The organism is Bacillus sp. ISL-41 (genome assembly GCF_018613235.1).
Classification (GTDB): domain Bacteria; phylum Bacillota; class Bacilli; order Bacillales; family Cytobacillaceae; genus Mesobacillus.
Genome location: NZ_JAGGQP010000016.1, coordinates 57,672 through 115,342, shown reverse-complemented (window position 1 = coordinate 115,342; position 57,671 = coordinate 57,672). Strand labels below are relative to the sequence as shown.

General features: G+C 42.8%; 63 protein-coding genes (2 of these 63 cut by a window edge). 59 read left to right on the top strand and 4 right to left on the bottom strand.

The features are described from left to right. The 9 genes from sleB to fni all read left to right on the top strand — a co-directional run. Positions 1–649 carry the 3' portion of a spore cortex-lytic enzyme gene (gene sleB / locus J7I80_RS07560; protein WP_251027655.1) on the top strand. The gene continues 101 nt to the left of window position 1, outside the view, so only the last 649 of its 750 coding nucleotides appear in the window; its start codon lies beyond the left edge, outside the window; the stop codon is at positions 647–649. 12 nt (positions 650–661) lie between these two features. Then, positions 662–2,011, top strand: a complete 1,350-nt coding sequence (ypeB, locus tag J7I80_RS07555; RefSeq protein ID WP_214737150.1) for a germination protein YpeB — start codon at positions 662–664, stop codon at positions 2,009–2,011. A 156-nt stretch (positions 2,012–2,167) separates the two neighbouring features. Beyond that, positions 2,168–2,419, top strand: a complete 252-nt coding sequence (locus J7I80_RS07550; protein ID WP_214737148.1) for a hypothetical protein — start codon at positions 2,168–2,170, stop codon at positions 2,417–2,419. Positions 2,420–2,539: 120 nt separating this feature from the next. Further along, entirely contained in the window at positions 2,540–3,199 is a 660-nt protein-coding gene (locus tag J7I80_RS07545) for a flagellar brake protein (RefSeq protein ID WP_214737146.1), read from the top strand. Positions 3,200–3,262: 63 nt separating this feature from the next. Next, the gene (locus J7I80_RS07540) at positions 3,263–3,445 is read left to right on the top strand and encodes a YpfB family protein (RefSeq protein WP_214737144.1); all 183 of its coding nucleotides are present in this window, start codon (positions 3,263–3,265) and stop codon (positions 3,443–3,445) included. A gap of 225 nt (positions 3,446–3,670) precedes the next feature. After that, positions 3,671–4,342: a (d)CMP kinase gene (gene cmk / locus J7I80_RS07535; protein ID WP_214737142.1), complete on the top strand. Its 672-nt coding sequence runs from the start codon at positions 3,671–3,673 to the stop codon at positions 4,340–4,342. Between the two features lie 2 nt (positions 4,343–4,344). After that, positions 4,345–4,926, top strand: coding sequence for a lysophospholipid acyltransferase family protein (locus J7I80_RS07530; protein WP_214737141.1), 582 nt, complete (start codon positions 4,345–4,347; stop codon positions 4,924–4,926). 153 nt (positions 4,927–5,079) lie between these two features. Then, entirely contained in the window at positions 5,080–6,219 is a 1,140-nt protein-coding gene (rpsA, locus tag J7I80_RS07525) for a 30S ribosomal protein S1 (protein ID WP_214737139.1), read from the top strand. A gap of 12 nt (positions 6,220–6,231) precedes the next feature. Next, positions 6,232–7,284 carry a type 2 isopentenyl-diphosphate Delta-isomerase gene (gene fni / locus J7I80_RS07520; protein WP_214737137.1) on the top strand — a complete coding sequence of 351 codons (1,053 nt, stop codon included), beginning with the start codon at positions 6,232–6,234 and terminating at the stop codon, positions 7,282–7,284. On the opposite strand, the gene J7I80_RS07515 is transcribed toward fni, so the two are convergent. Next, positions 7,271–7,453, bottom strand: coding sequence for a hypothetical protein (locus tag J7I80_RS07515; RefSeq protein WP_214737135.1), 183 nt, complete (start codon positions 7,451–7,453; stop codon positions 7,271–7,273). The genes fni and J7I80_RS07515 overlap by 14 nt on opposite strands. A 248-nt stretch (positions 7,454–7,701) precedes the next feature. Next, the gene (locus J7I80_RS07510) at positions 7,702–7,845 is read right to left on the bottom strand and encodes a YpzI family protein (protein ID WP_125480618.1); all 144 of its coding nucleotides are present in this window, start codon (positions 7,843–7,845) and stop codon (positions 7,702–7,704) included. A 208-nt stretch (positions 7,846–8,053) separates the two neighbouring features. On the opposite strand from J7I80_RS07510, the gene J7I80_RS07505 reads away from it, so the two are divergent. The 32 genes from J7I80_RS07505 (at position 8,054) to J7I80_RS07350 (ending at position 38,007) form a co-directional block, all read left to right on the top strand. Further along, positions 8,054–8,665 (top strand): YphA family membrane protein, encoded by a 612-nt coding sequence (locus J7I80_RS07505; RefSeq protein ID WP_214737133.1) that lies wholly within the window; start codon positions 8,054–8,056, stop codon positions 8,663–8,665. Continuing rightward, entirely contained in the window at positions 8,662–9,555 is an 894-nt protein-coding gene (locus tag J7I80_RS07500; RefSeq protein ID WP_214737131.1) for a YIEGIA family protein, read from the top strand. Before J7I80_RS07505 ends, J7I80_RS07500 begins: the two co-directional genes overlap by 4 nt. Then, on the top strand, positions 9,552–9,737 hold the full coding sequence (locus tag J7I80_RS07495; protein ID WP_214737128.1) for a capping complex subunit for YIEGIA: 186 nt from the start codon (positions 9,552–9,554) through the stop codon (positions 9,735–9,737). Before J7I80_RS07500 ends, J7I80_RS07495 begins: the two co-directional genes overlap by 4 nt. 202 nt (positions 9,738–9,939) lie before the next feature. Next, a complete protein-coding gene (gene der / locus J7I80_RS07490) occupies positions 9,940–11,250 on the top strand; it encodes a ribosome biogenesis GTPase Der (protein ID WP_214737126.1) in 1,311 nt (436 codons plus the stop codon). A gap of 19 nt (positions 11,251–11,269) precedes the next feature. Beyond that, positions 11,270–12,316 carry an NAD(P)H-dependent glycerol-3-phosphate dehydrogenase gene (locus J7I80_RS07485; RefSeq protein WP_214737124.1) on the top strand — a complete coding sequence of 349 codons (1,047 nt, stop codon included), beginning with the start codon at positions 11,270–11,272 and terminating at the stop codon, positions 12,314–12,316. Between the two features lie 549 nt (positions 12,317–12,865). After that, positions 12,866–13,066: a DUF2768 domain-containing protein gene (locus J7I80_RS07480; protein ID WP_167831376.1), complete on the top strand. Its 201-nt coding sequence runs from the start codon at positions 12,866–12,868 to the stop codon at positions 13,064–13,066. 28 nt (positions 13,067–13,094) lie between these two features. Further along, positions 13,095–13,808, top strand: a complete 714-nt coding sequence (locus J7I80_RS07475) for a hypothetical protein (protein WP_214737122.1) — start codon at positions 13,095–13,097, stop codon at positions 13,806–13,808. A gap of 546 nt (positions 13,809–14,354) precedes the next feature. After that, positions 14,355–15,833, top strand: coding sequence for a stage IV sporulation protein A (spoIVA, locus tag J7I80_RS07470; protein WP_192470604.1), 1,479 nt, complete (start codon positions 14,355–14,357; stop codon positions 15,831–15,833). Positions 15,834–16,336: 503 nt separating this feature from the next. Beyond that, positions 16,337–16,609, top strand: a complete 273-nt coding sequence (locus J7I80_RS07465; protein WP_023627533.1) for an HU family DNA-binding protein — start codon at positions 16,337–16,339, stop codon at positions 16,607–16,609. Positions 16,610–16,908: 299 nt separating this feature from the next. Next, on the top strand, positions 16,909–17,475 hold the full coding sequence (gene folE, locus J7I80_RS07460; RefSeq protein WP_214737120.1) for a GTP cyclohydrolase I FolE: 567 nt from the start codon (positions 16,909–16,911) through the stop codon (positions 17,473–17,475). 300 nt (positions 17,476–17,775) lie between these two features. After that, positions 17,776–18,009, top strand: coding sequence for a trp RNA-binding attenuation protein MtrB (mtrB, locus tag J7I80_RS07455; protein WP_192470602.1), 234 nt, complete (start codon positions 17,776–17,778; stop codon positions 18,007–18,009). A 265-nt stretch (positions 18,010–18,274) separates the two neighbouring features. Further along, a complete protein-coding gene (locus J7I80_RS07450) occupies positions 18,275–19,111 on the top strand; it encodes a heptaprenyl diphosphate synthase component 1 (RefSeq protein ID WP_214737118.1) in 837 nt (278 codons plus the stop codon). A gap of 4 nt (positions 19,112–19,115) precedes the next feature. Continuing rightward, positions 19,116–19,817: a demethylmenaquinone methyltransferase gene (locus tag J7I80_RS07445; protein ID WP_214737116.1), complete on the top strand. Its 702-nt coding sequence runs from the start codon at positions 19,116–19,118 to the stop codon at positions 19,815–19,817. A 386-nt stretch (positions 19,818–20,203) separates the two neighbouring features. Then, a complete protein-coding gene (gene hepT, locus J7I80_RS07440; protein ID WP_214737339.1) occupies positions 20,204–21,166 on the top strand; it encodes a heptaprenyl diphosphate synthase component II in 963 nt (320 codons plus the stop codon). Positions 21,167–21,257: 91 nt separating this feature from the next. Next, positions 21,258–21,704 carry a nucleoside-diphosphate kinase gene (gene ndk, locus J7I80_RS07435; RefSeq protein ID WP_102263408.1) on the top strand — a complete coding sequence of 149 codons (447 nt, stop codon included), beginning with the start codon at positions 21,258–21,260 and terminating at the stop codon, positions 21,702–21,704. Between the two features lie 460 nt (positions 21,705–22,164). Beyond that, on the top strand, positions 22,165–22,938 hold the full coding sequence (locus J7I80_RS07430; RefSeq protein WP_214737337.1) for a CheR family methyltransferase: 774 nt from the start codon (positions 22,165–22,167) through the stop codon (positions 22,936–22,938). A gap of 255 nt (positions 22,939–23,193) precedes the next feature. Continuing rightward, the gene (gene aroC, locus J7I80_RS07425; RefSeq protein WP_214737114.1) at positions 23,194–24,366 is read left to right on the top strand and encodes a chorismate synthase; all 1,173 of its coding nucleotides are present in this window, start codon (positions 23,194–23,196) and stop codon (positions 24,364–24,366) included. Positions 24,367–24,368: 2 nt separating this feature from the next. After that, on the top strand, positions 24,369–25,463 hold the full coding sequence (aroB, locus tag J7I80_RS07420) for a 3-dehydroquinate synthase (RefSeq protein ID WP_214737112.1): 1,095 nt from the start codon (positions 24,369–24,371) through the stop codon (positions 25,461–25,463). Continuing rightward, positions 25,456–25,812: a chorismate mutase gene (aroH, locus tag J7I80_RS07415; protein WP_214737110.1), complete on the top strand. Its 357-nt coding sequence runs from the start codon at positions 25,456–25,458 to the stop codon at positions 25,810–25,812. The genes aroB and aroH overlap by 8 nt, the downstream gene beginning before the upstream one ends. Positions 25,813–25,916: 104 nt before the next feature. After that, positions 25,917–27,020, top strand: coding sequence for a histidinol-phosphate transaminase (hisC, locus tag J7I80_RS07410; RefSeq protein ID WP_214737107.1), 1,104 nt, complete (start codon positions 25,917–25,919; stop codon positions 27,018–27,020). A gap of 13 nt (positions 27,021–27,033) precedes the next feature. Then, positions 27,034–28,140 (top strand): prephenate dehydrogenase, encoded by a 1,107-nt coding sequence (locus tag J7I80_RS07405; RefSeq protein ID WP_214737105.1) that lies wholly within the window; start codon positions 27,034–27,036, stop codon positions 28,138–28,140. 17 nt (positions 28,141–28,157) lie between these two features. Next, complete coding sequence (aroA, locus tag J7I80_RS07400; protein ID WP_214737103.1) at positions 28,158–29,450, top strand: 3-phosphoshikimate 1-carboxyvinyltransferase; 1,293 nt, start codon at positions 28,158–28,160, stop codon at positions 29,448–29,450. 140 nt (positions 29,451–29,590) lie between these two features. Next, complete coding sequence (locus tag J7I80_RS07395) at positions 29,591–30,496, top strand: hypothetical protein (RefSeq protein ID WP_214737101.1); 906 nt, start codon at positions 29,591–29,593, stop codon at positions 30,494–30,496. A gap of 94 nt (positions 30,497–30,590) precedes the next feature. After that, a complete protein-coding gene (locus tag J7I80_RS07390) occupies positions 30,591–31,856 on the top strand; it encodes a tetratricopeptide repeat protein (RefSeq protein ID WP_214737099.1) in 1,266 nt (421 codons plus the stop codon). Between the two features lie 42 nt (positions 31,857–31,898). After that, a complete protein-coding gene (locus tag J7I80_RS07385) occupies positions 31,899–32,453 on the top strand; it encodes a ReoY family proteolytic degradation factor (protein ID WP_214737097.1) in 555 nt (184 codons plus the stop codon). Positions 32,454–32,955: 502 nt separating this feature from the next. Further along, positions 32,956–33,411 (top strand): YpiF family protein, encoded by a 456-nt coding sequence (locus J7I80_RS07380; protein ID WP_214737095.1) that lies wholly within the window; start codon positions 32,956–32,958, stop codon positions 33,409–33,411. A gap of 155 nt (positions 33,412–33,566) precedes the next feature. Next, entirely contained in the window at positions 33,567–34,073 is a 507-nt protein-coding gene (locus tag J7I80_RS07375; RefSeq protein WP_102263396.1) for a QcrA and Rieske domain-containing protein, read from the top strand. 3 nt (positions 34,074–34,076) lie between these two features. Further along, positions 34,077–34,751: a menaquinol-cytochrome c reductase cytochrome b subunit gene (qcrB, locus tag J7I80_RS07370; RefSeq protein ID WP_102263395.1), complete on the top strand. Its 675-nt coding sequence runs from the start codon at positions 34,077–34,079 to the stop codon at positions 34,749–34,751. 65 nt (positions 34,752–34,816) lie between these two features. Then, positions 34,817–35,575, top strand: coding sequence for a menaquinol-cytochrome c reductase cytochrome b/c subunit (locus tag J7I80_RS07365; RefSeq protein ID WP_214737093.1), 759 nt, complete (start codon positions 34,817–34,819; stop codon positions 35,573–35,575). Positions 35,576–35,798: 223 nt separating this feature from the next. After that, entirely contained in the window at positions 35,799–36,401 is a 603-nt protein-coding gene (gene lhaT, locus J7I80_RS07360; RefSeq protein ID WP_214737335.1) for a lipoprotein heptaprenylglyceryl N-acetyltransferase LhaT, read from the top strand. A 69-nt stretch (positions 36,402–36,470) separates the two neighbouring features. After that, positions 36,471–37,268, top strand: coding sequence for a sporulation protein YpjB (ypjB, locus tag J7I80_RS07355; RefSeq protein ID WP_214737091.1), 798 nt, complete (start codon positions 36,471–36,473; stop codon positions 37,266–37,268). Positions 37,269–37,329: 61 nt separating this feature from the next. After that, positions 37,330–38,007 (top strand): zinc metallopeptidase, encoded by a 678-nt coding sequence (locus J7I80_RS07350; protein WP_214737090.1) that lies wholly within the window; start codon positions 37,330–37,332, stop codon positions 38,005–38,007. 92 nt (positions 38,008–38,099) lie between these two features. Here J7I80_RS07350 and J7I80_RS07345 read toward each other — a convergent pair whose 3' ends face one another. After that, positions 38,100–38,972: a YitT family protein gene (locus tag J7I80_RS07345; RefSeq protein ID WP_214737088.1), complete on the bottom strand. Its 873-nt coding sequence runs from the start codon at positions 38,970–38,972 to the stop codon at positions 38,100–38,102. 294 nt (positions 38,973–39,266) lie between these two features. On the opposite strand from J7I80_RS07345, the gene J7I80_RS07340 reads away from it, so the two are divergent. The 18 genes from J7I80_RS07340 to J7I80_RS07255 all read left to right on the top strand — a co-directional run bounded on the left by J7I80_RS07340 (position 39,267) and on the right by J7I80_RS07255 (position 55,649). Next, positions 39,267–39,581, top strand: coding sequence for a nucleotide pyrophosphohydrolase (locus J7I80_RS07340; protein WP_041964555.1), 315 nt, complete (start codon positions 39,267–39,269; stop codon positions 39,579–39,581). 14 nt (positions 39,582–39,595) lie between these two features. Beyond that, complete coding sequence (gene dapB / locus J7I80_RS07335) at positions 39,596–40,396, top strand: 4-hydroxy-tetrahydrodipicolinate reductase (protein ID WP_214737086.1); 801 nt, start codon at positions 39,596–39,598, stop codon at positions 40,394–40,396. A gap of 10 nt (positions 40,397–40,406) precedes the next feature. Next, a complete protein-coding gene (gene mgsA / locus J7I80_RS07330) occupies positions 40,407–40,838 on the top strand; it encodes a methylglyoxal synthase (protein ID WP_214737084.1) in 432 nt (143 codons plus the stop codon). Continuing rightward, entirely contained in the window at positions 40,819–41,535 is a 717-nt protein-coding gene (gene bshB1, locus J7I80_RS07325) for a bacillithiol biosynthesis deacetylase BshB1 (RefSeq protein ID WP_483297690.1), read from the top strand. The genes mgsA and bshB1 overlap by 20 nt, the downstream gene beginning before the upstream one ends. Further along, entirely contained in the window at positions 41,532–42,671 is a 1,140-nt protein-coding gene (bshA, locus tag J7I80_RS07320) for an N-acetyl-alpha-D-glucosaminyl L-malate synthase BshA (protein ID WP_214737082.1), read from the top strand. The genes bshB1 and bshA overlap by 4 nt, the downstream gene beginning before the upstream one ends. After that, positions 42,671–43,876, top strand: coding sequence for a CCA tRNA nucleotidyltransferase (locus J7I80_RS07315; protein ID WP_214737331.1), 1,206 nt, complete (start codon positions 42,671–42,673; stop codon positions 43,874–43,876). The genes bshA and J7I80_RS07315 overlap by 1 nt, the downstream gene beginning before the upstream one ends. After that, complete coding sequence (locus J7I80_RS07310; protein WP_214737080.1) at positions 43,837–44,832, top strand: biotin--[acetyl-CoA-carboxylase] ligase; 996 nt, start codon at positions 43,837–43,839, stop codon at positions 44,830–44,832. The genes J7I80_RS07315 and J7I80_RS07310 overlap by 40 nt, the downstream gene beginning before the upstream one ends. A 243-nt stretch (positions 44,833–45,075) precedes the next feature. Continuing rightward, positions 45,076–45,912: a 3-methyl-2-oxobutanoate hydroxymethyltransferase gene (gene panB / locus J7I80_RS07305; protein ID WP_214737078.1), complete on the top strand. Its 837-nt coding sequence runs from the start codon at positions 45,076–45,078 to the stop codon at positions 45,910–45,912. Continuing rightward, complete coding sequence (gene panC / locus J7I80_RS07300) at positions 45,909–46,757, top strand: pantoate--beta-alanine ligase (protein ID WP_214737076.1); 849 nt, start codon at positions 45,909–45,911, stop codon at positions 46,755–46,757. Before panB ends, panC begins: the two co-directional genes overlap by 4 nt. Positions 46,758–46,780: 23 nt before the next feature. Then, positions 46,781–47,167: an aspartate 1-decarboxylase gene (gene panD / locus J7I80_RS07295; RefSeq protein WP_192470408.1), complete on the top strand. Its 387-nt coding sequence runs from the start codon at positions 46,781–46,783 to the stop codon at positions 47,165–47,167. 392 nt (positions 47,168–47,559) lie between these two features. Beyond that, the gene (dinG, locus tag J7I80_RS07290; RefSeq protein WP_214737074.1) at positions 47,560–50,355 is read left to right on the top strand and encodes an ATP-dependent DNA helicase DinG; all 2,796 of its coding nucleotides are present in this window, start codon (positions 47,560–47,562) and stop codon (positions 50,353–50,355) included. Positions 50,356–50,457: 102 nt separating this feature from the next. Then, complete coding sequence (locus J7I80_RS07285) at positions 50,458–51,288, top strand: ComEC/Rec2 family competence protein (protein WP_214737072.1); 831 nt, start codon at positions 50,458–50,460, stop codon at positions 51,286–51,288. Positions 51,289–51,570: 282 nt separating this feature from the next. After that, on the top strand, positions 51,571–51,741 hold the full coding sequence (locus J7I80_RS07280) for a YpmA family protein (RefSeq protein WP_192470412.1): 171 nt from the start codon (positions 51,571–51,573) through the stop codon (positions 51,739–51,741). 70 nt (positions 51,742–51,811) lie between these two features. Then, positions 51,812–52,297 carry a cell wall elongation regulator TseB-like domain-containing protein gene (locus tag J7I80_RS07275; RefSeq protein ID WP_192470413.1) on the top strand — a complete coding sequence of 162 codons (486 nt, stop codon included), beginning with the start codon at positions 51,812–51,814 and terminating at the stop codon, positions 52,295–52,297. Positions 52,298–52,366: 69 nt separating this feature from the next. Next, the gene (locus J7I80_RS07270; RefSeq protein ID WP_214737329.1) at positions 52,367–53,548 is read left to right on the top strand and encodes a pyridoxal phosphate-dependent aminotransferase; all 1,182 of its coding nucleotides are present in this window, start codon (positions 52,367–52,369) and stop codon (positions 53,546–53,548) included. Between the two features lie 272 nt (positions 53,549–53,820). Beyond that, positions 53,821–54,528: a DnaD domain-containing protein gene (locus J7I80_RS07265; RefSeq protein ID WP_214737069.1), complete on the top strand. Its 708-nt coding sequence runs from the start codon at positions 53,821–53,823 to the stop codon at positions 54,526–54,528. A 93-nt stretch (positions 54,529–54,621) separates the two neighbouring features. Continuing rightward, complete coding sequence (nth, locus tag J7I80_RS07260) at positions 54,622–55,272, top strand: endonuclease III (protein WP_214737067.1); 651 nt, start codon at positions 54,622–54,624, stop codon at positions 55,270–55,272. Then, positions 55,272–55,649: a YpoC family protein gene (locus tag J7I80_RS07255; RefSeq protein WP_214737065.1), complete on the top strand. Its 378-nt coding sequence runs from the start codon at positions 55,272–55,274 to the stop codon at positions 55,647–55,649. The genes nth and J7I80_RS07255 overlap by 1 nt, the downstream gene beginning before the upstream one ends. Before the next feature lie 29 nt (positions 55,650–55,678). Here the strand turns inward: J7I80_RS07255 and J7I80_RS07250 are convergent, their stop codons facing one another. Beyond that, positions 55,679–57,671: the 3' portion of a transglycosylase domain-containing protein gene (locus J7I80_RS07250; RefSeq protein ID WP_214737063.1), read on the bottom strand. It continues 572 nt past the right edge of the window; the window shows 1,993 of its 2,565 coding nt (coding positions 573–2,565); the start codon falls outside the window, past its right edge — the gene reads right to left on this strand; the stop codon is at positions 55,679–55,681.

Genomic DNA, 57,671 nt, shown 5'->3' with positions numbered 1-57,671 from the left:
AGACGATGTTATTGAACTCCAGTCACGACTAAAGCATATTGGTTTTTACAACGGTAAAATCGACGGAGTATTTGGCTGGGGTACCTATTGGGCTCTCAGGAATTTCCAATATGAATTCGGACTGGAAATCGATGGAGTCGCAGGGTGGCAGACGAAACTCAAGCTTGCGAAAGCGACGCCAAATGCGAAAATTGCCTGGGGAGGCGAAGCACAAGGCGGCGGCACAGCGGGCGGGGGTGGCCAAACACAATCTGCACCCAAACCGGCTGCTGCCACAAATACACCAAATGGATTTTCGCAGAATGATATCCAGCTCATGGCTAATGCGGTCTATGGAGAAGCCAGGGGTGAACCTTATACCGGGCAGGTAGCAGTTGCGGCGGTAATCTTGAACAGGTTGGACAGTGCTACATTTCCGAATACAGTTTCGGGGGTTATATTCGAACCGAGGGCGTTCACAGCAGTTGCTGATGGCCAAATCTGGCTTACGCCAAACGAAACCGCAAAAAAAGCAGTCCTTGATGCGATCAATGGCTGGGATCCTACTTCAAATGCAATGTACTATTTTAATCCTGACACTGCCACAAGTGCCTGGATTTGGTCACGACCGCAAATCAAAAAGATCGGGAAACATATTTTTTGTAAATAGGGGTGAGTTGAATTGCTAAGAGGAATAGCCATTGCAGTCCTCGTCATTGGTATTGCCGGAACTGCCTATTGGGGTTATCAGGAGCACAGGGAAAAAACAGCGGTACTGATTAATGCTGAGAATAATTACCAAAGAGCCTTTCATGACCTGACATATCAAATTGACTTATTGAACGATAAAATTGGTACAACACTAGCGATGAATTCAAGAAGTTCATTATCACCACAGTTGGCAGAGGTTTGGAAAATCACTTCGCAGGCTCATAATGATGTAGGGCAGCTTCCTTTGACTCTTTTGCCATTTAATAAGACGGAAGAATTTCTGGCGAATATCGGTAATTTCAGTTATAAAGCAGCAATCCGAGATCTGGATAAAGAACCATTAACAGAAAAAGAATATTCGACCTTGAAGACCTTATATGAGCAATCAGGTGAAATTCAGCAGGATTTAAGGAAAGTCCAGCATATGGTCCTGGAAAATAATCTCCGCTGGATGGATGTTGAACTCGCTCTTGCTACAGAAAAGGGCCAGACTGACAATACCATCATTGATGGGTTCAAAACTGTCGAAAAAACAGTAGAAGGGTATACGGAAACAGATTTCGGACCAGCGCAGATCAATCTTCAGAAAAAGGATGAAAATTTTAAAAAGCTGCCTGGCGAGAAAATATCAAAGGAAAAAGCGATTCAGATCACCAGGAATTATACTCCGGTCAGAAATGGCGGCAACGTGAAGGTAACGGAAAGCGGCAAAGGCTCGGATTATGGATTCTTCAGTGTTTCGATCCAGAACCCAAAAACAAAGCTTGAAGCGAATATGGATATAACCAAAAAGGGTGGCTATCCAATCTGGTTCTTGCTTGACAGAGATGTGAAGAATCAAAAACTCAGTCTCAATGACGCTTCTAATAAGGCAATTGCCTTTTTAAAGGATCATAATTTCGAAAATCTGGATCTCTTTGAAAGCGCCCAATATGATAATATCGGTGTATTTACTTTTGTCGGAACGCAGGATGACGTAAGAATATATCCCGATGCAATCAATATGAAGGTCGCACTGGACAATGGAGATGTCATCGGCTTCTCTGCGGAGGATTATTTAAAATCCCATAAAACAAGAGAAATTCCACAGGTTGGCATTGACATGGCGGAGGCAAAAAAGAAAGTCAATCCAAATCTCAAAGTGATGGATGAGAAAAAAGCAATTATCCTGAACGACATTAATGAAGAGGTGTTGTGCTATGAATTCACAGGAGTTCTCGGCAATGACACATTCAGGATTTATATCAATGCAGAAGACGGAACGGAAGAAAAAGTAGAAAAACTCCATAATGCTGAACCAGTATATGAGGATGTAGTCTAAGGGAAAGCCAAGTGCTTTCCCGTTTTTTTTTTTTTTGGCTCTGTTAAAGCCTAATGTTGTTTTAAGCCCTGTTGATTGTAGTGGAAGGCGCGTAGACTCCTCCGAAAATGCTAGCGCATTTCCATCGTGCGTGGGCAGATTCGAGGAAGCAATTCAATGTCCTGCGGGCTTAGCTGGTCAGATGAGACCCCGCAGGAGCAAAGCGACGAGGAGGCTCAGCGCCAGCCCCAAGGAAGAATTGCTCATGAAAAAGACGGCAGTTGGTCTTTTTCATATTCTTCCCGCGGAAAGCGAAGCGCCTGGAACGAAAATCAACAGCCTAGTTTAACAGAGCCTTATTTTAAATTCTTCAAAAATGGTTTTGGTATTGTTGGGAAAGTAAACAGGGTTAGAAAAGAGATCTTGTAAAAATAATCCATTAAAGGACTATTGCACCAGATTAGTCCTGCATGTCATAATAAATATGAGATAGTTTACCAATCAAACAAATTAAAACAGCATAGACAGAAGTGGGGAAGTGGGTTAGCTATGATAAAAATCGGTGATAACATAATCCTTGAGCATAGATATTCTGACAGTTTTGAACAATATAAGTGTAAACTCGTTGAGCGCCAGGGCAATGATTTATTTATTGATTATCCTGTAAACTTGAATACCAACAGAACAGTGTTCTTGCTTGAGGGTACACCGTTAAAGGCTAATTTTGTTACAGATTCAGGTTCTCATTATTATTTTGACACGGAAGTCAAAGGAAGGGTCAAGCTTAATATCCCGATGGTGATTCTGTCGTATCCAGGCAAGGACCGACTCATTAAAATTCAGCGCAGGCAATTTGTCCGGGTTGAAACCTCGGTGGATGTAGCTGTTTACTCTGGCAAGGGAGAATTCACTCCATTTACAACAGTAACGGATGATATCAGCGCTGGTGGAGCTGCATTGCTGATTGGTAAAAAAAGCAGCCTGAAGCAGGGTATGGAGGTTGAGTGCTGGATTGTCCTCCCGATGCAGAGTGGAGAATTTGAATACAGGAAGTTCCATGGAAAAGTAGTTCGAATCATCGAAGGTGAAGGACATATGAACAAGGCTTCTGTCCAATTCTTTGATTCCTCTGGTACCGACAGGCAGATGCTTCTGAGATTCTGCTTTGAAAGACAGCTTGAAATGAAGAAAAAAGGACTTCCTGTCTAAAAGGAATAAATACCTGGAAATGCTCCAATAATAGAATAAAAGATTTTTACGGGAGCATTGGAAATGAAAACATTTGAAAGAATCCTTATCAAAATCGCTATCATCCAGTTTGTTTTTTTAATTATCGCCCAAATTTTCTTCCATGAAATCAATGCTTTTCCAGAGCTTAAAGAAATTACCCAATACGAGGGTGTAACGGAAAATAACCATTCAGAAGTCCTGAATTCCATAAGAAGCAAAGAGTAAGCAGGTTGGAAGCCTGCTTACTTTTTAAATTGGCGGTTTAAAACCGCTTAAAAAAAGTGCTTTCGATTCACTTTTGAAAAGGATTGATTCCTTTAGTAGTATGGGTGCAGGCAAAGTTTAGAAAAGTGCCTCAAAAAAAGTGTTGATTAGCGAGGATTAAAAGATTTTTGTGTTAAAATATAAGAGAATATTATAGTAACAACTAGAAGTGTACCAGGAGGAAATATGAGACGAATTTCAATTGCCATAGACGGTCCTGCAGCAGCAGGAAAAAGTACGGTTGCCAAAATTGTAGCCGAAAAACTTACATATATATACATCGATACAGGTGCGATGTACAGGGCACTTACATACAAGGCTTTAAATAAAGGAGCCAGCCTGGATAACGAAGCACGGTTGATTGAAATCTTAAATGATACCTCTATTGTGCTTATGCCTGGAGAATCAGGTCAGATGGTTTTGCTTGATGGAATCGAGGTCACCAATGAGATCAGGAGCGCGGAAGTTACCAATCAAGTATCATATGTAGCCGTGCATGAATTTGTCAGGAAAGAAATGGTGAATCGACAGCAGCAGTTCGCAGTTGATGGCGGTGTAGTGATGGACGGAAGGGATATCGGCACACATGTATTGCCGAATGCCGAGGTAAAGGTCTTTTTACTTGCGAGTGTTGAAGAAAGGGCGCAACGCCGGCATGCAGAGAATATCCAAAAAGGATTCCCGTCTGATCTTGAAAAGCTTAAAGAAGAGATTGCCGCGCGTGACAAAATTGATTCTGAGCGGGAAGTGGCTCCATTGAAAAAAGCGGAGGATGCAGTCGAAATAGATACAACCTCTTTGTCAATCCAGGATGTTGTAGAGAAAATTATGGAATTGGCGCTTGAAAGGATCGGGTGAAATTGACGGTTTATTCGTTTGTAAGATCTCTAGTAAATTCAGTTTTGAGTCCAATTTATCGAATTGAGGTAATTGGCAAAGAAAATATGCCTGCTGATGGCGGTGTGCTGTTATGTGCCAATCATATTGACAATCTTGATCCCCCGGTAGTTGGGATCACAGCACCTCGTCCCGTCCATTTTATGGCGAAGGAAGAGCTTTTCTCTGTTCCTGTACTTGGGAAAATTGTTCCTCACCTGAATGCTTTCCCTGTCAAAAGGGGAATGAGCGACAGGGAAGCTTTAAGAAAAGGTCTTGGAATTTTAAAGGATGGAAAGGTTTTAGGTCTGTTTCCAGAGGGAACAAGAAGCAAGACAGGTGAAATGGGTAAAGGGCTTGCAGGAGCTGGCTTCTTTGCGCTCCGGTCTGATGCTCATGTCGTACCGTGCGCAATCATCGGTCCATACAAAGCATTCAAGAAATTGAAGGTGGTATATGGAAAGCCTATCGATATGGAATCTATTAAAGAAAAAAAGTTAAATGCAGAACAGACAACTGACTTGATCATGGGTGAAATCCAGGAACTGATTAACAAGTATAAGTAATGTTTCTTGCTTGACAAAAATGTCTGTTTGTAAGAAGTTATTAAGAAGAGATATTTTTAGAATTTTCACTTAGTGGCTAATTATTGTGTTTTTAAAGTGGCTTTACGCCACAATGCATATATTGCAGCAGTCATGGATTAAGGAGGAGTACATATGTCAGAAGATATGAACCAAATTGAGGTAAAAGACTTTAAGGCAGGAGACCGAGTTAAAGGCCAAGTAACAAAAGTGGAAGAAAAGCAAGTTTTAGTAGATATCGAAGGCAGCAAGCTAGACGGCATCATTCCGATCAGTGAACTATCCAGCCTTCACGTTGAAAAAGCTGAAGATGCGGTTTCTGTCGGGGATGAGTTGGATTTGGAAGTACAAAAGGTTGAAGAAGAAGCTTTGATTCTTTCTAAGAGAAAAGTAGATGCAGAAAAAGCTTGGGAAGAACTAAAAGGCAAATTTGAGAGTGGCGAAGTTTTCGAGGCAGAAGTGAAAGATGTCGTTAAGGGCGGACTGGTAGTGGATCTTGGCGTTCGCGGTTTCGTACCGGCATCACTTGTAGAATCTTACTTTGTGGAAGATTTCTCTGATTACAAAGGGAAGACGCTAAGTTTCAAAATTGTAGAGCTTGACCAGGAGAAGAACCGTTTGATTCTTTCACACCGTGCAGTAGTAGAAGAAGAACAAGGAAAGCAAAAGCAGGACTTGCTTGCGGCTATCCAGTCTGGGCAAGTTATTGAGGGTACAGTACAAAGAATCACAGACTTTGGAGCGTTCGTGGATATCGGAGGAGTTGATGGACTTGTCCATATTTCACAGCTTTCCCACGAGCATGTAGAAAAGCCATCTGACGTTGTCGAGGAAGGTCAGCAGGTTCAAGTTAAAGTGTTGAGCGTGGATCGTGACAATGAGCGTATTTCTCTTTCTATCAAAGAAACACTGCCTGGACCATGGTCTGATATTGATGAGAAAGCTCCGAAGGGCAGCACTTTGGAAGGAACAGTGAAGCGTTTGGTTTCTTACGGTGCATTTGTTGAAGTATTCCCTGGGGTTGAAGGCCTCGTCCATATTTCACAAATTTCTCATAAGCATATCGGTACGCCGCATGAAGTCCTTCAAGAAGGGCAGACTGTAAAAGTAAAGGTGCTTGAAGTTAACAAGGAAGATCAGAGACTATCACTTAGCATGAAGGAGTTCGAGGAAAGAGAAAGCAATGAGGCGTTCGACTATGAACTTCCTGAGGAAACAAAGGGCTTCAGCTTAGGTGATATGATCGGTGACAAGTTAAAGAATCTTAAACAGTAATGGTGATATATCGTGTCAAGATCAAAACGTAAATGGGACCATATCCAATATGCCCTTGAAACAGGCCAGAAGCGCCTAACCGGTTTTGATGACATTAAGTTTGTAAACCAAAGCTTGCCTGGATCAAATCTTGGTTCAGTAAAATTGGAAACTGAAATTGGCGAACTTTCTTTAAGTTCGCCAATTTTTATAAATGCCATGACAGGCGGCGGCGGAGAGCGAACTTACCGAATCAACCGAGAATTGGCAATAGCGGCAAGAGAGACTGGATCAGCCATCGCCGTTGGATCACAGATGGCTGCGCTGAAGGATCCGGGTGAACGAAGAAGTTATGAAGTTGTAAGGGAAATGCATCCAAACGGCATTATCCTTGCCAATTTGGGCAGTGAGGCAACAGTGGGGCAGGCAAGAGCCGCAATCGATATGATCCAGGCAGATGCCCTGCAAATCCACTTGAACGTAGTGCAGGAATTGACCATGCCTGAGGGAGATAGGGATTTTGCAGGTGCGCTAGCAAGAATTAAAGAAATTCAACAAAGTGTCGGGGTCCCGGTAGTTGTGAAAGAGGTAGGGTTTGGCATAAGTGCCGAGACTGCTGCAGCTCTTTTATCATCAGGTATACGCTATGTTGATGTTGGCGGATTTGGCGGCACCAATTTTGCGGAAATAGAAAATAAGCGGAGGAACCGTTTATTGACGTTTTTTGAGGATTGGGGAATACCGACTGCAGCCTCGATTATTGAAACAAAATCTGCTTCACAAGAACTTTCTGTTATAGCTTCAGGCGGAATACAGACTAGCCTGGATATAGTTAAAGCCCTTGCTGCTGGTGCAGACGCGGCTGCTATGGCAGGATACTTGCTTAAGACCTTGATGGAGAATGGAACAGAAGAGCTGATCAGGGAAATCAATATGATTAAAGAAGAAATTGCTGTCATTATGACAGCACTTGGAGTACATACAATTGAGGAACTAAAAAACGTGCCTCTGGTGATAGCGGGAGATACCCATCACTGGCTTGAACAAAGAGGGATAAATACGAGTACATTTGCTAGAAGGCAATAAAATTGAATTGATAACCATATAGAAGAGGGTGTTCAAAAAGTAATGAAAATACTTTTGGATACCCTCTTCTCTTTTTGTATGGATTGAATAATGGTCCGTTGATTTCCGTTCCAGGCGCTTCGCTTTCCGCGGGAAGAATATGAAAAAGACCAACTGCCGTCTTTTTCATAAGCAATTCTTCCTTGGGGCTGGAACTGAGCCTCCTCCCCGCAGATGGCGTCTGCGGGGTCTCACCTGTCCAGCTGATCCCGCAGACACTGATTGGCTGCCTCGAATTTGCCCACGCACGATGGAAATGCGTTAGCATTTCCGGAGGAGTCTTCGCGCCCTCCACTCCAATCAACTCAGGTTTTTAATCTTTTTTCCTAAGTTGATCCTTCCGGTATATATTCCTGTTTTGTCGAATAATTAACACTTTTAACTATACTTCCCGTCATTTAACGACCGAGCTTCTTCAGGGCTTTGCAATTTAGTTGCTCCTGGATAGTGTAATGCCTGGTCGCGGTCGGACTCCACTCTTCCGCTCTTTTTGAGTTTCTTTTCCTGTCTGTCTCTACCCATATTTTCACCTCCTGAATGATTTGAAATTCACACAGGAAATAGTCAGCTTAGCGGGGCTATTTCCTATTAAAGGTTCTCCTATCTTTTCCTGTTTTCCAGCTGTAAAAAAGATACTGCTTTTCTTAACATGGAACAGCTAAAAAACTTTATACAAAAAAGATTAAATTACATAACGGTTTACCATAATGGAAATGATAGGAGGGGTTGAATGGAAGGGTTGTACTTTTATTGGCTTGCTTGGATCGGTTGGGTTTGGACTACTTTCTTCATGAATAAAAACAATCCGCTGAGACTTAAGTCGGCAGTTATCTTGCTGGCCGTCATTTTAGCTGCACCATACACGGTCGATGTTTTTATTTTCGAGATGCATCTATCTGCTGTAGCAATTGCCTTTTTTATTTTTCTCGAAACAAGACGAAAAAAGACAGGCTCATTTTTATATTTATTTTTAACTTCATTTATTATCATGCTTGCGTACACAAGTTTCTTGATGTTCGAATTATTTGACCCGATTTGGGTATTATTCGATCGAAAAATCATGCTTGGAGCAGCAGGGTTTTATCTGGCCGTCCTGTTACATAAAGAAAGGCAAGACCGTATATTAGCGTTGATTTCAGGATTTTTGCAGGGAGATCTATTGTTTTCTGCGATTCTTTGGAAATTTGATTTTCCTTATGCTGCTGCTTCCATGGGATTTATGGACCTCCTGTTCATTTCTCTTGGACTTCTCCTCGCCTGGTCAGCTATTGAATCAATGATTGCGGTCGTGTCCGGCAGTGCAATAAATCAAGTTGAAGGGGAGGAACAAAAGACTTCATGAATGAATATACGTTACCAATCGTATTTGGAATTGCTATAGGGACCTTATCGAGGCTTTTTATGCTTAGGACCGATTATCGTCAGTATCCAACATATTTACACGGGAAAATCATTCATGTAGCTCTCGGATTCATCGCGGCAGGGCTTGGCACTGTTGCAGGTCCTGCAATCATGGAGGAAGAGTTCACGGCGATTACCTTTTTGACCCTTGCTGCGTCACAATTCAGGGAAGTCAGGAACATGGAGAGAAACACTCTTACCGAACTCGATAGCTATGAACTTGTTTCCCGCGGAAAGACATATATTGAAGGCATTGCGATTGCTTTTGAGAGCCGTAATTACCTAGTGATCTTCACTTCCCTTGTCAGCACGCTCGCCTACCTGATTTTTAATATTTGGGCTGGGATCATTGCAGCAGTGATCGCGGTGGTAATATCCCATAAGTTGATGTCAGGGGGAAAGCTGAAGGACATTGTTGAAATCGAATATATGGAACCAAGGTTTGATGGTGCAGGGCTGTATGTGGATAATATCTATATTATGAATATTGGTCTTCCTGAAAGGCAGAAAGAAGTACTTCGTTATGGGATGGGGTTTATTTTAAAACCAAAAAACATGAATGCTCGTTCTACAATTGCGAATCTTGGGCAGAGGCAGGCTGTGCTGCATGACTTGTCAACTGCACTTGGCGTTTATCGCGATTCAGGCACACCAGCGCTCGTTCCGTTGGCGAAGAGGGACCTTGACGATGGCAGAGTAGGAGTTTTCGTGCTGCCGCAGGAACGGGATATTGAACGGGCCTTAATGGTTATTGGTGATGTGCCAACACTGGAGAATGCCATAAGGATGCCTTCTGAAAAAAAGAGCAATGAAGGGAGTGGGGCTCAATGATGCTGGAAAAATTCGTCCTTGCCGCCATCACTACAAACCCTAAAAAAATGCCAGCGGGTACAGCCGTTTTTCATTGCGATTCAAAGGAAGAAATGGAGAAGGTTGCTGCCAACCTTGAAGCGATCTTGGATGGAATCGCTCATGCACTGACGGACGAGCTCTATATTATCGTAAAACACTGACAAGAAATGTTTTCATTGCCTGTTTAAGGCATCTTTTGATAAACTGATTAAGCCAGACCCTTCTGTATATCAAGAAGGGTTTATTTTATAAATGTCGTCAAGGCATTAAATTAATAATGAGAACTATAAAAAGTTTTGAGTTTGACATTGTTATGGCTCAGGTCCTGGACCTGCACAATAGAATTTTGAAAGGGTGATGTTCATGACGAAACCAGTGGTAGCTATCGTTGGGCGTCCGAATGTCGGCAAGTCTACGATTTTTAACCGAATCGTTGGTGAACGTATTTCGATCGTTGAAGATATTCCTGGAGTAACGAGGGATCGTATATACAGTTCAGCTGAATGGCTGACACATGATTTTAACATTATTGATACTGGCGGGATAGATTTAGGGGACGAGCCGTTTTTGGATCAAATCCGCCAGCAGGCTGAAATTGCCATTGATGAGGCAGATGTAATCATTTTCCTTGTGAACGGCAGAGAAGGAGTAACGTCCGCTGATGAAGAAGTGGCAAAAATCCTTTATCGTTCCAATAAGCCAGTGGTCCTGGCGGTCAATAAAATTGATAATCCGGAAATGAGAGACATGATTTACGACTTTTATGCTCTTGGTTTCGGAGAGCCATTCCCGATTTCGGGTTCGCATGGACTGGGTCTGGGTGATTTGCTGGATGAGGCAGCTAAGCATTTTCCAAAGAACAAAGAAGATGAATATGATAAAGATGCGATCAAATTTTCCTTGATTGGCCGCCCGAATGTTGGGAAGTCTTCTTTAGTGAATGCGATTTTAGGGGAAGACCGTGTTATTGTAAGTGATATTGCGGGAACGACGAGAGACGCGATTGACTCACAAGTAACTTACAATGGGCAAAAATATGTCATTATTGATACCGCGGGTATGCGCAAAAAAGGGAAAGTGTACGAAACAACTGAAAAATATAGTGTTTTGAGAGCGTTAAGGGCGATCGAGCGTACTGATGTAGTCCTCGTTGTCATAAATGCCGAAGAAGGCATTATCGAGCAGGATAAGCACATTGCCGGGTATGCCGAGGAAGCAGGCCGCGCAGTCATCATCGTTGTAAACAAATGGGATGCAATCGAAAAAGATGAAAAGACAATGAAGGAATTCGAGGAACAAATCCGTGCTCACTTCCAATTCCTGAGCTATGCCCCAATTGTTTTCTTGTCGGCAAAAACAAAGAAAAGAATCCACACATTGATGCCGATGATTGATATGGCCAGTGAAAACCATGCTATGAGGGTCCAGACAAATATCTTGAATGAAGTTGTCATGGATGCTATTGCGATGAATCCAACTCCTACGGACAAAGGGAAAAGGCTGAAGATATATTACGCGACACAGGTATCGGTAAAGCCGCCTACATTTGTTGTCTTTGTCAATGAACCTGAATTAATGCATTTTTCTTATGAACGATTCCTTGAAAACAGGATCAGGGATGCCTTTGATTTTACAGGCACACCAATCAAGATATTTGCGAGACAAAGAAAATAAGATAAAGGTTGTGGTTTAAATGGAAAGGAAGAGTGAGAAAGTAGCGGTTCTTGGGGCCGGGAGCTGGGGAACGGCTTTGGCTATGGTCCTTGCCGACAATGGGCATGAGGTTCGTCTTTGGGGGCACAATCCAGTGCAAATTGATGAAATCAATCTCCACCATACCAACAAGAAATATCTTCCTGAAATTACTCTGCCAGCAACCATCTTTGGGCATTCTTCACTTCAAGAGTCATTGGACGGCATCAGTACAGTGGTTTTGGCGGTTCCTACAAAAGCGATCCGGGAAGTAATCAGGAAGATGACTGAGGTTACCTCTGAACCTTTGGTCATCGTCCACGTCAGCAAAGGGATTGAACCTGATTCCTTGCTTCGTATTTCCGAAATGATCGAAGAAGAAATGCCAGAGGACTTGTTGGAAAGTGTTGTAGTCTTATCCGGTCCAAGCCATGCAGAAGAGGTAAGCCTGCGCCACCCTACAACGGTAACTGTATCTTCGAAAAACATGGGAGCGGCCGAGAAAATCCAGGACCTGTTCATCAATAATAATTTCCGGGTTTACACGAATCCGGATTTGATCGGTGTGGAAATTGGCGGGGCATTAAAAAATATTATTGCTCTTGCTGCCGGGATATCAGATGGATTAGGTTATGGAGATAACGCTAAGGCAGCTTTAATTACCAGGGGTCTTGCGGAGATCGCCCGGCTTGGTGTCAAAATGGGGGCAAGACCATTGACCTTTTCAGGGTTGACAGGGATCGGAGACTTGATTGTTACTTGTACGAGCGTCCATTCCAGGAACTGGCGGGCGGGGAATCTGCTTGGTAAAGGCCAGAACCTTGAGGAAGTCCTTGAGAACATGGGTATGGTCGTAGAAGGAGTCCGGACTACGAAGGCAGCGTATCAGCTCGCAGGAAAGTACGGAGTCAATATGCCAATAACGAATGCGCTATATAATATCCTTTTCGATGGCGTCAATCCGAAGGACGCTGTTGATGGGTTGATGTCCCGGGAGAAAACACACGAAATGGAAGACCTGGCTGACATTCTTGGCGGGAAAATCTGACTTAGAAAAATTTTCTACTGAATAATGTTGTCAATATGGGCATTCGAGGATGCGATTTCCATAATGCTTGCATAAGATGCAAACGAAGCAAACTAGTGGTTTGAACTGGGTGTAAGGGTATTTAGTCATGTAGGCTGAGGTAAAGTTGTCCGCCCCTTCTTTACTTCAGCTTTTTTTTGCTGCTAAAAGGGCTGTTTTGTAAGGGTTATTGTTAAAATTCTAAAGCCGATTTTAAAGTGATGAAAAGCCAATTAGTAGGTCGGTATTAAGTTTGCAAGCTCTTTTCTCATAATAAGCTTAAATTTTATAGGGAAACATTGGTCATTTATTCAAATTTTTCAGTCATTAGCAACAAAGTTTGAGAAAAGAGCCTTAAAAAAGGCTGTTTTCATAATAAGCTTTAATTTTGTAGAGAAACATTGGTCATTCAATCCAAATTTGCAGTCACTAGCAACAAACCTTTGAGAAAAGAGCATTGAAAAAAGATTTATTTGCATGCGTGATTGCTGCTTATGTTATAATACTTCTCGGAAAAGGGAGGGGTTTATTTTGTCACCCGCATTATTGAAGATGTATATTTCTTTTGTTGGTATGGGAAGTATGATACTGTCTTTGTTTGCCATTTATTTAAGCCGCTACAAGTTAAAAGGCTTTTTCAAAATAGCCACGGCAATCATTGCCTACATATTGATGATCATCGCAGGGCTGATAATTTTCTTTGTCGTTTTCAGCGGCCCTACGAGTGAATAAAATACATAGGTTAAAAGGGTTGGGATCAATGAAGAAAATTTGTTTTTATCTGGCGGCCATCCTTGTCGTAGTTACGTTGACTGGTTGTATGTATCCGGAAGAAAAGCTAGTACAGAATCAAGTGCCCTATAAGGATCAGCTTGACAGTGTCCAGTCTGCAGTTGACCAGTACAAGGAAGCAAAAGGCGGTCTGCTGCCAATCAAGACAAAAGATGCAGAGACACCTATTTACCAAAAGTATCCTATAGATTTTAAGAAAATTGTTCCAAGATATATGGCCGAGTCTCCAGGCAATGCCTATGAAAATGGTGGACTGTTTCAATATGTCCTTGTTGATGCAGAAACAGATCCGACAGTAAAGCTGCTCGATTTAAGAATGGCAGAGACGATCCGTGAGATAAAAATGCGGATCAATGCCACAGGCTATCCACCATTCAAGGAGAAGGTCGCGGAAAATGTGTACACGCTCGATTTCAAAAAAATTGGCTATAAAGAGGAGCCTGTGGTTGTAAGCCCGTTCACAAACCAGAACCTGCATTTTATCATCTCTACAGAAGGAGAGATTTATGTGGATTACCGGAGTGATCTCTACCAGGCTATTAAATCTTCAAAGAAAGAATTTGAAGAAGGTGTGGATATACGCGACATCCTCGTAGATAATTCCATGTTTGTTCCAGCCTATTCCTTGCCATATGCCATCGATCAGGAGACCAAAGAACCGGTCTTTTTGGTGAAGGATTAAATACGGGTTTCCTGTTGATGCTGCAAGGCTCTTGTGCATTTCTAATAAATTTGTCATAACCCTGATTCTGCAAAATATATTGTAGAAGCAGGGTTTTTTTGTCTTAGGCTCTATTAAAGACCAATGTTAATTTTCAACTCCTGTTGATTGTAGTGGAAGGCGCGAAGACTCCTTCGAAAATGCTAACGTGTTTCATCGTGCGTGGGCAGGTTCGAGGAAGCTCAATCAATGTCCTGCGGGATGAGCAAGTCACGGGAGACCCCACAGGCGCCAGAAGCGCCGAGGAGGCTCCCGGAATGCCCGCGGAAAGCGAAGTGCCTGGAACGAAAATCAACAGCCGAATTTAACAGAGCCATGTTAAAGAAAGATATCAATTGTTCTCATATATGGGAATTGAAGGGATTCTTTTGTGAAATCAAAATAAGGGGGTAAAAAAATAAAAAAATTGTCATATTGATATAGGACAACATCATAAATATATACTGTCCCAGATTACTAATTTGGATGAATTTATTCCCACTAACTCTATGATCGGGAGGGGATCACTTGGAAAAGGTAGATATTTTTAAGGATATTGCCGAGAGGACTGGCGGCGATATTTACCTGGGGGTTGTAGGTGCGGTCCGCACCGGAAAATCCACTTTTATTAAGAAATTTATGGAGCTGGTGGTTTTACCTAATATCAATAATGAGGCTGATAGAGCCAGAGCGCTTGATGAGCTGCCACAGAGTGCAGCAGGTAAAACGATTATGACTACTGAACCCAAATTCGTGCCTAACCAGGCAGCATCTGTACATGTGGATGATGGCCTGGATGTGAATATCAGGCTCGTCGATTGTGTGGGTTATACAGTTCCAGGAGCGAAGGGCTATGAGGATGAGAATGGGCCAAGGATGATCAACACACCTTGGTATGAAGAGCCAATCCCTTTCCATGAAGCAGCTGAAATTGGAACAAGGAAGGTTATTCAGGAACATTCTACACTTGGCGTCGTCATCACAACGGATGGGACAATTGGGGAAATCCCGAGACAGGATTACATTGAAGCAGAAGAAAGAGTGATTGAAGAGCTCAAGGAAGTCGGAAAGCCGTTTATCATGGTGGTGAACAGTGCACAGCCTTACCATCCAAATACAGAAACATTACGAGCCCAGTTAGCGGATAAATACGATATCCCTGTACTGGCAATGAGTGTTGAAAGCATGCGTGAATCTGATGTTCTCAGTGTGATGCGGGAAGCCCTGTATGAGTTCCCTGTACTTGAAGTGAATGTCAACCTGCCTAGCTGGGTAATGGTGCTTCGAGAAAACCACTGGCTGCGTGAAAGCTACCAGGAAGCAGTCAAAGAGACTGTGAAGGATATCAAGAGGCTGCGTGATGTAGACAGGGTCGTCCATCAATTCAGCGATTTTGAGTACATTGACAGAGCTGGATTGGCGGGTATCGAAATGGGCCAGGGTGTTGCTGAAATCGACCTGTATGCCCCGGATGATCTATACGATGAGATTCTGAAAGAAATCGTTGGCGTAGAGATACGAGGGAAGGATCATCTGCTTGAACTGATGCAGGAGTTCGCATATGCAAAAACCGAGTTTGACCAGATTTCTGATGCGCTTAAAATGGTTAAGCAGACAGGATATGGGATTGCTTCACCATCCTTGACTGACATGAGCCTGGAAGAGCCGGAAATTATCCGCCAGGGATCGCGTTTCGGTGTTCGCTTAAGAGCAGTAGCACCTTCAATCCATATGATCAAAGTGGACGTCGAATCTGAGTTCTCGCCAATCATTGGCACAGAGAAACAAAGTGAAGAACTTGTTCGCTATCTGATGCAGGATTTTGAAGATGATCCGCTGTCAATCTGGAATTCTGATATCTTTGGCAGGAGCTTGAGCTCAATCGTCAGAGAAGGGATTTCGGCAAAATTGAGCTTGATGCCTGAAAATGCACGTTATAAATTAAAAGAAACGCTGGAAAGAATCATCAACGAAGGTTCCGGTGGATTAATAGCAATCATATTATAATTGGACTCCTTTTGGGAGTCTTTTTGTTTGTCTTTTAGGAGATTTTGATTCATACTCCATTATGTTGTCCAAACACAAAATGCTCTTCTAATATAACTTGCCAGCAGCGAAATATGAGAAAAGACCTTGAAGACGTCCTTTGAATTAAGGTTGAAAGACTTAAAATTCATTATTGCATGTTTGATGGCGCAACTTACGGGTAATGAATAAGGGTCAACATATTACAAATATGTTTCAAAGAAGAAAAGATTCCCATTATTTCTTGAAATTATCTTGATAAGAGGAAAACATTATGATAATCTTTTAACAGAATTAGCGTTGTAGCTTAAAAACCCTTATACAACAGGGTTTCAAGCGATATTAGGTTTCATTATCATAGTTTTTTGCAAACTAGGATAATAAAATCTGCCGGCAACGTATAGAATTCACAAGTTTTGTTTAGAAATGTAGTTAAGATGCTTATTTTCTGAGCAATGGGATCTCTTTGGGAGGAGGTGAATGGCATGAACAAAACAGAACTTATCAATGCAGTTGCAGAAGCTAGCGAGCTTTCAAAGAAAGATGCAACAAAAGCAGTTGACGCTGTTTTTGATTCAATCTTAAATGCATTAAAAGATGGGGACAAAGTACAATTAATCGGTTTTGGTAACTTCGAAGTTCGTGAGCGCGCTGCCCGTAAAGGCCGCAACCCACAAACTGGTGATGAAATCGAAATCTCTGCAAGCAAGGTGCCTGCTTTCAAACCAGGTAAAGCACTTAAGGATGCAGTGAAATAATTACATACGACGCACTGAGCGTATGCTAAACCCTAAGGGCCGCGACCTGTTCGCGGCCTTTTTTCTTTTTCCGGGAATCTTAAAATTTCTTTTTAATGATCATTTTATACGTTTTTGTCAAATCTAGCTCCATCGCGAGTCGTGTCTGAACGAGGCAATTGAGCTTTTTATTATTACAGTTGAATATTAAGTTTTGCCTGCCGAGAATCGGTTATGCTAAGATGAAAATATTATAATCTAATAGTTGATTATCTATGCAGGATTATGATGAGATTGATGGATCATAGGAGGAAACGCAGATGTCAAACGTCAATCGTGCCCAAATCGAAGAAGCGGTGCGTTTAATATTAGAAGCAGTCGGTGAAGATCCTAACAGGGAAGGTTTGCTAGATACTCCCAAACGGGTCGCGAAGATGTATGAAGAGGTTTTCTCAGGATTGAACCAGGATCCTAAAGAATACTTCGAAACCATTTTTGGTGAGGACCATGAAGAGTTGGTATTAGTAAAGGATATCCCTTTCTATTCTATGTGTGAACATCATCTGGTTCCTTTCTTTGGCAAGGCGCATGTCGCATACATTCCGCGAGGTGGCAAGGTTACTGGGCTCAGCAAGCTTGCGAGAGCGGTGGAAGCAGTGGCTAAAAGGCCTCAGCTACAGGAAAGGATCACTTCCACGATAGCTAATTCGATCATGGAAAAGCTGGATCCCCATGGTGTCATGGTAGTGGTAGAAGCTGAACATATGTGCATGACAATGAGAGGGGTAAAGAAACCCGGCTCGAAAACAGTTACATCTGCTGTAAGAGGTACTTTGGCCGAGGATGTAAACGCAAGAGCTGAAATTCTCTCATTGATTAAAGCTTAAAGAGATTTGATAACACTAAAAGTACATTCAAAGATGTAGAAGGCTGAAAGTAATTCTTTTAGCCTTTTGCTATATTATAAGAAAGCGCAAGCGCCTTAGTCAGCCCCGACAAGCGCGGGAGGGCCGACCAGTGAAGTTGTTCTTTGACTTCAATGGGCGGACCGAAGCGACTCGAAGGGCTAGGCGCTGGAGCTGGACAATTCTCGAAGTGAAGTTTTTGGACTTTCCTATCACGTTATAAAACGAGCTTACCGAGTGCTTCCCGAACACAACATATTCTTTCCTGTAAGGGGGATAATAATGGATAAGAAACAAAGCGTTAATACGGATTATGTAGTAATCAAGGCCATTGAGGATGGTGTGAATGTAATTGGTCTTACAAGAGGGACCGACACTCGATTCCATCATTCCGAGAAACTCGACCAGGGTGAAGTTATGATTGCGCAGTTTACAGAACATACCTCTGCCATCAAAATCAGAGGGCATGCAAAAATCGTCACGCCATTCGGTGAAATAATGAGTGAGAAGAAGTAGTAAAGTGCAAAACCAACTATTTTGTTACAAAATCGAGCTCAGTTCTTCGTAAATAGTGTTTAATTTATAATATCACGTTCATGTTTTTACTATTTGTGATATAATTGTCACTGCCTTGGAGTGTACGGTACAATTGCAAAAATAGATTTTAGGCGCTTTTTTTATGTCTGTTTTCAATAGCCAGATATCTGCATATCGCTGGCTTACACGATAGAACAAAATTGTGCCTGCCGCCGGCAATCCAACATAAATAAGGGGAACAAGGGTGATTTATTTGCTAGATTTACAAAACAAATTAGACGGCACCAGAGAGCTTCTTCTCGAAAAACTTTCACATCCTTATTTGCAGGAGCATGTAGAAGCTCCTTTTATAGATGATGACAGGCTCTTGTTGCTTACCTCATTGATGGAACAGCAGGAAGTAAATCAGGAAAAAGCAAAGAACTACACTGTGACCACAATGCTCCTGCAAATTGCCCTTGATACCCATGAGCAGGTCCATAACTCACAACCAGGTGAAGAGGATGAAAGCCATAAGCGCCGCCAGCTGACGGTTCTCGCTGGAATTTATTTCAGCGGGCTATATTACAAGCTGCTGGCTGATATGGATGATATAGAAATGATTAAGCTATTAGCTTCAGGTGTAAAAGAAGTCAATGAGCAGAAAATATTGTTGTACCAAAAAGAAGCTGAAGCGATCGATAAATTAATGGAAAGTGTAAAATTAATCGAATCGGCTCTTTTAGGCAAGGTCGCTGACCATTTGGATGCGTCAGAATGGTTTGAATTCGCTTCGAATTGGCTTTTTGTCAAGAGGCTGCTATCAGAAGAAACCAAGTTCATTAAATCCGGCAGTTCACTGGTTTTTAATGCGCTAAAAAAAATTGCTCTGCCAAAAATGGACCAGAGTAGCACAGATCTGTCATCGGAACAGCAAAAATACCTGCTAACAATTTGCACAAGATATATTGAATTTTCAATGACGAAGATTAATGCAGCGTTAAAGAAGCTGCCAGGGATGAACAGCTTGCTGATGGAACGGTTAGACCTGATTGCAGGGCAGCATCAGACCATGTCTAAAAAATTCGCGGAAGAAGGGTAATGCAATGCAGCAATCGAAAGAACAACGTGTTCATGGAGTCTTTGAAAAAATCTATGAGAATTACGATCAAATGAATTCTGTCATCAGTTTTCAGCAGCATATTAAATGGCGCAATGACACAATGAAAAAGATGGATGTCCAAAAGGGAGCCAAAGCACTTGATGTTTGTTGCGGAACGGCTGATTGGACGATTGCGCTTGCGGAAGCTGCCGGGAAAGATGGCGAAGTAGCCGGACTTGATTTCAGCAAAAATATGCTGAAGATAGGCGAGGAGAAATTGGAGGCCCGCAACCTGGATCAGGCAACTCTAATCCATGGGAATGCAATGGAGCTCCCGTTCGAGGATAATAGCTTTGACTATGTAACCATTGGTTTTGGTCTGAGAAATGTGCCTGATTACAATCAGGTGCTGCGTGAAATGTACAGAGTCCTTAAACCGGGCGGGATGGCAGTATGCCTCGAAACGTCCCAGCCCACATTGCCGGGTTTCAAGCAAGCATACAGATTATACTTCAGATTTATCATGCCGATGTTCGGCAAACTGTTCGCTAAGAGCTATGATGAGTATTCCTGGCTCCAGGAATCCGCTAAAGATTTTCCAGGCATGAAAGAGCTGGCCAAAATGTTCTCCGATGCAGGTTTCATTAATGTTGAATACAAGCCATATAGCGGAGGGGTAGCAGCCGTGCATATCGGCCGGAAATAGGAAGAGTGCCAAGGAACTGGTCTGTTGACACTGTCTTAAGTGGTTTCTTCCAGTTTAACGAAAAGCGTTTTACTGGCTTGAAGGCTTGAAAGGCGCTCTGGCTGGACCATTCTCCAGGATAAACATTCTGATGGTAAAATAGACCATGGCTGTCCTTTTCTTTTTCGCGCGTCAAGGAAGGTCAGCCTGTTTTATTTTAGTATTACGGCAATGTTGATGATAGCGAAGAGGCTATTAGAATGGATCCGGATGTAGAGAAATTAATTAGCTTGGCCGTTGAAAGCTCCAAGCATAATAGAAACCTCCTGAATGCATTGAGGCGCCGAAAAGGAACGGTCAAAGCTGCATCAATGGATATCGAGGATGTAAAAGCTGGGTGGATAATTATGAAGATGAAGTTACTATATACATATTTGAATTCTGATTTGACATTGATAGAAAGAGAACTGGAAGAAGCGATCCAGGCGGATTCCCAGCTGCTCAGCCAGGCAAGCCTGCACTTGCTTAAAGCCGGCGGGAAAAGAATCAGGCCCGTTTTTGTTCTCCTTGGCGGAAAGTTCGGTGATTATGATATCAATATCATCAAGGATGCAGCAGTCTCCCTTGAACTCATCCATATGGCCTCCCTGGTTCATGATGACGTAATCGACGATGCTGAATTGCGCCGAGGGCGGGCGACAATCAAAGCAAAATGGGATAACAGGATTGCGATGTATACTGGGGATTATATTTTTGCCAGGGCGTTGGAGCTTATGACTGACATCAAAAATCCGACAGCACACCAAATCCTCTCCGATACAATAGTCGAACTAAGTGTTGGCGAAATAGAACAGATAAAAGATAAATATAATTTTGAGCAGAACCTGCGTAATTACTTGCTGAGAATCAAGCGGAAGACAGCTCTTCTTATTGCAGCGAGCTGTCAGCTTGGTGCGGTGGTATCAGGAGTTTCTGAACAGGACCACCGTAAATTGTATAAGTTTGGCTACTATGTTGGTATGTCCTTCCAGATAACGGATGACGTGCTGGATTTCACTGGTACAGAAAAAGAACTTGGGAAGCCGGCTGGAGGGGACCTTCTGCAGGGGAATATAACTCTTCCTGTACTGTACGCAATGCAGGACGAATATATCAAAAGCAGGATCAGGAATGTCCATGAGGGCATGCCAAGAGAAGAACTTAATGAAATACTTAAGCTTGTTCAGGATTCTGGGGCGATTGAAAAATCTCTCAAAATCAGTGACCGTTACCTGGATAAGGCCCTTGATATCCTTGAAGAGCTCCCATCTAATAAGGCCAAGAAGTCATTGCGCGATATCGCCAGATTCATCGGGAAACGCAAGTATTAGCAAGTTGCGAATTTTTCAAAAAAATGATAATATTTCTAAGGATTGCTTTTGTAAGCGGTTCACATACATATATGAATTAGGAGTGGAACTCATGGAAAAGACTTATTTGATGGTGAAACCTGACGGAGTACAGCGCAACCTGATTGGTGAAGTTGTAGCTCGTTTCGAAAAGAAAGGCTTCCAGCTTGTTGGCGCAAAACTTATGAACATCCCTAGAGAACTTGCTGAAGAGCATTATGGCGAACATAAAGAGCGTCCATTCTTCGGTGAATTAGTAGACTTCATTACTTCTGGCCCAGTATTCGCTATGGTATGGCAGGGAGAGAATGTTATTTCTACAGCACGCCAGATGATGGGTGCAACTAACCCTAAGGATGCAGCTCCTGGAACAATCCGCGGAGACTTCGGGGTTACTGTAGGCAAGAACGTCATTCACGGATCTGACTCACCAGAAAGCGCAGAGCGTGAAATCGGATTATTCTTCAAACAAGAAGAGCTTGCTGAATACAGCAAATTAATCAACGAGTGGGTTTACTAAAATAACCCCTGGACACTTGTGAATAGCAAGTGTCCTTTTTTTTGGCTCCGATAAAGCTGATTGGTGTTTTTCAATCCTGTTGATTGTAGTGGAAGGCGCGTAGACTCCTCCGAAAATGCTGACGCATTTTCATCGTGCGTGGGCAGTTTCTGGGAAGCTAATTCAATGTCCTGCGGGATGAGCAAGTCATGGGGAGACCCCGCAGGAGCTTCCGACGGGGAGGCTCCCTGACTGCAAGGAAGAATTTGATCTTTGAAAAAGCCGGCAGTTGGGCTTTTTCAAAATTCTTCCCCGCGGAAAGCGAAGCGCCTGGAACGAAAATCAGCCCTGTCAACAGAGCCATTCACTTAATGATGACAGACGGGCTTCTTGAGATATTAAAAAATATATCACTCTAAATCCCTTTTTTCGATATAATGAAAATGTCCAACTTTTTCTAGTACCGAGAGGGAGCAAAATGATGCCGCAAGACTATGAACAGTTTATCTTGAAAATATACCAGAAGACTGGTATAAACCTTGCTCTATACAAAGAAGCACAAATGAAAAGAAGGTTGACTTCACTCTATCAAAAGAAGGGCTACTCATCCTTCAAAGAGTTTTTCCAGGCTCTGGCCAATGACCAGCAGCTCATGAACGAATTTTTGGATCGAATGACGATCAATGTCTCAGAGTTTTATAGAAACGCAAAACGGTGGGAAGTCCTCGATCAATCTATGATTCCAGAGTTGTTAAGCAAAAATCCTAAGCCGAAAATCTGGAGTGCAGCCTGCTCCACTGGAGAAGAGCCTTATACATTATCAATGGTGCTGTCAAAGCATTTGCCATTATCGAAGATCCAAATTTTGGCGACCGATATTGATGATAACGTCCTTGCAAAAGCCAGGCTCGGAGTTTATTCAGAAAGGTCACTGAATGAAGCCCCTGAAGAAATGGTTAAAAAGTTTTTTCGGCAGGATGGATCCTATTATACTGTGGAAGATCACATTAAGAAGACTGTTACTTTTAAAAAGCAAAATTTACTTGCCGACCATTTTGGCGGACCTTACGATTTAATCGTCTGCCGCAATGTCCTCATTTATTTTACCGAGGAGGCAAAGGAAAGCATTTACCATAAATTCAGCGCTGCATTAAGGCCTGGCGGGATTTTGTTTGTGGGAAGCACAGAACAAATCTTCAACCCTGGCACATATAACTTTGAAACTGCAGATACTTTCTTTTACAGAAAGAAATAATAGGAGGAGCCGGGTAACCGAGCTCCTCCTTCCTTTGTCCCGAATTCAGAGCGTATAACGCCGCAGGTGAAATTCCTGGTCTCAAGCGGATATTCGAGTCCCGGGAGATTGTTTTTTGCGAGTGAACAGGCTTCATGATAAAATGGCTTCATTCTTGCAGTGGAATAATACATATTTCATAATTTTTAATTTATTTATTTTTAACTGTATGATATAGTAAAACAAATCCTTTAGCGAGTTGAAGGGGGAAAGTATATGAGATATTTAACAGCTGGAGAATCACATGGACCGCAGCTAACAACCATTATAGAGGGGATGCCAGCAGGCATGCCGCTCGTGGCAGGAGATATAAACCAAGAGCTGGCGCGAAGGCAGAAAGGCTATGGCCGCGGAAGAAGGATGCAGATTGAAAAGGATCAGGTACAGATCACTTCAGGGATTCGGCATGGGTATACATTAGGTTCGCCGATTGCCCTTGTTGTCGAAAATAACGATTGGAAGCATTGGACCGGGATTATGGGCCAGGAACCGCTCGATGACCTATCCTCTGATGAAGTGAAAAGGAAGATATCACGTCCTCGGCCTGGTCATGCAGACTTAAATGGCGCAATTAAGTATGGCCATCGGGATATGAGGAATGTTCTTGAGCGTTCTTCTGCCAGGGAAACGACTGTCAGGGTCGCAGCAGGTGCTGCCGCAAAAAAATTGCTGTCACTGCTGGGAATCGAATTGGTTGCCCATGTCGTTGAAATTGGCGGGGTGGTAGCTGAAAAGCAGGATTTCGCTTCACTGGAACAGCTTAAAGAAGTAACAGAAGCTTCACCGGTCAGATGCTTCGATCCAGAAGCAGGGTCAAAAATGATGGCAGCAATTGATGACGCAAAGCAAAATGGAGACTCTATAGGCGGTGTCGTCGAGGTAATAGCCGAGGGTATGCCGTCTGGAGTGGGCAGCTATGTCCATTACGACCGCAAGCTTGATGGGAAGCTTGCTGCGGCCGTAATGAGCATCAATGCTTTCAAAGGTGTGGAGATTGGTATCGGCTTTGAAGCGGCCAGAAGACCTGGCAGCCAAGTACATGATGAGATTGCCTGGGAAGAGGGCAGCGGATATTACCGGAAAACGAACCGGCTTGGAGGCCTTGAAGGCGGGATGACAACGGGAATGCCAATTGTTGTCCGTGGTGTAATGAAACCGATTCCGACTCTTTACAAGCCGTTGATGAGTGTCGATATTGATTCTAAGGAATCTTTTGCTGCGAGTATTGAACGATCTGATGCCTGTGCTGTCCCTGCTGCTGCAGTGGTTGCTGAAAGCGTTGTTGCCTGGGAACTTGCTTCAGCCATCGTCGACCAATTTTACGCAGATCGATTTGACACATTAAAGGCATCAATCGAAGAGCAAAGAAGGACTGCGAGGGACTTTTAAAAATGCAGCAAGTGAATATAGTTGCAAGCACAAAAACCTATCCTGTATATATTGGTAATGGTGCTATCCGTCAACTGCGGAGTATTGTTCATGAAACTGCAGACAAATATACATCGATCATGATCATTACTGATGGAACAGTCGCCAAGCACCATCTTGATTCATTTTACAAACACACAAGCCTGGAAAGAATTGTTGAAAAAATCGTCCCATCAGGGGAAAAAGCGAAGACGTTCGATGTTTATCAGGATTGTCTTACTTCAGCGCTTGAAAATAAACTTGACAGGAAGTCGCTGATCATCTCTTTTGGCGGCGGGGCAGTCGGAGATTTGGCAGGGTTTGTGGCCGCGACTTATATGAGGGGAATTCGCTTCATACAAGTCCCAACCACTATTCTTGCTCATGATAGTGCCGTGGGAGGGAAGGTGGCAATCAACCATTCATTAGGCAAGAATATGATTGGGGCCTTCCATCAACCCGAAGCTGTCGTCTATGATTTGGATTTTCTGCAAACACTCCCTGAACATGAAGTTCGATCCGGCTTTGCAGAAGTAATCAAGCACTCCCTGATAAGCGATGAAAGCTTTTATTTCTGGCTTAAAGAAGAAATCCACTCATTGGATAAAATGAATGATTCACAATTGCTTGAGTTTTTGACAAAGGGCATTGAAATTAAAGGGGCTGTTGTCGCAGAAGATGAGAGGGAGACCGGAATCCGTGCATTTTTGAATTTCGGGCACACACTTGGCCACGCGATTGAAGCCGAAGCAGGTTATGGAAAAGTTACTCATGGGGAGGCTGTAGCAATCGGGATGCTATTTGCCCTTCACTTAAGCAAACAATTGCTTGATCTTGATTTCGATGTAAAAGCATTCAGGAACTGGCTAAACAATCTTGGGTATGTAACCCAGATTCCAGCGGGACTCTCTTCGGAACAGTTGCTGGAAAGAATGAAGCAGGATAAAAAAACTGTTAATGGGGCAATCCGTTTCGTTTTGCTTGAAAAACTCGGAGTGCCTTCACTCAAGGAAGTCGAGGAAAAGGAATTGAGGATGAACCTGATGAAGTTTGCAGAAGAGGGGGAGTTACATGATTAGGGGAGTAAGAGGAGCTATTACAGTAAACAAAAATGATGAGCAAGAAATCATTATTGCTGCTGAAAGACTTTTAAAAGAAGCAGTCGCTGCTAATGATATTACACCGGATGATGTTGCTTCAATTTTCATTTCTGCTACTGATGATGTTGATGCAGCCTTTCCGGCAAGGGCTTTAAGGAATTTGGACGGCTGGACCTACGTTCCAGTCATGTGTATGCAAGAATTATCAGTTCCCGGCTCGCTGCAGAAGTGTATCAGAGTCATGATTCATTTCAACACTGAGAAACCGCAGGAAGAGATCAAGCATATTTACCTTGAGGGAGCTGCAGGACTAAGACCTGATTTATAACTTAATACTTTTTCTGCAGCGCCAAACAGTGTATGATAAACACATGTTCTTTATCGCTTTAATTAGATAGTGAATTAAAGAGTAGAATAGTTGAGGTGGATTAGATGAGATGGAAAGAGCAGTTATTAAAATTAAAGCCGTACCAGCCTGGTAAATCGATCAGTGAAGTGAAAAGGCAGTATGGTTTATCCGAGATTATAAAATTGGCATCAAATGAGAATCCATTTGGATCTTCAGAAAATGTGCAAAATGAAATCGCAAATTATGCTGGTAAGTATTCAGTATACCCCGATGGATACGCATCCGAGCTTCGGACACATTTGGCAGACCATTTAGGTGTACAGGAAGCACAAATCATTTTTGGTAACGGGTCGGATGAAATCATCCAAATGATTGCCCGCGGCTTGCTTACACCTGAGTCAAAAACTGTGATGGCAGCCCCGACTTTTCCGCAGTATAAGCACAATGGTATTATCGAAGGCTGTGAAATAGCAGAAATCCCATTAGTTGACGGTGCTCATGACTTGGAGGAGATGGCTGCTGCCATTGATGATCGGACATCAGTTGTCTGGTTATGCTCTCCTAATAATCCGACAGGTGTCTATATAACCGAAGAAGAATTAACAGCATTTATGGCACGGGTACCAGGCGATGTGCTTGTCGTGCTTGATGAAGCTTATTTTGAATATGTGACCGCGGAAGATTATCATGATTCACTGAGTCTATTAGAGCAGTATAAAAACTTGATTATCCTGCGGACATTTTCCAAAATATACGGCCTGGCCAGTTTTCGGGTTGGCTATGGAATCGCACACGAAGATACCATCAGGGCACTTGAACCGGCAAGGGAGCCATTCAATGTCAACACATTGGCTCAGGCAGCTGCAATAGCAGCGCTAGGTGACCAAAAATTTGTAGATGAATGTAAAAGTGAAAACAAAAAGGGCCTCCAGCAGTTTTATGATTTTTGTGATGGTACAGGGTTGAAATATTTCCCATCGCAAGGCAACTTCATCTTGATTGATTTCGACAGGGATGGCCAGGAGGTTTTTCAATACCTGCTTGAGAGAGGTTATATTGTGCGTTCAGGTACAGCACTTGGATTCCCAACCTGTGTAAGGATTACCATTGGCTCAAAGGAACAAAATCAAGGTGTAATTGAATTGATCAAAGAATACTTGAGTGTTGATACTGTAATATCTAAATAAGGGTGTTGATTTTATGGAAGGCCGCGTATTGATCATTGGTCTTGGTTTGATTGGCGGCTCTCTGGCTATGTGTATAAAAGGGCAGCATCCGCAGGCAGAGCTAATTGGCTTGGATGCCGACAAAAATCAAATGGATCTAGCCATGATGCTAGGTGTCATTGACCGTGCAGCAGTCAGTATAGAGATGGAAGCACCGGAGGCGGACTTAATCATTATTGCGACTCCGGTATTGGCCACCGAAAACATAATTGAACTATTAGCCACATTGCAACTGAAAGATGAGGTCATTGTTACCGACACCGGCAGTACAAAGGGATATATTTCAACTAAGGCCGCGTGCCTGAGAGCAAAAGGAATTGCCTTCATTGGCGGCCATCCAATGGCTGGTTCCCATAAAAGCGGTGTTGCCGCAGCCAAAAGAATCCTGTTTGAAAATGCATTCTATCTTCTTACACCAGAAACTACAGTCAGAAGTGAGGCGGTAGACCGGCTAAAAGCATGGCTTGCTGGCACGAGGGCAAAGTTCCTGGATGTTTCACCCGAAGAACATGACTATCTAACAGGCGTTGTCAGCCATTTTCCGCATATAATAGCGGCTTCCCTCGTCCACCAGGCCTCACGGGCGGATGAAGGCAATCCTCTCGTCAACCGCCTGGCTGCTGGAGGGTTCAGGGACATAACCCGAATCGCATCAAGCAATCCTCAGATGTGGAGAGACATCCTGCTTCAAAACCGGGAAGTCCTGATTTCGCTGTTAACTGACTGGCAGGATGAAATGGGCCGGGTAAAAGAATTATTGGTAGCTAATGAACAGGACAGGATCTATGATTTCTTTGATGCAGCCAAAAAATACCGGGATGGCCTCCCTGTAAGGGACAAAGGAGCTATCCCCAGCTTTTATGATTTGTTTGTAGATGTCCCTGACTATCCAGGGGTCATTTCTGAAATCACAGGGTATCTAGCAGTTGAAAACATCAGTATAACGAATATCAGGATCATAGAAACTCGTGAAGATATTTACGGAGTTCTGGTGATTAGTTTCCAGACGCCTGACGACCGTGCAAGAGCACAAGAATGTATTGGAAAAAAGACAGACTATGAAATGTCTGTTGCAGAGTAGACTTAAGGAGCAGAAAAATGTCAGTGAAAACTCTTTTAACAAATAGAACCTCTTTGGACGGGCAAGTTAAAGTACCTGGTGATAAATCAATCTCGCATAGGGCAGTCATGTTCGGGTCAATAGCCAACGGAGTCACCCGTATTGAAAACTTCCTGCCCGGAGAAGATTGTTTAAGTACGATTTCCTGCTTCCGGCAGCTCGGTGTTGAAATTGCCCAGAACGGCAGCGATGTAACGGTTACAGGAAAAGGTACGGATGGACTGAGCCAGACTGATGAAAAACTGTATGTCGGAAATTCGGGAACAACCATACGGCTGATGATGGGAATCCTTTCGGGATTGCCGTTTAAATCCACTCTTGAAGGTGATGAGTCAATCGCCAGAAGGCCGATGACAAGAGTGACCCTTCCTCTCGGCAAAATGGGAGCTAGCATTACGGGGAGGAATAATGGAGAATTCACTCCGCTGACAGTGGAAGGCCAAAAATTAAACGGGATTACATATGAACTGCCAGTAGCCAGCGCGCAGGTAAAATCAGCGATCCTCCTTGCCGGTTTGCAGGCTGAAGGTGAGACAGTAGTTGTTGAGCCAGTGAAAACAAGGGATCATACCGAGCGGATGATCAAGCAATTTGGCGGCCAAGTTGAACATAAAGAGAATGCCGTAAAGGTTACCGGAGGACAAATACTGAAGGGAACTGATATAAATGTTCCTGGGGATATTTCATCCGCTGCCTTTTTTCTAGTCGCCGCCGCTGTCGTTCCCGGCAGTGACATCATTCTGCGAAATGTTGGGTTAAATCCGACAAGAACCGGAATAATCGATGTGCTAAGAGTGATGGGAGCCGACTTCGTGGTCGAACCTTACGAGGGTGAATCAGCGGAACCAGCTGGAGATATACGAATTAAACATTCAGAACTTAGGGGCACAATAATCGAAGGTGACCTGATTCCCCGATTAATCGATGAAATCCCGGTCATTGCTTTGCTGGCAACGCAGGCCGGGGGCAAGACGGTCATTAAGGATGCTGGGGAATTGAAGGTGAAGGAAACGAATCGCATTGATACCGTTGTCAATGAACTAAAGAAGCTCGGGGCGGACATAGAGGCTACAGATGATGGCATGATTATACAAGGGAATCAAAGCCTTGACGGCGGCACTGTGTCAGCACATGGGGACCACAGGATTGGAATGATGCTATCGATCGCCGCGCTGCTTTGTAAAAGGGAAGTCATCCTTGAGCAAAGTGAAGCGGTCGCCGTTTCTTATCCAGGGTTTTTCGATGATCTGTATTCCTTGCTGCAAAAATAATATAGTATTTTCCTGAAGGAAGGCCAATCATGCGGAATGGATGGCCTTCTGTCTATTTATACGCAGAACTAAAAGAAAACTCCGTTATATTCTCGCAAATTCAGCATAGTTTGTCATAAGACCGTTAAAGGAGTGGTTTTATGGCATACATTATAGAAAATGTCCATCTCTTGAAGGGACAAGCCTTCATAGATACAAGCATGCTGGTGGAGGGCCAGCGAATCTTATCTGCAACATCCAAATTTGAACGTTATAACTATATGAGGATGGATGCGGACAAATATATAATGACCCCGACTCATGTCCTCTTTGATCCGAATATCCCTGTCAAAGAATCTTTTAAAGAGAGAAAAGAATACTATCTGAAGAACTTTATAATGAAGGGCAGCACAGTTGTTTTCACTACAGTCAAAATCCAATTTGAACGGCAGCTCGAAGAAAAGCTTAAGCAGGCGAAAAGTCACTATTTAGACAGCCCAATTGACTTTGTTCTTGGGGTCAGTATTCCTCCGCGGTTAATGAATCCAGGATTTATCCGCAAATGTAAAAAACTGAAAATACCAGCGATCTTTCTGGAAATCGATGAGATGGACAAATTAGCGGCGATGCCGTGGGGATGGATCAAGGAAGCACTGTTTCCTTATAACTGCCCGATCATTCCAGTCTTTCCTGAGAGCAAGCAAAAAAAGGGGAGACAGCAGCAGCTTAATGCCTGGAGTGATTTGATGAAAAAAGAAAAGGTTCCCGCGGTGCATGAAGATCTAGCGACCCAGGGCCCCGTGTCAAGGTCGATTTTAAAGAAAACCGGAATCTTCCCGGAAAAATCAAATCTGCACAGTGGCGGAGAACTCAGCTATAATCTTTACAATATAAACGCAGAAACCAAACATCGTGATGAACATGGGTTGTTTTTTCAATCAAAACATCTGGCCGTCACTGTCGATAAGGGAAAAGTCATTCGCGCCGGGGACGAGGTTTATTATCGGCCAGGAAAGGGAGAGAATGTTATAATTAAGACACCAGGATTTTTTACAGACAATTATTAAATGGCAAGCCGGTGCAAGAATGAATTGCTGATCAGACAGCTTCAGGCAAACCGGCAAATATTGCAAAGCCTAAAGTAAGGGTAGGATGATAAAAATGGTCGGAGTAAATGAAATAACAACCTATATTGAAAATGGACAGCTTGAAAAAGCAATGGCTGCTTATAAAGGCATTCTTGAGAAAGGAAGCGATGAAGAAAAATTCCTTCTTTCTGAGGAATTGTTCCGCTTCGGTTTCATGGAAGAAACAGAGGCTTTGATTGAAAGTTTATTGAAGAATTATCCGGACGAAGGCGAACTCCATGTGCTGCTCGCTGAAGCTCAGATTGAAATGGGTAAAGAGGAAGAGGCCATGCTTTCTCTTGAAAGGGTAGATGAAGATGATCCTTCTTTTCCACAAGCGCTGCTTCTTCTGGCAGACCTGTATCAAATGGAGGGTCTGTTTGAGGTGAGTGAAAAGAAACTCCTTGAGGCCAAGAGGCTTTTGCCGGAGGAGCCAGTGATTGACTTTGCTCTTGGTGAGTTATATGCCCACCAGGGAAAACTTATTGAAGCAATACAGTATTATGAGACAGCCCTTAAGTCGCATGAAGAAATTGGCGGAGTGAATATCAATCAGAGATTGGCTGAATCCTTAAGTGCAGGCGGCTCGTTTGAGGAAGCTCTCCATTTTTACGAAAAAGCCCTAGAGCAAAAGCTGGAAATTAATACTTTGTTCGGCTTTGCTTTTACAGCCCTCCAGGCAGGCTATAATAAAACAGCGATTGACAAGTTTGAGGAACTTAAGGCTCTTGATCCAGAATACCATTCGCTCTATCTCTATCTGGCAAAAGCCTATGAGCGAGAAGAAATGGCAGAAGAGGCGTTCGAAGCTGTTAAACAGGGTATCGAGCAGGATGAGTTCAATAAAGATTTATACTTTTATGGCGGCAAATTGGCACTTAAACTTCCTGATGAGGAAGCTGCCGAAAAACTGCTGCGTGAAGCAATCGCGCTGGATCCCGGGTTCATGGAGGGAGTCCTTGTCCTGAACAAATTGCTTCTTAAGCAGGAACGCTATGAGGATGTGCTGGAGCTTGTCAGTGCAGCCGATATCCAGGAAGAAGAAGAGGAACCACAAATTCTTTGGGATGAAGCAATTGCATACCAGCAAATTGAAGAATTTTCACAGTCATTAAACAAATACCAACTAGCATATACTTTCTTTAAAGACAACAAAGAATTTTTGTCAGACTACGGATATTTTTTAATTGAAGAAGGAAAAATGGGCGACGCTGCCGAAATTTTTAGTAAGTTAGTTGAAAAAGAACCTGGCAATGAAGAATTCCGTGAGTTATTGGAACGCTTGACGGAGAATCAGTAATTTTAACAAAAAATTTGAGTTATGCAGAGGAGGGATTCAAAAATGACAACCCCTGTATCTGTCAACGAGAAAAAGGATTTCATCCGCTGGTTTTTGAACCATTACCAGCTTAAAAGGCGGGAATGCGTTTGGATCCTTAACTACTTGATGAGCCATGACCAGCTGATGGAAAAGGTGCATTTTGTGGAAAATGCACAGTATTGTCCAAGGGGATTAGTGATGTCGACCCATTGCGTGGATGAAGTGCCTTTCAGGTTCTTTAAAGAAAACGTGATGACGACAGATGCAGAAAAGTCTTTCCACGACATTCGCTTGAACAGGGAAGAAGAAATTTACATCCAATTGAATTTCCACGCTTCAAACAAAGCCCACCAATTTGCGGCCGTGCTGGAAGAAAACCCTTATGTTCCGGGTCAGCTCCAAATCAGCGAAAGTGACAAGATGGTAGCAGAAAGATTTCTTGAAGAAAGCATTCAAAAGTTCCAAAAAGACAAACTGCTTACCATGATCGATGAGGCACTGGACAGCCAGGACCAGGAGGCTTTCGAACATCTCACTGAAAAATTAAAAAGATTGGGTACCGTCAACTCATTTTAGCTTGCTTTTGATAGCAGGCTTTTTATTTTGCCAGATTTTTTGCGGGTGACATCCTGTATGCGGTCTGAAGGCCTAAGGAAAAGTTACGAATTTGCCTGATCCTGAGGGGCGTATGTAGAGGAAAAGCATGCGTAAGGGTAGCTATTGGCTTGAACGGTACCCTTATAGAAGTGGAAAGGGCTGCATAAGGGTACGATTAGCTAAGAATTGTACCCTTATCGGAATGGAAAGGGCTGCATAAGGGTACGATTAGCTCGGAATAGTACCCTTATAGAAGTGGGAAGGGCTGAATAAGGGTACGATTAACGAAGAGAATCCCCATTTCTGTCCGACACCGACCATCATCTGACACCAACATAGAAGTTGAAAACCCAAATACGTCACACCCCACCAAACGATTCGAAAACTAATTTTAATCATGATATTATAGAAAGGTGTAAATAAAGGACGATAGACAGCCCTTGTTTACAACTAAGCCTAATAGAATGATGGAGATGGTATTATGAAATGGGTGGCAGCAGATGTAGAAATGTACCAGAAAGCTGCTGAGTATGTAGACACAGTAATCGTCCCGCTCTTGCCAGTTTCTTTTGGTGAGGATATGAAGCAAAATGCTTCGATGGCGGAATTCATTGGAATCCTTACATCACAGCTGGAGAAGCAGTTTCGGGGCCGGATCTTCCTTTTGCCTGATTTTGTTTACATAAAGGAAAATGAGGGAAGCTTGAACGCTTTGAAGGAGTGGGAGAACACTCTTTTGGACAAGCAATTTAAACATATATTTTATGTGACGTCGGACAGCCGCTGGAGACAGCAGGAAAAAGAGCTGAGTGGAAATGTTCTATGGCTTCCGTCCTTGTCTTTGGAGCATATGCAGGAGCAGCAGAAGGTTGCCATAGTGGATGATCAGGTAAAGCAATTATTATCGCTGTTCACAGAGAAATGGGAAGAAGAATAATTCAGTGTTATTTTTCTCACTGCAAAAAATGTTTTCAACATAGTATTATATTGATTTTGTAATGAGATTGATATATCATGGTTATGTCCTAGTTTTAAAATGTGTTTAAATTATGTCCGTTGGGGACTTAACTTGGGAATAGAGGGGGGAATAGCGTGAGTAAGCATCGTGTTTCAAGACGACAATTCTTAAACTATACTCTAACAGGTGTAGGCGGTTTCATGGCTGCAGGGATGCTGATGCCAATGGTTCGATTTGCCGTTGATCCTGTACTTAAGGGTGAAGATGCGGGAGATTTTATCGCGACTCCATTGAAGATCGCAGATATCACAAATGAACCGCAAAAAGTAAACTTTTCTTTCACACAAAAAGATGCATGGTATGAATCTGAAGAAACTGGAACTGCTTGGGTTTTCAAGAACGAAGGCGGGGAGATTATTGCCCTGTCGCCAGTATGTAAACACCTTGGTTGTGTAGTAGACTGGAATACGGATAAGAAAAACCCGAATATGTTCTTCTGTCCTTGCCACTACGGTCTTTATGAAAAGGACGGTACAAACGTGCCTGGCACACCGCCGTTGGCACCATTGGATGTATATCCAACAAAAGAAAAAGACGGGTTCCTTTATGTAGGAAAAGCCGAACCACGAAAGGGGGCGTAATCTTTGTTAAACAAAATTTACGATTGGGTAGATGAGCGTTTAGATATTACGCCTTTGTGGCGCGATATCGCAGACCATGAGGTACCTGAGCACGTTAACCCGGCGCACCACTTTTCAGCGTTCGTGTATTGCTTTGGCGGTCTGACGTTTTTCATCACTGTCATTCAGATCCTATCTGGGATGTTCCTGACAATGTACTATGTGCCGGACATCAAGAACGCATGGGAATCTGTTTATTATCTTCAAAACCAGGTAGCATTCGGACAAATTGTCCGCGGTATGCATCACTGGGGAGCGAGCCTTGTCATCGTTATGATGTTCTTACATACGCTTCGCGTGTTCTTCCAGGGAGCTTATAAGAAACCTCGTGAATTGAACTGGGTTGTCGGAGTTCTGATTTTCTTCGTTATGCTGGCTCTTGGCTTGACTGGATATCTGCTTCCATGGGATATGAAAGCATTATTCGCAACTAAGGTTACATTGCAGATTGCAGAAGCTGTACCATTGATTGGGCCATACATTAAGATATTACTTTCTGGACATTCAACGATCGTTGGTGCTCAAACCTTGACTCGTTTCTTTGCGATCCACGTATTCTTCTTGCCTGCTGCACTTTTAGGCTTGATGGGAGCGCACTTCCTGATGATTCGTAAGCAAGGTATTTCTGGTCCATTGTAAAATTCGAATGAAAATGTTGGGCGAATTTTGATTCGCCAATGACGGAAAAAGGAGGGGATTGCTCGATGCATCGTGGTAAAGGTATGAAGTTCGTAGGAGACTCTCGTGTCCCTGCAGAACGCAAGCCTAATATTCCGAAGGATTACTCGGAATACCCTGGCAAAACGGAAGCGTTTTGGCCAAACTTCCTGTTGAAGGAATGGATGGTTGGTGCGGTCTTCCTGATCGGATACTTGAGCTTGACAATTGCTCACCCGTCTCCGCTTGAGAGGATTGCTGATCCTACTGATACAGGTTATATTCCATTGCCAGACTGGTATTTCTTATTCTTATATCAATTGCTTAAATATTCGTATGCTTCCGGTCCATATACTGTAATCGGGGCATTGGTTATCCCGGGTCTTGCTTTTGGAGCGTTAATGCTGGCTCCATTTATTGACCGCGGACCAGAGCGCCGTCCATCAAAGCGTCCGCTTGCAACTGGTTTTATGCTGTTGTCTATCGCTTCAGTTTTCTACCTTACATGGGAATCTGTAGCCCACCATGACTGGGAAGCAGCCAAGAAACAGGGACAGATTGTAGATGTCGAAATCGACAAAAACTCAGATGGATACAAAATCGCACAGGCGCAAACATGTACTTCCTGCCATGGCGGGGAGTTTGCCGGCAGTGCCACGGCTCCAAGTCTGTTGGATACTAAAATGAATGCTGAAGAAATTGCAGACGTTGCCAAGAATGGTAAAGGAAGCATGCCTGCAGTTTTCAAAGGTACGGATGAAGAACTCAAGACTCTTGCTGAATTCATCGACGGCCTAAGCGAGTAATATGTCAAAGAACCTGCAAGGTAACTTGCAGGTTCTTTTTTGCGCAAATTGTATTCATGGGTCACCCTTACATAAAAAGTTTATTTGTTTAGAGATAAATATTGATAAGAAATGAATTGAAGACAGATGGCACTTAATGAAAACAACTAAGGAATACTTGGTTTATTTTCTATAAACTGTAATAATAGGAATAGATAACTTTGGAATGGAGATAGTCAGAATGATTAAAAGAATATACCCTTTGCTAGGGCATAGATCTGTATTATGGCTGTTATTTTGGGTGAATATTTTAGGGACGGCTTATGGGTATTATTGGTATAAATGGCAGCTTATTGATACGCCGCCAGAATTCCTTTTATTTGTACCTGATAGTCCGACTGCCAGTTTGTTTTTTGTTTTCGTACTAGGGGCATTCCTGATGGGGAAAAACTGGCCGCTTATGGAAGCATTGGCTATTGTTAGCCTAGTCAAATATGGCCTTTGGGCGGTAGTCATGAATTTAATGGTATTCTTCGTTTCAGGACAGCTGGACTGGATCGGGCTTATGCTAATGGCATCTCATTTTGCTATGGCAGTGGAAGGTGTCCTATATGCTCCTTTTTATCGAATGAAGCCATGGCATTTAATTGCAGCCGCTGTTGTACTTCTTCATAATGAAATCATTGATTATGTTTTTGAAATGATGCCAAGGTACCATACGCTAGATTTATACATGGACCAGATTGGGTATTTTACATTTTGGCTGAGCATCTTCTCGATTGCCGTCGGATATTACTTCGGGCTGCGGCCGGGGCGATTCTCCCTTTCACTAAAAAGATTAAGATAACCCTGGAATTTTGGTCTAACCTTGTCCACCCTCTCATACATTTTAATAGTATTTAGAGGGGGGACAGGAATGAGAGCAAAATATCTTTTATTCATTTCGGTGCTATTATTATTGATTGCGCCGTTCGCAGCATATGCAGAACCACAGTCGCCTGTTGAAGAACTAGATAATATATCAGACCAAGCACTGCAAATGGTTAAACTCCACCGGTATGAAGATGCAAACAGGCTGCTGGATCATTTTTCAGAAGAATTCTTGCTGGTTACTGGAAATGAACGGCCTTTTACCATGGATGAACTGCGGATTATCACTGTGGCACATGATGAAGCAGTTGAAGCTGTAGCAAACGCAGACCTGGGACATGCCGAAAGGATGAACAGGGTCACAAAATTCAGGCTTGTCATTGATGCGATTGCTTCCACGCATCAGCCATTATGGACAGAGATGGAAGGGCCCATCATGACGGTTTTCAATGATATGAAGACTGCTGCATATGAGGGTGACAATGACCAATTTCATTCGAACCTTAATTCATTTTTGTCTTTATACAATGTGATTTATCCAAGTATGAAGATTGACATCAATCCGGAAAGGATTCAAAAAGTTGATGCCAAAGTAAGTTTTATTGACCAGTATCGTCCGCAGGTATTACAAGAGGCTTCCAGCAAGGAAGAGCTTGAAATGCTTGAATCGGATTTGCAGAATATCTTTGACGATATGACAGAGGATGAGGCGGACCCTTCACTGTGGTGGGTAATGATTTCCACTGGAAGTATCATTATTCTTACATTGTCCTATGTGGGCTGGAGAAAATATAGAGGCGACAATGACAAAAAAAGAAATGTGCAAAAAGAACATAAGAATTGACACCGTATTCTAGTATTTATAAAATAGTGATAACATCATGAGATGTAAGGGGAGGTACTAGATGTCTATAATAATCTATTTTGCGCTTATTATTTTGATCCCGTTATGGGCTCAATTCAAGGTAAAAGGAGCATACAAGAAGTATTCACAGGTGGCTTCTTCGTCCCAAATGACGGGCGCAGAGGTGGCTCGTAAAATTCTTGATGATAACGGTTTATACAATGTAGGTGTCGAAGAAACCAGAGGTTATTTAAGTGACCACTACGACCCGCGTTCAAAGGTTGTACGTTTATCTTCAGATAACTTTTTTGGGCATTCAGTTGCAGCAGCTGCAATCGCTGCTCACGAAGTAGGCCATGCGATTCAGGATGCTGAGGACTACTCGTTCCTTCGATTCCGCCATGCGCTTGTTCCAGTGGCAAGCCTAGGTTCAAACTTTTCCTGGATTCTGATCCTGATTGGGATTTTCGCTCAATTAAGCGGATTGCTTTTACTGGGTATTCTTTTCATGGCCGCTGCTGTTGTTTTCCAAGTGGTAACTTTGCCTGTTGAATTCAATGCATCGAACCGTGCAATGGAACAGGTTGTTTCAGCTGGGATCATCAGGAATGATGAAGAAAGAGAAACAAAGAAAGTCTTGAATGCCGCTGCATTGACATATGTAGCTGCGGCCGCTGTTGCGGTACTAGAACTTGTTCGTTTAGTAATGATTTACACAGGGATGACTAGTGAAGATTAAAAAAATCCGGACATAGATCCGGATTTTTTTTTATGTGGCAGGAAAGATAATTTCCACTTTGAGAATGCCCCTGCTTTAGCTCCTATATGTTTTTATCTTTCCAAAGGCAACTTATTTTCATCAAGCGTAAATCCTTCACCCAGGACATCATGGACAACGGTAACTGATACAAATGCGTGGGGATCCACAGAATTAATGACGCTTTTCAATCGGACGATTTCATTCTTGGCGACAACGCAGTAAAGAACATCTCTTTCCGCTTTCGTATATGAGCCTACAGCTTTGAGGCTGGTGACTCCGCGATCCATTTCTTTCATGATTTTCGCTGCAATATCCTCATTTTTCTCCGAGATGATCATAGCTCCTCTGGCAGCATACGAACCCTCCTGCATAAAGTCAATCACCCTGGCTCCTACAAAAACGACCACAAGCGTATACATGGCTTCCCTGTAGTTCAAATATGTAATGAGTGAGAGTGTAATGACACCAAAGTCGAACATGAACATTGTCCTGCCCATTGTCCACCCAAAATACTTTTGCGCCAATCTTGCGATAATGTCGACTCCGCCTGTAGTCCCTCCGTAACGGAAGATTATGCCAAGACCGATGCCGATGAACACACCCGCAAATAAAGCCGCTAAAAACAAATCCTCATATAATGGCATCTCGATTTGATATTTTTGAAATATCCCCAGGAAAATGGAGACACCCACTGTGCCAATGATGGTGTAAATAAATACATTCCGGCCAAGCAGCTTCCAGCCTATGAAAAAAAGCGGCAAGTTTAACAATAAGTTCGTGATAGAAGGAGACCAGCCGAATACGAAATAGAGCAAAAGTGTAATACCGGTAAAGCCACCCTCTGCCAGGTTATTTTGCATATTGAAATGAACTAGACCGAATGAAAAAATAGCCGCACCAAGCAAAATAAAGAAGATGTTTTTGAATTTTAAGCCGTTTAGCACGAATTATTCCTCCTAATAGTACGACTGAAGTTTTACCTTATAAAGCGCTTATATTATATAAAATATACCCAACAAGGGCAATCTTTTACAGGGGAGGATGGAAGAGTCGGAATCTTCTATGTTCCATGCCGCGTAATGAGTCAGGCATAATTGGTGGTATAAAGCTTTTTTGCTGATAGGTCCAGGATTAGTTTGAAATAAAAATATTTGTCAAAGCACCTCCATTAAGCTAACATCGATATAGATATACATACAAATAAAGGTTAGGTGAGTTTCTTGAGTGGAAATAAAACGATGAAAGAACTCCAGCAGGAAGTTGATACTTATATAAGCCAATTTAAAGAAGGTTACTTCAGTCCGCTTGCATTGACTGCACGCATGACCGAGGAGCTCGGGGAGCTGGCTCGTGAGGTTAACCATTATTATGGCGAAAAGCCAAAGAAAAACGATGAAAAAGAAAAGACAATTGAAGAAGAGCTGGGAGATATGCTGTTTGTTATGATTTGTTTTGCCAACTCTTTAAATATAGACCTTGAAGAAGCACATAACATGGTCATGGAAAAGTTCAATACAAGGGACAAAGACCGCTGGACGAGAAAAGACAGCTAAAGGAGACTAATTATATGGAAAAAGTAAAGATTGTTATTGCAGGACCAAGAGGAAGAATGGGTAAAGAGGCTGTCAATCTGGTCCTTGGGACGGATACATATGAACTCGTTGGAGTTGTCGACAGGAAATATGAAGGAATGAAACTTGGCGAGCTCGAAGGCTTTCCGGAGAGTGATGCCTTCATTTATACGGATTTCGAGAAGTGTCTTCAGGAAGTAGAGCCAGACGTCTTGATTGATCTGACAACACCTGAAGTAGGCATGTTCCACACAAGGACTGCTTTAAAATATAAAGTTCGCCCCGTAGTGGGAACAACAGGGTTCAGCAAGGAAGACCTTGAAGAGCTTGAACATCTATGCGCTGAACAGGAAACAGGCTGTATCATCGCTCCAAACTTTGCAGTCGGGGCGGTTTTGATGATGAAATTCTCACAAATGGCAGCCAAATATTTCAGTGACGTTGAAATCATTGAACTGCACCATGACCAGAAACTGGATGCACCATCGGGCACAGCAGTCAAAACTGCCCAAATGATCTCCGATGTACGTGAACCGAAAACACAGGGCCATGCTGACGAGAAGGAAACGATTCAAGGTGCCCGCGGTGCGGATTATGAAGGCATGCACATCCACTCTGTAAGGCTGCCTGGACTGATTGCCCATCAGCAAGTATTATTCGGTGCTGACGGACAAACATTGACGATCCGCCATGATTCGTACAATCGAAGCTCCTTTATGTCCGGAGTCAAACTTGCGGTGGATACAGTCATGAAAATGGACGCTTTTGTTTACGGATTAGAGAATATCATTGAATAGGGGAGAAACCATGAACATTGCCTTAATTGCCCATGATAAAAAGAAAGACGATTTAGTGGGGTTCGCAGTCGCTTATAAGGAGATTTTTGAAAAGCATACATTATTCGCAACCGGGACTACAGGGGTGCGAATCATTGAAGCAACTGGTTTGGAAGTGACAAGGTTTCAATCTGGCCCGCTTGGCGGCGACCAGGAAATCGGCGCAAGAATCGCGAACAATCTAATGGACGCAGTGTTCTTCTTTAGAGACCCACTAACTGCCCAGCCGCATGAACCTGACGTGACGGCCCTGGTTCGGTTATGTGATGTATATTCTGTTCCGCTTGCGACCAATATGGGAACAGCGGAAATTCTTGTCAAAGGAATTGAAAGAGGAGACCTTGATTGGCGAAATATAGTGAAAGAAGAAACTGGTGATGAAAATGGAAGCAATGAAGCTTGATATTCTGGCATTTGGTGCCCATGCCGATGATGTGGAAATCGGGATGGGCGGTACAATCGCAAAATATACTGCTGAAGGTAAATGGATTGGTATTTGTGATTTGACCAAAGCTGAAATGTCTTCGAATGGAACAGTAGAGATCAGGAGCCGCGAAGCGAATGAAGCAGCCGGCATTCTCGGAGTGAAGATGAGGGAAGCACTTGACTTGCCGGACAGAGGCTTGTTTTTAAAGGAAGAATACATAAGGGAAATTGTTAGAGTGATCAGGCGAAACAAACCGGACATAGTTTTTGCACCTTATTTTGACGACCGTCATCCTGACCATGGCAGCTGTGCCCGCCTTGTCGAGGAGGCGGTCTTTTCGGCAGCAGTAAGAAAATATGATGAAAATCATGGATTGGCACCACATAGGCCAAAAGCTTTGTATTTTTATATGATTAATGGATTCCACAAACCTGATTTTGTTGTTGATGTTTCGGACTTTATCCATTTAAAAATCAGCGCACTGAATGCTTACGAAAGCCAATTCGTGAAAGGGGCAGCCACATTTGACACCCCGCTGGTGAACGGCTACATCGAAACAGTCGAGGCGCGCGAAAAATTATTCGGCAAGGAAGTTGGCACCGCATATGCCGAAGGCTTTATATCCAAAAAACCATTGTTAATCCACAAGGATTTGTTAGGGGAAGGAAAATGAAGAAATTAAAAATTGGCATCACCTGCTACCCGACGGTGGGGGGATCTGGTGTTGTCGCAACAGAACTTGGGAAGCTGCTGGCAGAGAAAGGGCATGAGATTCATTTCATTTCATCGAGCCTTCCCTTCAGGCTGAAGAAAATGTACCGAAATATTTATTCTCATGAGGTAGAGGTCAATCAATACTCAGTGTTCCAATATCCGCCATACGATATTGCGCTGGCCAGCAAGATTGCAGAGGTCGCAGTCTTGGAAAATTTAGATGTCCTCCACGTCCATTATGCGATCCCCCATGCTGTCTGTGCCATTTTGGCCCGCCAGATGAGCGGACGTGATCTGAAGATTGTCACTACGCTTCACGGTACCGATATTACCGTACTTGGATATGATCCATCTCTAACGGATGCCATTCGCTTCGGTATTGAAAAATCGGATGTTGTTACAGCAGTGTCCAATTCGCTTATCCAGCAAACCTATGATTTGATCAAACCAGAAAAGGAAATTAACTGTGTCTACAACTTCATCGACACTCGTGTCAACAAGCGCAGTGATTCAACAGATCTTAGAAAAGAATATGGAATCCTTCCTGAAGAGAAAGTGGTCATCCATGTATCCAACTTCCGGCCAGTTAAAAGAGTTCCAGATGTCATTAAAACATTCGCAGGTATCGCAGAAAAAATGCCGGCCAAACTTTTGCTTGTAGGAGATGGACCGGAAATGAAGACTGTCTGCAATCTTGCAAGTGAGCTGGGGATTCGTGACAAAGTACTGCTTCTTGGAAAGCAGGAAAGAGTTGAGGAGCTATATTCATTAAGTGATTTGATGCTTCTCCTTTCTGAAAAAGAAAGTTTCGGACTGGTAGCTTTAGAGGCTATGGCTTGTGGCGTACCATGTATCGGGACGAATGTAGGAGGGATTCCAGAAGTGATCGTGGACGGGAAAACGGGATATATTTGCGAAATGGGAAATATCGAAGAAATAACGTCTAAAGCTGTTGATATACTTTCAAATACGGAACTTCAAAAGCAATTTGCTAAAAACTCAATCGAACGGGCAGAAATGAGCTTCAGCGCAGAACAAATCGTATCTGAATATGAAAGAATCTATTATAATATCGTTGGGCAGGATGTACAATGATTGGCGAACCATTCATTCAAGCGGTACCCGTCCTCCAGTTAATTGAGAATGCTGGATTTGAAGCGTATTTTGTCGGCGGTTCTGTAAGGGATCATATACTCGGCCGTGAAATATCCGATGTTGATATCGCTACTTCAGCGTTACCTGAGGAATTAAAACAGATTTTTCCTAAAACCAATGACGTGGGAATTGAACATGGAACCATTCTTGTCCATCATAAAGGCGGACATTATGAAATCACGACATTCCGTTCCGAACAAAATTACTCTGATTTCCGAAGGCCGGATAAGGTTTCTTTTATCCGTTCTTTAAAAGAAGATTTGCAGCGCCGCGATTTCACGATGAATGCAATTGCGATGGACAAGCAAGGGAACATTATCGATCCTTTTGCGGGCAAGGAAGCAATAAACAAAAAGGTGATTGTGACTGTAGGCAACCCAGATGAACGCTTCGGTGAAGATGCATTAAGGATGCTGAGAGCTGTAAGATTCCAGTCACAATTATGTTTTTCGATTGAAAAGTATACGTTAGAATCGCTTGCAGCTCACTGTCATCTGCTTGAGAACATTGCGGTCGAACGGAAAACTGTTGAGTTCGAGAAATTGCTTGTGGGGATTGGCAGGAGCGAAGCGGTTCAATTGCTGGCGAATAGCGGGATGATTCAATTTTTGCCAGGATTGAAAAATCGTAGTGATAAAGTAAGAAGCTTTTCGAGCCGTTTAGGAAAGAACTTCCGACTGACAGAGTCCTGGGTTCTGTTAGTTTTTGAATTAGGATTGAAGGACAAGGAAATAGATAATTTCCTGAGAGAATGGAAGCTTCCGGTGAATAAAATTAAAAGCATCAACAAAATTCATTCTTTGTTATTACATCGTCTTGAAAATGACTGGAGTCTGGAAATGGTTTATAAGGCAGGTCTGGAAGATGCGATTAGTGCTGAAATAGTGTATGCGTCCCTCCATAACGGTAGTGTCAGCGACGATGAAATCAGAGGTTTGCATGAGCGGCTTCCGATCAAGCACCGAAAGGAATTGGATGTAACGGGAAATGATGTCATGTCATGGCTGGATAAACACCCAGGTCCGTGGCTGCGAGACATTCTTGAAGAAATCGAACGTTCTGTAATCTATGGTGTCGTGCCAAATGAGAAGGAGAAAATAAAGGAATGGCTGAACGCGTTCAATCAGAAATCAGAAAAAAATTAATCGATGCATTTACGAAAAACGAAACTGAATACCTATCCGGACAACATCTCGCTGACATTGCTGGCTGTACACGCACAGCTGTCTGGAAGCACATCGAGGAACTTCGCAAGGAAGGCTTTCAATTTGAAGCGGTTCGGAGAAAAGGATACAAGATCATCTCTATCCCGGACAATATGTCTGCAGACAAAATAAACCTTGGTTTAAACACTGAATTCTTGGGCCGGAATCTGCATTACCATGACAGCGTGGAATCGACTCAGAAAATTGCGTATAAACTGGCTTATGATCAAGCCGAAGAGGGAACTGTCGTGATTGCCGAAGAGCAAACTGCAGGCAGGGGCAGAATGGACCGTAAATGGCATTCTCCCAAATATTCAGGGATATGGATGAGTCTCATCCTCAGACCGAAAATTCCTATCCCGAAAGCACCGCAGCTGACATTAATAACGGCGGTAGGAGTGGTGCAGGCCATAGAGGAAGTAACAGGCTTACTGCCCGAAATTAAATGGCCGAATGATATTCTCATCAATGGCAAGAAAATAACCGGGATTCTTACCGAGCTGCAGGCGGAATCCGATCGGATCAATTCTATCATTATCGGAATCGGCATCAATGTAAATACAGGTATAGAAGATTTTCCAGAAGATATTCAATCCATTGCTTCGTCGCTTGCCATTGAATCTGGCAAAATCATAGACAGGGAAAGATTGATCAGGGCGATACTAGAAAAACTGGAGAAGTTGTATTTGCTTTATCTGGAAAAAGGTTTTTTCCCGATAAAGCTGATGTGGGAAAGCTATGCGATAAGCATTGGTAAACAGATCACTGCAAGAACACTTACCGGGGAAATCAAGGGAAAAGCTGTTGGCATCACGGAGGATGGAGTACTATTGATTGAGGATTCAGCAGGGGCGGTTCATAATATTTACTCGGCTGATATCCAGATCGAAGGTTAAAATCGTTGTGTAGCCAAAAAAGCGGTCATTTGCTATAATCAATTTGGGCGGTATCGAGAGAACTGCACCTTGTTGACTTTTTTTATAAAAAAATAGTTCTGCCTGGATCCGGTAGCGGACTGGGACAGAGGGATGAAACAAGTACAGGCTTCAAAGGGTCCTTCTGGCATAGATGGGTCCTTTTTTAGTGTCTGGGTTGATGGATTGTTTTATCTCCTCTTCAGAAAAAGGGAGGAAAGAAAAATGAAACAAACAACTGATTTCTTAAAAATGAAGCAAACAGGCAACAAGATCGTCATGGTGACGGCCTATGATTATCCTTCATCAAAGCATGCAGAACAGGCTGAAGCAGATATGATTCTCGTAGGCGATTCCCTTGGAATGGTCGTGCTAGGCTATGACTCGACTGTACCGGTCACAATGGATGATATGATCCACCATTCGAAGGCTGTCAGGCGAGGAGCGGGCAATACGTTCATTGTTGTCGATTTGCCATTTATGAGCTATCATCTGTCAATCAAAGACACGCTTATAAACGGTGCAAGAATCATGCAGGAAACTGGGGCAAACGCTGTTAAATTAGAAGGTGCTGATGAGGTCATTGACCATATAAACGCATTGACCAAGGCAGGAGTACCTGTGGTAGCACATCTTGGCCTCACCCCGCAATCAGTAGGTGTACTTGGCGGATATAAAGTGCAGGGGAAGAGCGCGGATGCAGCAAAGAAATTAATTGCTGACGCAAAAAAATGCGAAGAGGCCGGTGCCTTTGCTGTTGTTCTGGAATGCGTTCCTAAACAGCTTGCTGAACAAGTCAGCCAGGCTCTTACAATCCCGACGATTGGGATTGGGGCTGGAGCAGAGGTTGACGGACAGGTTCTTGTATACCATGATATTATCACTTATGGAGTGGACCGAGTCCCGAAATTCGTGAAACAATATACGAATGTAAATGAATTAATCTCATCAGGGCTCAGTGCCTATGTTACTGAAGTTAGACATAAGGCATTCCCGGAAGACAAACATAGTTTTACCATGAAGGAAGAAGAATTGCAGGCATTGTACGGGGGAAAAGAATGAAAATCATAAAAACAATCAACGAGATGCAGGAGCAGGTGCAAAAACTTACGGCTGAAGGGAAAACCATCGGTTATGTACCAACCATGGGTTTCCTGCATGAAGGCCATATATCTTTGATGAAGAACGCCCGGCCGGAAAATGACGTTGTTGTCCTGAGCATTTTCGTGAATCCTCTCCAGTTCGGTCCGACAGAGGATTTGGACGCCTACCCAAGGGATTTTGAGCGCGACCATAAAATCGCGGAAGCTGAGGGCGTGGATTTTATTTTCTATCCTTCTCCGGAAGAAATGTATCCAGGGAAGTCTTCAATCAAGGTTTCTGTCGTTGAGCGGACTGATGTACTTTGCGGCAAGTCAAGGCCAGGCCATTTTGACGGAGTAGCAACTGTTCTTTTCAAGCTGTTTAATATTATCCAGCCAACAAGGGCTTATTTTGGCCTGAAGGATGCCCAGCAGGTCGCAGTGGTTCATGGGCTGATCAAGGATTTTAATTTTCCGATCGAATTGATTCCGGTTGAAACAGTTCGTGAAGAGGATGGCCTTGCAAAAAGCTCAAGAAATGTCTATTTAAGCGATGAAGAAAGAATTCAGGCTGTTGAACTCAGCAGAAGCTTGAAGATGGCCAGACTAGCCATTGACAATGGTGAAAGAAATGCTGATGAACTCGTTGGATTGATAAAAAATCATTTAAATGAACATACGACAGGTACAGTAGATTATATTGAAATTTATTCCTATCCTGAGCTGCAGGAGTTGAAGGCATTGAAGGGAAAAGTCATCATTGCCCTTGCAGTGAAGTTCTCTAAAGCCAGGTTGATTGATAATACCATTATAGAAGTAGAATAATTTAAATAGGGGGATTATATTCCATGTTCCGCACCATGATGAATGCTAAAATACATCGAGCAAGAGTAACTGAAGCAAATCTGAACTATGTAGGCAGCATCACCATCGACAGCGACATTTTGGACGCAGTCGGTATGGTTGCCAATGAAAAGGTTCAAATTGTCAATAATAATAATGGCGCTCGCTTTGAAACATATATTATTCCTGGGGAAAGAGGGAGCGGCGTAGTGTGCCTGAATGGAGCAGCAGCACGTCTGGTTCACGAGGGTGACGTTGTGATCATCATTTCCTACGCGCTTGTTGCGGAAGAAAAGGTTCCGTCACATCAGCCAAAAGTAGCGTTGATGGATGAGAATAACCGTATAGTAGAAATGCTTCACGCTGAACCTGAGAAAACGGTATTCCTATAAAACAAGAAAACTCCCGTATCATCGGGAGTTTTTTCATACCGTTACTCTGTATACTCTTGCGATACGGTATAGGACTTGGATAAAGTTCTTCCGGGTCAAAATATGAGAAAGAATCACATACAGAAGAATGACTGGATATTTGCCTGGTATGGCTAAAAGAATAATCCAATTGCATTAATAATGGTCATAATAGGAATAAGACTGTTACATAGGGATTTTTGAAGGTGGAATGTACCATATCCCAATAAAGGCTATTGGAAATGGAAAGTCCAGAAGAAAAAAGTGTCTCAATGGAGAATGTTAGAATAGCGTCAAAGGTATTGTCTCGCTTTCACTTTCATATTTTTTGTGATACGGTTTTGTTTGACTGAATGTTAGAGGTGTATTGAAGAATGAGCCAAAAATTTGTGGTTGTAGATTTAGAAACAACGGGCAATTCCCCGAAAAAGGGTGACCGTATTATACAATTTGGAGCCGTAATCATTGAGGATGGGATGATTACTGGCCGATTCTCCTCGCTTGTTAATCCATTGCAGGCTATTCCTGCTTTCATTGAGGAGTTGACCGGAATTTCAGATTCAATGGTGAAGGATGCTCCATTATTTGAGGAAATCGCTCCACAGATCTCTGATATGCTTGAAGATGCGTATTTTGTCGCTCATAATGTTTTATTTGATCTTTCGTTTTTACAAGAAGAATTATTAAGCTCAGGCCAGGAAGGTTTTTATGGCCCGGTTATAGATACAGTGGAAATGGCAAGAATTCTTTATCCGTCTGCAGATAGTTATAAATTGACAGATTTGGCCGCAAGGGAGGAATTGCACCATGACCGTCCTCACCAGGCTGATAGTGATGCCCAAGTGACGGCAGAGCTGCTGATGATCATGCTGGATGCTGTAAAAGCCTTGCCTCTTGTTACAGTCAAGGAGCTTGCAAAGCTTTCTGAGGGACTAAAAAGCGACCTTCACTTGATTTTTGATGATGTACTGAATAGGAAGGAGCGCAGCCTGGAAGTCTTACCTGACCATATCGAGGTGTACCGGGGGATAGCTTTGAAAAGGGTAGCGGTAGTAAGAAACGCTAACCAAAGTGTAATTAAGTATCCTGAAGCAGCGGAGGAAAAGAAGGCACTCCTCCAAAAAGCTTTTACTGGCTATGAGATCAGGCATGGACAGTTCGAGATGATGGACTGCGTGAGTGAAGCTTTCTCTAAGAATGGCCATGCTTTGATTGAAGCAGGAACAGGAGTAGGTAAGTCTCTTGGTTATTTGATCCCAGCGGCAATATTTGCTTTGGAAAGCAATAAACCAGTTGTAGTCAGTACTTACACGACACAGCTTCAGGAGCAGCTCCTGTTCAATGACGTTCCGAAACTCGCTCAGATACTGGGAAAATCCATAAATGCAACGCTGATTAAAGGCAGGAACAACTATATCAGCATGGCCCGGTTTGAGCAATCCCTAAGGGAAGTTGAGGAGAACTATGATACAGCCCTTACTAAAATGCAAATCCTTGTATGGCTTACGCAAACAGAAACTGGAGATTTTGATGAACTCAACTTATCAAGCGGCGGCATGCTCTTCTGGGGCAAAGTGAAAAATGAACGTGCTTTATTCCTCAAGACAAAGCACTGGGAAGGGCATGACTTTTATCAAAGGGCGGTTGAAAAAGCACAGCATGCGGATATTCTGATCACCAACCACTCTATGCTTCTTGCGGACCTTGTTTCTGAAAAAGGTCCATTACCGAGTTATGATTATGTCATACTCGATGAAGGTCACCAGTTCGAAAAAGCGGCAGGAAAATACTTTGGGAAATCACTGGACTATCTCGCTGTCAGGCTAGTACTTAATCAGCTTGGGTTATATGACCAAAACCAGCTGTTCTATAAATTGGAGACACTGCTGAACCATAATAACGGAGATACTGATTCCGGCAGACTTCATTCGTTTGAAATCAATCAGTTGATTTCCGACCTGGTATATGAAACAGAAGAACTTTTCAAGCTTGCGGGTAGCTATGCAAGAAAAACGCTGAAGAATAAAACTCTAGGCAGCAAAATTCATGCAAGCATGGTTCCGGACAGGGGTAATCGTATATGGAGTGCATTGAAGACAACCGCTGAAAGGTTTTATTTTCACTTAAAGGATTTAATTGCTGCTCTGGACAAAAGGCTGGTTGAGGCTGGGAAAAGCTCTAAGCAATATTCAGGTGTGCAGCAATCCATTCTTGAAGAAGTTGTACAAGTTAAAGAAGACTTGGAACAAATTTGCAATACCGCCAGGACTCTTTTTATAGATGATAGCGGCTATGTTAGATGGATCGAGGCAGATATGAGGGCTTTGCAAAATTCAACGACCATTTTTTCACGCCCAGTTTATGTATCTGATTATTTGGCAGAACAATTTTTCGCGAAAAAAAGAAGTGTAGTTGTTACCTCTGCAACCCTGTCTGTTAATAATTCCTTTGGTTTTATCAAAAAGGAATTGGGAATCCGGAATACGCTTATGGAAAAGCAAATACCATCGCCATTTTCATATGGTTCGCAGGTAAAGCTTGTTGTTCCTGACGATTTGCCGGATATAAAGTCTGTTTCCAATGATGATTATGTTGCAGCTATTACGGAACATATCATATCGATTGCAGAAGCAACTAAAGGCCGGATGCTGATTTTATTTACCTCCCATGAGATGCTGAAAAAGGCTTATGAATTAATCAAGGAAAGCGGCCTCCTGGAAGAATATATCTTGATTGCCCAGGGTATTACTGCAGGCAGCAGGACAAGACTGACCAGGAATTTCAAGCGGTTTGAGAAAGCGATTTTATTTGGGACCAGCAGTTTCTGGGAGGGTGTCGATATTCCGGGTGAGGATCTGTCGTGCTTAATCATTGTGAGGCTTCCATTTACACCCCCTGATGAACCAATTACAGCAGCGAAATGTTCCTTAATCAAGGAAAATGGGGGCAGTCCTTTTTCAGAACTATCCTTGCCTGAAGCCGTCCTGAGATTTAAACAAGGATTCGGAAGGCTGATCCGTACTTCAAACGATAGAGGTTTGATTTTTGTCTTCGACCGAAGGCTTGTTACTACTTCTTATGGAAAAGCCTTTTTACATTCGGTGCCTGACGTTCCAGTTGAAAAAGGGACTATAACAGAAATAGTCGAGATGATTCAAGATTGGCTGTAGGTCCGCTGTTGCCTATGTGAAAAAAAGCCTTTTTTAAAAAAGCTTTTTATAATTTCAGCTAAATGACGCACTCTAAAGCTAGAAGTAATTGGAGGAGTGTACATGAAGCTGATATTGGCAATCCTGGCATTTATGAATTGGTACTATTTCCCGTATGAATCTCCTTCTTCTCCCGTAGAGGTTGAAGGCGTGGATGTCAACCTGAAAAGAAACGAATTGGCCTTTACTTTTTTAGCGATCAGCGATGGAGAGGCTGCGCTAATCCAGCATGCCAATGGCGATAATATACTGGTCAACACGGGTGGAAAAGGTACTTTAAAAGAGCTTGAAAGGCTGCTCACTCTTTTTCATGTTAAGGATTTATCGACGATTATTTTGACTGCGAATACAGGGCAGGAAAACCTCGGGCAAATTATCGAGAAATATAATGTTCGCCGGATATTTACTGGGAAAGCTGGTAATCAGGTTCTTACAGAAGTTTCAACTCCGGCCGATGTGAAGGTTCAAAGCTGGAAGCAAGGTGATTTGTTAAAACTAATGCCAGGGCTGACTGCTGAGGTCATTTTTGATGGAAGTGAAGAGAATGAAGGGACGGATATTTCTTTTCAATTTTTCCATCATCAGATTTTTTACATTAGTTCAGCGAGTCATAACTCTGAACAAGCTTTTCTTGCCGAACCATTGAAGAATGTCAATATAGTGAAATTGCCTTTTTTTGCTGCAAAAGATTCTTTTTCAGATTTGCTGATTGAGCATTTAGATCCCCAACTTGCAGTAATTTTCAAATCCAATTCGATTAAACCCGACCCGGATTTAGTGGAGATGCTGAATGAAGCCTGGATTGATGTTTATTACACAAAGCAGCATGGTACAGTTACAATTAAGCTTACCGATTCAACCTATGATGTCATAACGATATTGAGCGAAGAATAAAAGCTGAACCTTTTGCTGCAAATATAACTTCTGAAATGATCAAAATGGCTAAAGAAAAACTGCGCATAAACTGCGCAGCCATTTTAGTTTTGTAAGAAGTAAAATAACACTTTGTGAATTGTCGCCTTTCTGTGTTTGGACTAGAAAAGTTTTTTGTATGGAAGTAATACTCTTACCAGTGAGGGCTATCTCCTGATATAATGAGTGGTGTTAATTCTATTGTTGCCAGTTGAAAGCACATATATAAATGACAATAATTGTGTGAAAGGAGAGGGAACAGACATGGAAAGCAAAATTGAAGTGGTCTCTACCGTGAAAGTCCAGAATAGTCCTGATTTATATAAAATTGTAGATGCCCTGAACAGGACATTGAAGCGTGATGACCTTATGTTCGGCCTTGCACTGGATCAGGATGATAAAGAAAAAGCAGTTTTCACCATTTACCGAACATGATACAAAGATAATAGTGCATGAACTGCTGTTTTGTTAAGCAGAAAAGAGCATACATAAAGTGGGGATACATGTGAAGAAATGGATATTTTTCAGCATTCTCATTATTGTTACTATAACGGGGATTCTGATCAATGTTTACTTAAACGCTGTTGAGCCAGTCAAGGCTGCAGAAAAAGAGGCTGTACAAATTGCGTCAAAAGAAACAAATCTTACCGATTTCACAAACTTCAGTTTGTACAGCGGAGAAGAGACTTATTATGTGATGACCGGAAAAAATGCCAAAGAAGAAGCTGTTTATGTATGGATCAATGAAAAAAACAGCGAAGTTATCACGAGAAATGCCAAAAATGGTATCACGAAAAAAGAGGCTTTAAATAAACTATATCAGGAAAAAAATCCGAATGAAATCATTGAAGTAAGGCTCGGCATGGCCAGAATACAAAAGACGGACAGGCCGGCATGGGAAATTTTTTACCGAAACAACAGCGACACAATCAATTATTATTATGTCGATTTTGATACGGGTGAAAAACTCAGGGCTATTGATAATTTGTAAGTCCTGTGGAAAATTTTGAGGTTTACAGGACGTCATACATGTAAAAAAATAGGAGGTAAAGGGATGGAGATCCAGTTAGCCAGCAGAGTGGGAGCGCTCACTCCTTCTTCAACTTTGGCAATTACCGCAAAAGCAAAAGAATTGAAAGCTCAAGGGAAAGACGTGATTGGTCTCGGAGCAGGAGAACCAGACTTCAACACGCCGCAGCATATTATCGATGCTGCTGTAAAGTCAATGAATGAGGGCTTCACAAAGTACACACCATCTGGAGGTCTTCCAGATTTGAAAAAGGAAATCGCAGCTAAGTTAAAAGAAGATCAAGGTCTTGACTATCAGCTGAATGAAATCATTGTGACAAGTGGAGCTAAGCATGGTTTATACACACTCTTTCAGGTTCTTCTCAATGAGGGAGATGAGGTCATCATTCCGATCCCATACTGGGTCAGTTATCCAGAGCAGGTCAAGCTTGCGGGTGGGAATCCGGTTTACGTCGAGGGACTGGAGCAGAACAAATTCAAGATCACTCCGGATCAACTGAAGGAGAAGGTGACAGAAAAGACGAAAGCAGTCATCATCAATTCTCCGAGCAACCCTACCGGGATGGTTTATTCTCAAGAGGAATTGCAGGCTCTTGGAGAAGTCTGCCTGGAAAAGGGCATTCTGATCATTTCGGATGAAATCTATGAAAAATTAATTTATGGAGATGCTGAACATATCTCGATTGCTCAGCTTTCAGCAGATCTGAAAAAGCAGACCATCATCATTAATGGTGTTTCCAAGTCACATTCAATGACAGGCTGGAGAATCGGCTACGCTGCCGGGGACAGCAGAATCATCAATGCAATGACCGACCTGGCAAGCCACAGCACGTCAAACCCGACTACTCCGGCACAGTATGCAACCATAGCTGCATATGCAGGAGAGCAGGATGCCGTGGAAAGGATGCGTTCAGCGTTTGAAGATAGGCTTGAAATCATTCATGGAAAGCTGAACGACATTCCAGGAATCAGCTGCATTAAGCCCCAGGGAGCGTTTTACCTGTTCCCGAATGCAAAAGAAGCAGCACTGATGTCAGGCTGCAAGGATGTAGATGAGTTTGCAGAAGTGTTGCTTACAGAAGCAAATGTTGCGGTTGTCCCTGGCTCTGGCTTTGGAGCACCTGACTATATGCGACTATCATATGCAACCTCCCTTGACCAGCTGGAGGAAGCGGTCAGCAGGATCCATAAATTCATTCAAAGCCGAGTTTAAATCAGGAGCGTGGATCAGTCGGGGAAGAATATTTATGTGAATTGATTTTATTCCCATTTGCTGAACTTATCCATAATAATCCTTGTTTCAAAATGTTTTAAAAAACAAAAGGCCCGTATATTGTGCGGGCCTTGATCTATTTTAGTATCCTTTTTCTTGTCTGGCATAGCTTTCCTATTCGCTATTTTTCGACTAATTTCCCTTTTTAATCTTTTTCTATTTTATTACCAGCCGGGCTTGTTCATGCTATACTATGAAAAGAGGTGTCCGGAATGAAAAAAGCAGATTTGTTAGATTGGCTGAAAGAGGGGAATGTTACCATTCCTGCTGTATTGCTTACGCAGTATAAAGAAATGAGATTGAACGAACAAGAATTGGCACTACTACTTCATGTATTCTATTTTTCTGAAAAAGGAAATGAATTTCCTACGCCTACGGAACTTGCAGCCCGCATGACGATATCGGCTTTCGAATGTACTGATTTGCTCCGAGCACTGATTCAAAGAGGGTTTATATCGATAAGTGACGGGAATTCCACGGACGGAATCAGATATGAAAAATATTCACTGGAACCGCTATGGGAAAAGCTGTTCGATCAGTTTATGCTCAAGCGGAAACAGGAAAAAGAGATTCTGGACCAAAAGGAAGAGACTGATTTATATACAACGTTTGAAAGGGAATTCGGCCGGCCGTTATCACCATTTGAATGTGAGTCACTGGCAATGTGGATGGATGATGATCACCATGATCCGATCATCATTAAAGCTGCGTTAAGAGAAGCTGTCATCTCTGGAAAATTGAATTTTCGGTACATAGACCGGATTCTTTTTGAATGGAAGAAGAATGGAATTAAGACAATTGAACAAGCAAAGAGTTATGGAAGGAAATTCAGGCAGCATCAGAATGCGCAAAAGACAGGGAAGGAAGAACCAAAAGTTTCTGCGAATCCTGTTCCGTTTTATAACTGGCTTGAACAGTAATTGTAACGAGAGAATTCATCCATTCTCTCTTTTTTTAATTTGAATGGGATATTTAAATTTCTGAAGGCCAAATTTAGAAAAGTGGTGATATACATGCTTAATAAACAACAGATAAGGTTTTGCCTGGATGAGATGGGGCGGATGTTTCCTCATGCACACTGTGAACTGGTTCACTCGAATCCCTTTGAGCTGGTGATTGCTGTCGCCCTCTCTGCGCAGTGCACTGATGCACTTGTGAACAAGGTGACAAAAAACTTATTCCAAAAATACAAAACTCCTGAGGATTTTTTGAGTGTTTCATTGGAAGAACTTCAGCAGGACATCCGCTCAATTGGATTATATCGAAATAAAGCGAAGAATATCCAGAAGCTGTGCAGGATGATTATAGATGAGTATGGCGGAGAAGTGCCGCAGGACAGGGATGAATTGACTAATCTTCCTGGTGTTGGGCGTAAAACAGCAAACGTTGTTGTTTCGGTAGCATTCGGAGTACCTGCCATTGCAGTTGATACACATGTAGAGCGGGTGAGCAAGCGTCTGGCGTTTTGCCGCTGGAAGGATTCTGTTCTTGAGGTGGAAAAGACACTGATGAAAAAGGTTCCTGAGGAAGAGTGGTCGATTACGCATCACAGGATGATCTTTTTTGGACGGTACCATTGTAAAGCGCAAAACCCCAAGTGTGAAACATGTCCTTTGCTGCAGTTATGCAGAGAGGGCAAGAAAAGGATGAGAGCAAAAGCGTAATGGATAGAATAGATACTTTCTCTAAAGATCGTGACAAAGCAGTGGAGAGACTGCTCAGTGAGTGGAAACAGTGTAAGGACGAGTTGGCCGCTCACTTCAGGAACAGGGATAGCGATGGGGCAGAGCCCTTGATGCAGAGGGCGATCCTGTTATTTGAACAATTTCTTTTTCTTTCAAACGGCCTGAATCAGGATATGCATTCGATTAAAGTCTGTAAAATCAAACCGGTGAATACAGAAGAAAGACTTGATTTTATTGTTTCTAGACCAAAACTTTTTCATTCTTATAAACAGCTTGCTGAGCTGTTCGCTGAACAGGAAAAGCAGTTTGCTAAGCAATTAGTATTAAATAAATCCAAAAACAAACGTCCTGACTGAGTCAGGACGTTTGTTTATTTTAGTAAGGCTTATGGTCCAGTGGGATTATTCTCATCCCCACCGTCATCATTATTTTCATCACCATCACCATCACCAGTGCCATCACCAGTGCCTGTGCCATCACCAGTGCCTGTGCCATCACCATCACCAGTGCCGTTGCCGTTTCCATTACCATTTCCGTTCCCATTTTCATTTCCTTCTTCATTCTCGCCATCTTCAGGTTCTGGGAGGAGTGGTTCTGGAACTTCGACTTTCAGGGTGGCTGGGTCAGATCGCTGTTCGCCATGTATCGCTGTGACTTTGAATGAATAGATTCCGCCTGGAACTGCATTGGCAATTTTCAAGCCTGTCTCAGCTGTCGTGGTCAGTGTTTGCTCAGGACCTTCATCGAGGGATGCGGTAACCTCAAATTGAATATCCTCTTTATTCTCCTGATTGAATTCCCAAGTCAGGAGGATTTCATTTTTGATTTCATCGTATTTTGCTTCAAGCTTTGATGGAGTTTCAAGCTTTTCAAACTTCTTGGAAGTTTCCTTAGGAACATTTCCTTTTACAGCCCACTCATAAAGGATCTGGTCCTTTGGAGTATATTCACTGGCAAGCTTTGCAGGCATTGTGCCTTTTTCGACTTTAACTCTTTCGACACTCTTTGGTACGGTGAAATCTGGAGTATCTACATCTTTAGACACATATGTCATAAGATTCTTGAAAAGAGTCTGGGATATTTTTTGTTCTTTACCATACAGTGCCGTCTTCCTGTCACTATAACCGGTCCAGACGGATGCTGTATACCTTGTTGTATAGCCTACAAACCAGGAGTCAGGAACACCACCATTTTGAATTCCCCAGTCTTTTATTTCATCTGGCGTGTAATTCGTGGTTCCTGTTTTTCCGGCAACATGAAGGTTTGAAATATTTGCGTAAGCTGCACCGGTTCCTTGTTTAATTGCCGTTTTCAACATATCGGAAATCATGAAGGCAGTGTAATCTTTCATGACGACTTCAGTTTCAGGAGTCAGATCAATTTCTGTCTTGTCACGGAGTACAACCTTTTTGACAGAATATGGCTCCGTAAAGAAACCATTGTTTCCAAATGCTGCATACGCACCAGCCATTTCAATTGGCGCTATTTCTTTGGCACCAATCGACGCTGATTCGTAAAAAGGATCATCTAGTGTTAAACCAAGATTGGTCCCAAACTCTCTGGCCTTCTCAAGACCTACAGCCTGGAAGGCTTGCAGGGCAGGGATATTGATCGATTTTGCCAGAGCCATTCTCATGGTCATGACTCCGTTATACTTGTCGTTCCAGTTACCAATCGGTTCACCGTTTGAATAGGTCATAGGCTTATCTTCAAGCATATGATAGGTGCCCCAGCGCAGATGCTCAATCGCAGGTCCATAGTCAAGAATTGGCTTGATGGTCGATCCTGGCTGTCTTGTTACATCAATCGCATAATTCAGTCCACGTTTTACCTGCTGTTTTCGACCGCCGCCTATCGCGCGTATTTCACCGGTTTTCGTATCCAGAAGGGTGATGCCAGCCTGCATTTCGTCATTAGGGAATTGTACAGCGGCATCTGTATTTAGGATATTTTCCACATGTTTCTGTGCATTTTGATCCAGGGTTGTATAAATTTCAAGTCCATCGGAAAAGATATCAAAATCAGTTTTTTCGGTAACCTCTTCGATCACCATGTCAACAAAGGCATCGAAGGGTTCTTCATTCTTATTCTTCCTGTTTTCTTCCTTAACGAGGCTGGATTCAACTGGAATCTTCTGTGCGTTTTCTTTCGCTTCCTGTGAAATGAAGCCATGCTGATGCATCAACATTAATACAGTGTTCCTTCGCTGCTCCGCTTTTTCAGGGTTCGTAAAAGGATTGTAATTATTAGGGCTCTGAGGCATACCTGCAAGCAGGGCGGCTTCATGAAGCTCAAGTTCACTTAAATCATCTTTGCCAAAGTATGTCTTTGAAGCAGTCAGGACACCGTGCATATTTTCTGACATATAAATTTTATTT

Excerpts from the sequence above, each read along its gene's own strand:
- J7I80_RS07550 (WP_214737148.1), top strand. The coding sequence starts at position 2,168 with ATGTCCTGCGGGCTTAGCTGGTCAGATGAGACCCCGCAGGAGCAAAGC.
- J7I80_RS07545 (WP_214737146.1), top strand. The coding sequence starts at position 2,540 with ATGATAAAAATCGGTGATAACATAATCCTTGAGCATAGATATTCTGAC.
- J7I80_RS07540 (WP_214737144.1), top strand. The coding sequence starts at position 3,263 with ATGAAAACATTTGAAAGAATCCTTATCAAAATCGCTATCATCCAGTTT.
- cmk (WP_214737142.1), top strand. The coding sequence starts at position 3,671 with ATGAGACGAATTTCAATTGCCATAGACGGTCCTGCAGCAGCAGGAAAA.
- rpsA (WP_214737139.1), top strand. The coding sequence starts at position 5,080 with ATGTCAGAAGATATGAACCAAATTGAGGTAAAAGACTTTAAGGCAGGA.
- J7I80_RS07515 (WP_214737135.1), bottom strand. The coding sequence starts at position 7,453 with ATGAAAAAGACGGCAGTTGGTCTTTTTCATATTCTTCCCGCGGAAAGC.
- J7I80_RS07510 (WP_125480618.1), bottom strand. The coding sequence starts at position 7,845 with ATGGGTAGAGACAGACAGGAAAAGAAACTCAAAAAGAGCGGAAGAGTG.
- J7I80_RS07505 (WP_214737133.1), top strand. The coding sequence starts at position 8,054 with ATGGAAGGGTTGTACTTTTATTGGCTTGCTTGGATCGGTTGGGTTTGG.
- J7I80_RS07500 (WP_214737131.1), top strand. The coding sequence starts at position 8,662 with ATGAATGAATATACGTTACCAATCGTATTTGGAATTGCTATAGGGACC.
- J7I80_RS07495 (WP_214737128.1), top strand. The coding sequence starts at position 9,552 with ATGATGCTGGAAAAATTCGTCCTTGCCGCCATCACTACAAACCCTAAA.
- der (WP_214737126.1), top strand. The coding sequence starts at position 9,940 with ATGACGAAACCAGTGGTAGCTATCGTTGGGCGTCCGAATGTCGGCAAG.
- J7I80_RS07485 (WP_214737124.1), top strand. The coding sequence starts at position 11,270 with ATGGAAAGGAAGAGTGAGAAAGTAGCGGTTCTTGGGGCCGGGAGCTGG.
- J7I80_RS07475 (WP_214737122.1), top strand. The coding sequence starts at position 13,095 with ATGAAGAAAATTTGTTTTTATCTGGCGGCCATCCTTGTCGTAGTTACG.
- J7I80_RS07465 (WP_023627533.1), top strand. The coding sequence starts at position 16,337 with ATGAACAAAACAGAACTTATCAATGCAGTTGCAGAAGCTAGCGAGCTT.
- folE (WP_214737120.1), top strand. The coding sequence starts at position 16,909 with ATGTCAAACGTCAATCGTGCCCAAATCGAAGAAGCGGTGCGTTTAATA.
- mtrB (WP_192470602.1), top strand. The coding sequence starts at position 17,776 with ATGGATAAGAAACAAAGCGTTAATACGGATTATGTAGTAATCAAGGCC.
- J7I80_RS07445 (WP_214737116.1), top strand. The coding sequence starts at position 19,116 with ATGCAGCAATCGAAAGAACAACGTGTTCATGGAGTCTTTGAAAAAATC.
- hepT (WP_214737339.1), top strand. The coding sequence starts at position 20,204 with ATGAAGATGAAGTTACTATATACATATTTGAATTCTGATTTGACATTG.
- ndk (WP_102263408.1), top strand. The coding sequence starts at position 21,258 with ATGGAAAAGACTTATTTGATGGTGAAACCTGACGGAGTACAGCGCAAC.
- J7I80_RS07430 (WP_214737337.1), top strand. The coding sequence starts at position 22,165 with ATGCCGCAAGACTATGAACAGTTTATCTTGAAAATATACCAGAAGACT.
- aroC (WP_214737114.1), top strand. The coding sequence starts at position 23,194 with ATGAGATATTTAACAGCTGGAGAATCACATGGACCGCAGCTAACAACC.
- aroB (WP_214737112.1), top strand. The coding sequence starts at position 24,369 with ATGCAGCAAGTGAATATAGTTGCAAGCACAAAAACCTATCCTGTATAT.
- aroH (WP_214737110.1), top strand. The coding sequence starts at position 25,456 with ATGATTAGGGGAGTAAGAGGAGCTATTACAGTAAACAAAAATGATGAG.
- hisC (WP_214737107.1), top strand. The coding sequence starts at position 25,917 with ATGAGATGGAAAGAGCAGTTATTAAAATTAAAGCCGTACCAGCCTGGT.
- J7I80_RS07405 (WP_214737105.1), top strand. The coding sequence starts at position 27,034 with ATGGAAGGCCGCGTATTGATCATTGGTCTTGGTTTGATTGGCGGCTCT.
- aroA (WP_214737103.1), top strand. The coding sequence starts at position 28,158 with ATGTCAGTGAAAACTCTTTTAACAAATAGAACCTCTTTGGACGGGCAA.
- J7I80_RS07395 (WP_214737101.1), top strand. The coding sequence starts at position 29,591 with ATGGCATACATTATAGAAAATGTCCATCTCTTGAAGGGACAAGCCTTC.
- J7I80_RS07390 (WP_214737099.1), top strand. The coding sequence starts at position 30,591 with ATGGTCGGAGTAAATGAAATAACAACCTATATTGAAAATGGACAGCTT.
- J7I80_RS07385 (WP_214737097.1), top strand. The coding sequence starts at position 31,899 with ATGACAACCCCTGTATCTGTCAACGAGAAAAAGGATTTCATCCGCTGG.
- J7I80_RS07380 (WP_214737095.1), top strand. The coding sequence starts at position 32,956 with ATGAAATGGGTGGCAGCAGATGTAGAAATGTACCAGAAAGCTGCTGAG.
- J7I80_RS07365 (WP_214737093.1), top strand. The coding sequence starts at position 34,817 with ATGCATCGTGGTAAAGGTATGAAGTTCGTAGGAGACTCTCGTGTCCCT.
- ypjB (WP_214737091.1), top strand. The coding sequence starts at position 36,471 with ATGAGAGCAAAATATCTTTTATTCATTTCGGTGCTATTATTATTGATT.
- J7I80_RS07350 (WP_214737090.1), top strand. The coding sequence starts at position 37,330 with ATGTCTATAATAATCTATTTTGCGCTTATTATTTTGATCCCGTTATGG.
- J7I80_RS07340 (WP_041964555.1), top strand. The coding sequence starts at position 39,267 with ATGAAAGAACTCCAGCAGGAAGTTGATACTTATATAAGCCAATTTAAA.
- dapB (WP_214737086.1), top strand. The coding sequence starts at position 39,596 with ATGGAAAAAGTAAAGATTGTTATTGCAGGACCAAGAGGAAGAATGGGT.
- mgsA (WP_214737084.1), top strand. The coding sequence starts at position 40,407 with ATGAACATTGCCTTAATTGCCCATGATAAAAAGAAAGACGATTTAGTG.
- bshB1 (WP_483297690.1), top strand. The coding sequence starts at position 40,819 with ATGGAAGCAATGAAGCTTGATATTCTGGCATTTGGTGCCCATGCCGAT.
- bshA (WP_214737082.1), top strand. The coding sequence starts at position 41,532 with ATGAAGAAATTAAAAATTGGCATCACCTGCTACCCGACGGTGGGGGGA.
- J7I80_RS07310 (WP_214737080.1), top strand. The coding sequence starts at position 43,837 with ATGGCTGAACGCGTTCAATCAGAAATCAGAAAAAAATTAATCGATGCA.
- panB (WP_214737078.1), top strand. The coding sequence starts at position 45,076 with ATGAAACAAACAACTGATTTCTTAAAAATGAAGCAAACAGGCAACAAG.
- panC (WP_214737076.1), top strand. The coding sequence starts at position 45,909 with ATGAAAATCATAAAAACAATCAACGAGATGCAGGAGCAGGTGCAAAAA.
- panD (WP_192470408.1), top strand. The coding sequence starts at position 46,781 with ATGTTCCGCACCATGATGAATGCTAAAATACATCGAGCAAGAGTAACT.
- dinG (WP_214737074.1), top strand. The coding sequence starts at position 47,560 with ATGAGCCAAAAATTTGTGGTTGTAGATTTAGAAACAACGGGCAATTCC.
- J7I80_RS07285 (WP_214737072.1), top strand. The coding sequence starts at position 50,458 with ATGAAGCTGATATTGGCAATCCTGGCATTTATGAATTGGTACTATTTC.
- J7I80_RS07280 (WP_192470412.1), top strand. The coding sequence starts at position 51,571 with ATGGAAAGCAAAATTGAAGTGGTCTCTACCGTGAAAGTCCAGAATAGT.
- J7I80_RS07265 (WP_214737069.1), top strand. The coding sequence starts at position 53,821 with ATGAAAAAAGCAGATTTGTTAGATTGGCTGAAAGAGGGGAATGTTACC.
- nth (WP_214737067.1), top strand. The coding sequence starts at position 54,622 with ATGCTTAATAAACAACAGATAAGGTTTTGCCTGGATGAGATGGGGCGG.
- J7I80_RS07255 (WP_214737065.1), top strand. The coding sequence starts at position 55,272 with ATGGATAGAATAGATACTTTCTCTAAAGATCGTGACAAAGCAGTGGAG.